Here is a 42,141-nt window from a genome sequence, read left to right as displayed (position 1 = left end):
ATGGCTTCGCCTCCTCCGCTGGTGCCTGCAAGGCGCGCAGCTCTTTCAGCGCTTCCTGGGTTTTTTCCAAGTTTTTGGTTTCCTTCTCCTCTTCATCCACGGGCAACTTCGACATATCACCAAAGAAGGTCAGGATGTTTTGCCGCTGCGGGGCCGAGATATTCTCGAATTTCTTGTCGGCGAGCTTGCGCACCCATTCCCCGTAGGTTTCGTCGGCAAGGGCGTATTCGCCCGCCCGCGTGGGGCGGCCCGTATCGAAGTCGGCATTCGACAGCGGGGGCGACTTGGCTGTTTGCTCCTGCTGAGCCAGGGTACAGTATTCCTTCATCACGATGCGGACGCTTTTCTTAAACAGCTCCTGGGCTTCCGGGGTGGGCAGCTTGAAGGCAAAGGGCTGAAGAGGACCAATTTTGGGCAGCACCCGCACCACCAGGGAGAGCATGCGGGCCCCAAAGCCAGGCTTCTGGTAGTCGGCGCCGTACTGACGCCGATACGCCCGCTCACTTTGCCGGTACATATAATCGCGGCGGCGGGCCTGGGGGCTCAGCTTCCTGATTTCGTTGCGCTCGGCGTGCCAGGCGGCGCGGGCCGCAATCGGGATGAGCTGGCGCACAGCAAAGCGGTAGCTGCCTATGGCCAGGTTGACATTAGCCAGCACCTGACCCAGCTCTAAGCCATAAGTTTTTAAGAAAGCGCGTTCGAGAACGGGTTTGCTCACCTGAAAACCGATAAAGCTCTGGTAGTCAGCCGAGCGGTACCGGCCACTGGCTAGCTGCACTACATCGAAGGCAAATTCCAGCTGGGTATGCTGCACGGGTGCCTCGTGGTAGGTGATGGCGGGGCCAAATTTCGCCCTCAACTCGGGATACACGGAGGCCATGGCCACATTGGTGCCCGCCGGGTGCCCCTTAATATCGGCTACGTAATGCGCCAGGGCACCCAAAGCGAAGGCATACTCATTGCGGTCGTGGGCCTCATCGAGCAGGTTGCGGACGAAGTCGCCGCTGCGGACGTAGTGCGTAAGGTTGGTAAACAGCTCGGAACCGAATGGATAGAAACCCATATCCTGAATAATTGCCCCCCCGTACGCGTGCGATTTGGCCTCAATCCATTCCTCGCGGGTGGCGGTGCCATATTTGCTTTTCAGCAGGGGCACCAAACATACATTCCAGGTTGAGTCGATGTTGGCCTGGTGGGTAAGCACGGAATATGCAGCGGCTGATGGCGCGCAGAGCAGCAGAGCCGCCAGAGCGGAAAAAAGCCATTTCAGCATAGTAGAGGGAGGGAGCAAGAGGCAGGATGCTGAAAGTAGGATTTTTAGAATAGTCAGTACGCGAAAGCTGAACGGGAGTTATGCATAGCCCAGAACTATTTTGCCGCTTTAGTTCTGGCCCCTAAGAAGCGCTGGGGGGCATTTTCAGTAAAGATATCACCCTTGCCGGTTCGGCTGCTCAAACAGCTTTCACTGACGGTTGATAGCAACTTTTTACTCTACTTTATCAGCAATGACTTCGGGCACGCCGAAGCTACTGAGCATGCCATCGACCACGGCCACGCGCCACACCCGAAACACCGAGTAGCGCAGATCGCGGTCTATTTTCACCTGGCCCGGCTCCAGACTCTGATTGGGCTTGCGCGGATTATTGTCGCGCACGAGTAAGGCATTGGTCAGCAGGGAGCCCACGCGGGTAAGTATGTTTTTCTTATCGGGGCCGGGCTTCTTTTTAAGCATCGACACTTTCAGATCGGAGTAGCGTGCCCAAACCATGCCGTTGGCGCCCTGTTTGGTGAACTGCACGTTGCATAAGATTCGCTCTACCCGGCCTTTATCAAAGCGGATGAAGGCCGCCGGCTCGCTTACGGGGTTCAGAATTGCGAAGGGCACCGGCCCAAAACTGCCAACAAAGCTGTGGCCGCCCTGCGGGTCGCGCAGATTGAAGCGGAACACGCCTTCCACTAGGCATTTATCCTCCAGATACCCCGATACGCGCCCAATACTCGGGCGGGCCGCTGCTACGGCCGCGTCGTTGGTAAGATGCGTGATGCTGGCATTGAAGCGGGTCAGGTTGAATATGCCTGGCTCGGAGCCACCTTTCACGATTTCGGCGCTTCGAAAGTTGAAGTTGATAATGCGGGCCAGTGCTATATCCAATCGAAAGGGCAGCTGCCGCAGCTGCTCCGGCGTGACGGTGGAAGCCCGCGCGGGCTGCGGATAATTGGCGTTGTTGGTTACCTGAAGGCGCGGGTCGCGCAGCTCCAGCAAGCCGGCTACAAGAGCTCCTTCGCGCGCCAGCGCACTATAATCGAGGCCCGCCAGGCGCAGCCGGGGCAGCTGCACCGCCATGCGCGGCACCGACTGAGCCTTGCGGCGGGCAAACTCGGAAGTGCTCATGGTGGGCGTCAGCGTCAGGCCATCGGCTTGGAGCTGGGGGGCATTTTGCCTACTTCCAGGCGCACGTTTCGTACCAGCACCGTATCCAGGGGCACCTCCTTGCGACGCAGCAATGCCAGCAGCCCGATGCCCTCTACCCGCACCAAGCCTACATCAGCCCGCAGGCGGGGAAGCTTGCTGTTACCGTTGGTGGAGTCGGAGCGCAGCCGCAGGCCCCGCAAAGTCAGGGAGCGGTGCCATAAGCTGGTTTGCAGCTCTCCTACTATACAGCTGATAATAGCCTTTGGAAGCTGTCGCTACCTGGCGCTCCACTGTTCGCCGCAGCCAAGGGTCGAGCAGAAAAAGCACTGCGCCGATTAATGCCGCTATTACGACGGCTGCGACAAGCAACCATTTGCCCCACCGCCGCGCCTTTTTCTGGGGTTTAGCCGGAGTCAGGACGGGCGCAGAGGCAGAAGTATCAGGCACTGTTCAGTTAGTAAAGCCTACTTAAACGGCAAACTCCACAGTAGTGGCTGTTGCCTACATTAAAGTATTCAAGTTGTCTTCTAGTGCCTTAAGTAGATAAGGGAAAATTTCAGCACTAGGCCGCGACAATTGGTTGTTCCTGATTTTCGGACAGTCTTCGTACCAAAGCCCTATAAACAACGTTTAGCAACTATGTCATTTTATAAGCTCCTACTAATTGGCTCACTCTTGCTGCTGGCCACGCCTAGTCAGGCCCAGCAAGTGGAAGTGGTAAAGTTTCCGGCCCTGGAGAAGCGCCTGAGCCAGCCCAACGACACGACGTATGTGGTCAACTTCTGGGCAACGTGGTGCGGCCCTTGTATTAAGGAGCTGCCGTATTTTGAGCAAGCCAATAAGACCTACGCTGGCCAGAAAGTGAAAGTGTTGCTGGTAAGTCTGGACTACGCTTCTCAGCTTGATAAAAAAGTAAAGCCGTTTGTGCAGAAACGCGGCCTCAAATCCGAAGTGCTGCTGCTCAACGAAACGGACCCCAATACCTGGCTCGGGAAAGTAGATAATACGTGGTCGGGGGCAATTCCTTTCACGCTGATGCTCAACAATAAAAAGCAGAAGCGTGCCGCCTTCGAGCAGGAGTTTACCCAAGCCGAACTTACCACGCAGCTCACTAGGTTTTTGCGTTAGCCAGGTCGGTTTAGCGCGTATCTTCTCACCTCTAACTTGTTTGCCTTTCGATGAAAAAGCTAACTTCCTTCTTCGTCCTGTGCTTTAGCTTCGTGCTGCTGAGCGCTTTTGTGCGGCCTTCCGGCGGCTATCAGGTAGGCGACACGGCCACCGACTTTAAACTGAAAAACATAGACGGCAAGCTTCTGGCGCTGGCCGATAACAAGGCCGCCAAAGGCTTTATCGTGGTGTTTACTTGCAACACCTGCCCCTACGCCCAGGCCTACGAGAGCCGCATCATTGATTTGCACAACAAATTTGCCCCCCAGGGCTATCCCGTGGTAGCCATCAACCCCAACGACCCGGCCGTAGCGCCCGGCGACTCGTTTGAGAAGATGCAGGCCCGCGCCAGTAGCAAAAAGTATCCTTTTCCTTACCTCTTCGACGAAACCCAGAGCGTGGCCCAGGCTTACGGCGCTACCCGCACGCCCCACCTTTACGTGCTCACCCGCCAGGGCAACGCTTTGAAGGTAGCCTACATTGGCGCCATCGATGACAACTCAGAAGAGCCTACCGCGGTGAAAACCAGGTACGTGGAGAATGCTCTCACCGACATCATGGCTGGCAAACCTGCCGCTCCCAACTCCACGAAAGCCGTTGGCTGCACCATAAAGTGGAAGAAGGCGTAAAAAAAGCCCCCCAGCGGTTAGTTGATAAGCTCTTCTCTCCTTAGACTTCACTCAAACAGCCCCACCACCTTATCCGGGAGCAGGGCTGTTTATGCTTTTTGCTAAACGAATGCCTGCCCCGAAGCTGGCTTTTCGTCTCATGCCCCCTTCAACTAGCTGTTCAGGCATATTTTGCTCCAGCTCGTGGGCCTGCACCTGCGCGAGGACTTAGTCAAGTCAGAAAAGATCTGTTCTGGTTGAGTGGCAGCTGCGGCAGAGCAACGGCTAGCAGCATAATTTCCAATCCGATTGCTAAAAACACCATCAGCCACCAGTACAAGCGTTTGACGGGTTCCTCCGGATGGGGCCACCATAGCAGCAGCGGCAGAAACAGAGCCACAAAGCTCTGACTCAGCGTATGGCCAGTAAAACGCAAACACATACTGGTAACAACGGCTAATAAAGCACCTACTAACAACATATACTGCTGCCAACGGGGAATCTCAGGTATCATGCTAGCAACCCGTTTAGTAAATCTGATTCGCTCCGGATACCGTGTATAGTGGGTCGTCCAGAACGTTGACGTCGATGAGGGATTCGGCCCTGGTCAGTAACTTCCGGCAATCGGGACTAAGGTGACGCAAGTGGACTTTCTTGCCGGCCCGGTGGTAGCGCTCCGTCAGCTTGTTTAGGGCCTCGATGGCCGACATATCCGCCACCCGGCTTTCTTTGAAGTCGATGACCACTTCGACGGGGTCGTTTTGCACATCGAACTTCTCATTGAAGGTTTGCACCGAGCAAAAGAACAATGGCCCGAACAGTTCATAGTGCTTCACGCCCGCCTCGTCGAGATGCTTGCGCGCCCGGATGCGGGTGGCGTTTTCCCAGGCAAAAACCAGAGCGGCGATGATAACGCCGATGAGCACGGCCAGCGCTAGGTTGTGCAGGGCCACGGTGATACCCGTAACCAGCACCATCACCAGCACATCGGAAACAGGCATCTTGCCAAACGTCCTCAGCGAAGCCCACTCGAAGGTACCCACCGACACCATGATCATCAGGCCCGTGAGAGCGGCCATGGGCACCTGCTCAATGTAGGAAGCGCCGAACATGATGAAGACTAGCAGCATTATCGCCGCCACAACCCCAGAAATGCGGGCGCGGGCCCCGGACGAAATATTGATCAGGCTTTGCCCAATCATGGCGCAGCCGCCCATCCCGAAGAAGAAGCCCGAGGTGATATTAGCCACACCCTGCGCTACGCACTCTTTGTTGGTGCGGCCCCGCGTTTCCGTGATTTCATCAATCAGATTCAGCGTCAGCAGGCTCTCAATCAGGCCCACGCTCGCCACGATGGCCGCATAGGGAAAAATAAGGGCCAGCGTTTCCAGCGAGAAGGGCACGGCCGGAATATGGAAAGGCGGAAAGCCGCCTTTAATGGAGGCAATATCACCGACCGTTTTAGTATCAATGCCCAACCCAATAACCAGCGCTGATACGGTCAGGATAGCAGCCAGCGAGGCCGGCACCACCTTAGTCAGACGCGGCAGCCCCACGATAATGATGATGGTGAGGCCCACCAGCCAAAGCATAGTAAGCAAGGGAGTCCCCGTCAGCCAGTGGCTTGCGCCAGCTGCGTCTATGGTTTGAAATTGGACTAACTGGGAGAGGAAGATGATAATGGCCAGCCCGTTGACGAAGCCAAACATCACCGAGTGCGGCACTAACCGAATAAACTTACCCAGACGTAACACTCCAGCCAGCACCTGTATCATACCGGCCAACACAACGGTGGCGAAGATGTATTCTACGCCGTGGCTTTTGGCCAAGGCGACCAACACGACAGCCACCGCGCCGGTTGCTCCTGAAATCATACCGGGTCGTCCGCCCAGTAGGGAGGTAACAAGCCCCATCACGAAGGCGGCATACAAGCCTACCAGCGGCGGCACTCCCGCAATGAGGGAAAAGGCTACCGCCTCTGGAATCAAGGCCAGGGCCACGGTGAGGCCCGATAGGATTTCGTTCTTGTAATTGACTTGGTACTGAGTGAAGTACTGAAATACCTGTTGCATAAAACACACTAAAGATGGACAAAGGAAATCCGTCTGCTTTTAGCAAAGAGCAGGAATAGGAATACTAAAAGCCTGTATTCAGGGCGGGGTAATCTGAAAAAAGCCCCCCAGGGGCAGTAGAGGCAATTTCGCACAGGCAACTGCGTAGGTCCTACATTCATTGGCAGATCATTAATCTAAGCCCACTTACCTAGTAAGCATAAATTCATATGCTTGCTGTCTGAAAAGCAAAAGCCCCCACGTCCAATTAGACGCGGGGGGCTTTTTTGTAGAGAGCGAGGGATTCGAACCCCCGGAGGTTTAACCCTCAACGGTTTTCAAGACCGCCGCAATCGACCACTCTGCCAGCTCTCTATTTTCAATTAACAGTTAACAATGAGCAATTAACAAGTAGACTTAACGCTAACAAAACGGCTGTTAATTGCTCATTGTTAATTGAAAACCGCAGAGAGGGGGGGATTCGAACCCCCGATACCGTTGCCGGTATAACGGATTTCGAATCCGTCGCATTCGACCACTCTGCCACCTCTCTAACGCTTCCCCAAATAGACGGTTTAGGGACGGCAAAAGTAAGAGGCAATTGACAATTAGCAATGCATGGGGGTAATTATAACTGATTTTTTTATGCTTCTCCCTTGGTTAGTGCTTTCCCACCGTGGCCAGATGCCGGCCGCTTATGGCGATGGGCTGGTTGGCAATGGTCCGTAGGCGGCCCGTAACGGCATCTATACTGACATTTACCTCAAAGCCCAGGATGAGAGTCATACACACAAAATCCAGCCACACCATAAAGCCTACCAGCGTACCAATAGAGCCATAGAAGTGATTGTAGCTGTCAAAAATCTTGACGTACAGAATAAACAGAAAGGACACCAGGAAAATAAGCAGCGTAGCGACCACCGCCCCAGCCGACAGAAACGGCCACTTATCCAGCACGGGCGGCACGTAGTAGTAAATAACGCAGGTGGTGAGCAAAAACAAGCCCGCCACCGACCCATATTTCAGCAAGCTGATTAGCTGATTGGTCAGCTCTTCAGGTACGATTTCGTAGAAAACCAGGGCATCGATAATATAGGTGCCGAAGAAAATGCCCGCAATGGCGAACAGCAGCACCGACGAGAGTACAATAGTCAGGAGAGTAGCAATGACGCGCTTGCGTACGTAGGTGCGACGCTTGAACGACGGGTATTTCTTCTCAAACGCATCCAGCAGGGCCATAATGCCATTGGACGAGAGCACCAGTGCCGTTAAGAAACCGAAGGAGAGCAGCCCGCCGTGGGGGATATTGATAATGTCTTCGATGGTATCGGCGGTAGCCACATACATCTCGCGGGGCATGATGTCGCGCAGAAACTGGAGGATATCGATGTTTAGCTGCGGAATGGGGATATAGGGAATGAGCGTGAATAGGAAGATGATGGTGGGAAAAATGGCGATTGTAAAGTTGAAGGCCATATAGCTGGCGCGCTTGGTGATGCTGTCCAGCTTTAGCTCCTGAATCATGCGGTCGAGCACGTCGTACACCGATGCGCGGCCGTGGTTGAAGCGTAGGCGCTTGAGCCACACGATGAACTTGCGGTACGAACGCCGACGACGCACCTCGGAATAGTGGTAGCGGCGGACGGGGTTTTTCATAGGTCAATGGTCAGCTTACAATCGACATAACAATTTGCCTCCCAACAGGTGTTCATCACTCCCCGATTTCCTGTCGGGCCATTTTAACTTATAAATCCGAAGCTACCCGGAATTGAGAGCCGCTACTTGTCCTTTTTGGGAGCAAAAGCCGCCGGCGCGGGCGCGTCGGGGGGCAATTTGGACGAGGTAGGTGTAAGTGGCCCAGCCGTTTCGTCGTCGGTAAAGTACGGGGCGAGCTTGGTTTGAATGGCATCCGGGATGGGAACCGGCCGGCCCGTTGCCGTGCTCACGAACACCATCAGCGTGTGGCCCTCGGTGAGTAGTTCCAGGGCTTCGTTGTAAATCTCGTACTCAAACAACACCCTTGATCCTTCCGCTGGCTGGCGCAGCAATAGTCGAACGGTCAGCAGGTCATCGTAGCGGGCGGGGCGACGGAAGCGGGTCCGAATCTCGCCTACGGGCATACCTACGCCGTCGGCCTCCAGGTCTTTGTAGCGGATACCGAGCTGCCGAAATGCTTCCGTGCGGGCTACCTCAAAATACGCCGCGTAGTTGCCGTGGTACACGTAGCCCATCTGGTCGGTTTCGGCGTAGCGGACGCGGATTTGGATGTCGGAAGAGTACATAAATTATTCTGTTAAGCCGTACATCTTAACCACGTTTAATAAGTAATGACCGTGAATTTTCAAATGTTCTATATGAATGATAATTACCAAAAACACATTCTCGTTTTCCGTCCCTATCAGTATATGTTCAAAAAGGTTACTAGCGTTTCTGTAAACATATAGCACATTTAAAATTTCAAATCCTTCCAAATCAGTAGCAGGTATCGACTCGATATACGGCCATATATCGAGTAATTCTTCCTCATTTCTAGTAATTTCTCGCATTGGAGCTTCGAAAGTCTGGTTGTAGCCTTCAAAGGTTAGCCTAACTGTATTCATCCTATTCTGTGCTACTACAATATGAATTCCCTAATCCTCCGACTGCTATCATAAAGCTTATTATTACTTCATAATCCCGCTCCGCGTGAGGGCAGCCTGGTAGCGGCGGGCATTCAGCAGGTGGTCGCGCTCGTTGGTGGCGAAGGCGTGGTAGCCGCTGAAATCTTCTTTGGCGCAGAAATAAATGTACTTGTGCTCCTCGGGGTTCAGCACGGCATCAATGCTAGCAATGCTGGGCAGATTGATCGGGCCGGGGGGCAAACCTTTGTATTTGTAAGTATTGTAGGGCGAGTCTTTCGCCAGGTGTACGTTTAAAACGCGCTTGATGCCGAAGTCGCCGTTGGCATACACCACCGTGGGGTCGGCCTGGAGCAGCATGCCGCGCTCCAGCCGGTTGAGGTAGACGCCAGCCACGCGAGGGCGCTCGTCAGCGTGCTGCTGCTGTTCGGCCTCCACGATGCTGGCCAGCGTGCTGACCTGGGTGCGGCTCAGGTTCAGGGCTTTGGCTTTGGCGTCGCGGGCGGGCGTCCAGAACTTGTCGTACTCCTTTTTCATGCGCTGCATGAGGTTTTCGGCCGAGGTATTCCAGTATAGCTCATACGTATTAGGAATGAACATGCTAAGAATGCTCGTGGTATCGAAGCCCAGCGAGCGGGTGTAGCTAGGGCTGCTGAGCAGGCTATCGAACTCATTTGGGCGGGCGTCGATGGTGGTGCTCAGCTTCGCGGCAAGGTCCTGGCGCAGGCGAATATTCTGGAAGGTAAGCTTGAGCGGCGACTGAATACCACGGCGTAAATCATTGACCAGCTCGCGGTTGGTGTAGTCATCTTTCAGCTCGTAGCGGCCCGGCTTCACCAGCTCGTTGTACTTCATAAGCTTAGCCACGAAGCGAAAGGAGAGCCGATCTATCACAACGCCCGTAGCATCAATCGAGTCCATGACGGCCTTATAGCTCTGGCCCTGCCGGATAAGCACATAAGTCGGCTGGCCTTTGGTTTCGACATTGGGCGTGTAAAAAACCTGGTAGAAATAATAAGAGAACGACACGAACAGGACGCCGAGCACGGCTACTACGGCGGCAAAACGGTTGCGACGCTTCTGGGCTTTGGCTTTCGATTCGGCGCGGGTAAGTTGTGACATAAGAAGGGTAGGATACAGCTATTAAGGAAGAACTGGCAACGCGCCGGGCGCTGGTAATCAGCTTATTTTTTCGGGCTCAAAAGTACACGTTCTATACTTCCGGTGTTGCTAACGCGAAAAAAGCCCCCCAGTGTTCTGGTAAGATCGGCTGGGGGGCTTTTTTTGGATTTAAAACGTTGGCAAAGCAACCTTCACCAAAAAAAATGCGAAGGAGTGGCAGTTATCTACCTACTGCAGTACCTTGCCCGATTCCGGCCCGACGCCGGTATTTACCCGATTCCTTCACCTTTTATTCGCCCGCTCATGGCCGCCACACTCCTCCGCATCCACCCCGATAATCCGCCCCAGAACCGTTTGCTGCAAGCTGTGGAAGTGCTGCGCAAGGGGGGAGTTATCATCTATCCCACGGATACGATTTACGGTTTAGGCTGTGACATTCATAATGCGAAAGCAGTGGAAAAGCTGTGTCGTATCAAGGGAATTCACCCGGAGAAAGCCAATCTTTCCTTTATTTGCCACGACCTTTCTCACATCACCGACTATGCCCACGGTATCACCACGCCGGTGTACAAAGTGCTGAGGAAAGCGCTACCCGGCCCTTTCACGTTCATATTCGAGGCCAGTCCTAAAGCTCCGCGCTACGGCGGCGTGAAGCGCAAAACCGTGGGCATCCGCGTTCCCGACCATAACATCTGCCTGGGTATGGTGCGCGAATTGGGCAACCCCATCGTCAGCACTTCCATTCACGACGACGACGCCCTGATTGAGTATTCCACCGACCCTGACCTGATTTTTGAGAAGTACCGCTCCCTGGTAGACCTGGTTATCGACGGCGGCTTCGGCAACAACACCGCCAGCACCGTCGTCGACTGCACCAATGACGACTTCGACATTATCCGCCAGGGCGCCGGCGACATCGAGCAGTACTTGTAAGGTAAAATGGTGAAGTGGTGAAATGGTGAGTTTGATGCTTAGGTTGCGCCATCTGCGCGGTCTGCGCCTCAAGAAGGTCAAACTCACCATTTCACCACTCACCATTTCACCATCTTATGCTTCCAGCGCCGGTGCGACCATAAATAATCAGCGGGGGCCGCTTGAATGTCGCGCTCTAGCTGGCGGGCGAAGGCTTCAGTAATCTGGTGGCCGTCTTTGGGTAAGGAAGTTTCGCCGTCGTAGAGCTCGACAAGGCGCATTTCGTAGTAGCCACGCCGCTGGCGACGGATGCTGACGTATACTACGGGGCAATGAAACTGCGCTGCCAGCTTATCAGCGCCAGTATAAAACGCCGTTTCCTGGTGCAGGAACTGGGTCCAATACTGCTGATCGGCGCGGCTGGGACTTTGGTCGCTAAGCATACTGAGCACCCGACCTTCGTTGCGGTGGCGCACTAGGTGGCGCAATGTATCGCGCATAGGCACGAGCCGAGCGCCCGTCTGGGTACGCAGGCGGTACACGAAATCTTCGAAAAACGGATTGGCCAGCGGCTTATACACACCATCCGCCCGTGGCCCCAGCCAGACTGCCCCAGCTGTGATAATCCACTCCCAGTTGCCCGCGTGCGAGCCTAACGCCAGCACCGGGCCGCCTTTAGCCAGCAGTTTCTCCAGTACTTCCGGGTTGGGCATATGCACCCGCTGTTTCAACTCAGCGGCAGAAATGTCCCCCAGCTTCAGAATTTCTACCAGCAGTTCGGCAAAGTGCCGGTAAAAATCCTTTGCTAGGTGCTGAATTTGTGCCTCTGTTTTCTCGGGAAAAGAGTTACGCAGGTTCGTCAGCACCACCCGCTTTCGGTAGCGCAACCCGTAGGCCATCACCAGATAAAACCCGTCGGCCACCACGTACAGCACCGAAAGCGGCAAGTGCGCCAAGCCAGTCAGCATCCATTCAAGGGGGCGGTAATACCACGGATAAGGTTTCTGGGGGGCTTTTTTCATCGGGGCACAGTCGCAGCGGCGGGCGCGTACTCGTCGGGGCGGCGTTGGAGACGGGCAGTTTGCGAGGTCAATAGCTTGCCTTTGGCGTCGCGCACTTCTATGATCAGGTTATAGTCGCCGGCCATCAGGTTAGCGATGTTCATATCGCCTAGCACCAAATGAGGAGCCCCGGCTACGGGGCGAGCCAAGCCGGCGGCGGTCATGACATCGGGGCCACCAGCTGCTGAGCGTATTCTGGCGCGGGTGGCCAGCACCAAGGGCGAGGGCGCATCATAGAGTTCGGCATACCAAGCCAGTCGGTCGGCGCCGCGGGCATATAGGCCGTTGGGCGTACGCGCCAGACTGTAGCCGCCACGCGTGAAATTGTCGCCTTCCACGGCCGATTTGCCCCCCACCCGACTTAGCAGCACAATATCACTCAGCCGCGTCTTCTCCTGATCAAAATCCAGCGTCAATGACTGCTCCAGCTTGCCGAGGCTCTTTTTGCTGGTCTGGTCCTGCACCGTCGCCCGTAGCGTGTACTGACCGTCGGGCAGCTCGATGCGCTTTTGAAAGTTGACGGGATTTTTTAGCGCGCTGCTGGTGTCGTTGAGTACGGGTGGCTTCAGGGTAATAGTTTCCTGATACGCCGCGGAGCCATCGGGACGCCGGGCCTCCAGCATAACCACCGCCGCCGCCTGAAACACCTTCGGCGCCCGCTTCCGATAAAGCAGAGCCTGGCCGGCTACGGTTACGTACAACTCAACAACGGCCCCTTTTATGGCGGTGTTTTCATTGCGAAAGCGTACTACGTCGAGCAATAAGGCCGGTTTTTGGGCCTGAGCTACCAGGGTATGGCTGAGCAGAAGCAGCCCAGTGAGCAACCGCTGGGTGAAGAATTTTGTCATTTTGACTGATTAATGGCGCCGCGAAAGTACTCCCGAACTCCTTACTATTGCAGCGCCTTCGCTCGCCGCCCCTCATTTATCCGCTTCAATGCCCATCTTATTTGAATTGCCTTATAATCCGCCGATTGCCTTTTTCGCCGAACTAGTGGGGGCCGATTCTTTGTTACTGGAGAGCCACGAAAACTATCGCAAGCAAACCTATCGCAATCGGTGTCTTATTCTCACGGCCCAGGGCGTAAAGCCGCTTACAGTGCCCGTGGTGGATGGTAATCGGAGCGAGAAAGTCAAAACAGCAGCGTTAGAGATAGATTATCGGCAAAACTGGGTCCACCAGCATTGGCGCACGCTGCAAACCGCTTATGGTGGCAGTCCGTATTTTGAATATTACGCCGACTATCTGCACGATATCTACGTACAAAAACCACCGCTGCTTTTTGACCTTAACCTCACCTTACTGCACTTCTACTTACGATGCCTGCGGCTGCGAATTCCGGTGGCATTTACCCCTGAATATCATTCCTCCTACCCCAACCCTACGGTGCGAGACCGGCGCGATTGGCTGACACCCAAAGCGCCTGCTCCCACTGAACCTGACACTCCGTCCGACCCCGACTGGGTGCGGCCTTATTCGCAGACCTTTGGCCTGCAATTTGTTCCTCATTTAAGCATATTGGACCTACTCTTTTCGCAGGGACCCAACGCTGGCAGCTATCTCGCGTAGATTTCCTTAGCGCTGCCCCCGAACCTTCGCCCGCCCTTTCCTGTTTTCAGGTTGATCCGGCCCAACCCGCTTTTATCGGCGGGGATCTATATTTTCTTCACTACCTTATCTGCATGGAAGCTAAATTCTCAAATCGAGTCAAAGAGGTCATCTCTTTGAGCCGGGAAGAAGCCATCCGCCTCGGGCACGATTATATCGGTACCGAACACCTATTGCTGGGCATGATCCGCGAAGGCGAAGGCACGGCCATTGGACTGCTCAAGAAATTGGGTGTGTCGGTGGAAGAGCTTAAGTACGCACTGGAACAAGCCACCCGCAACACGGCTACGCAAGGCACGAGCATTACCGGCTCAATTCCGCTGACCAAACAAACCGAGAAAGTACTCAAGATCACCTATCTGGAGGCTAAAATCTTCAAGAGCGAAATTATCGGCACCGAGCACCTGCTTCTGTCGATTCTGCGTGATGAAGACAATATTTCTTCGCAAATCCTCAGCAAATTCAACGTGAACTACGAATCCGTACGCGACTCGCTGGACTATCACGGCAACCCTGCCCCCACCGACCGCGCCCCCGACACCGACGACGACGACAACGACAAGCTCTTCGGCGGCTCCGGCCGCGGCAGCAGCTCGGGCAGCAGCAGCTCGGCGGCGAAAAAGCCCGGCGAGAAGTCGCGTACGCCCGTGCTCGACAACTTCGGCCGCGACCTGACCAAGCTGGCCGAAGATGACAAGCTCGACCCTATCGTAGGCCGCGAGAAAGAGATTGAACGCGTGGCGCAGATTCTCTCGCGTCGCAAAAAGAACAACCCTATCCTCATCGGTGAGCCCGGTGTTGGTAAAACAGCTATTGCGGAAGGTCTGGCCCTGCGCATCATCCAAAAGAAAGTGTCGCGCGTGCTCTTCGGCAAGCGCGTGGTGACACTGGATTTGGCTTCGCTGGTGGCCGGTACCAAGTACAGGGGGCAATTTGAGGAGCGCATGAAGGCCGTGATGAACGAACTGGAAAAGTCGCCCGACGTTATCCTCTTTATTGACGAGCTGCACACGATTGTAGGTGCTGGTGGAGCTTCCGGCTCGCTGGACGCATCCAACATGTTTAAACCCGCTCTGGCCCGCGGCGAGATTCAATGTATCGGCGCTACTACGTTGGATGAATATCGTCAGTACATCGAGAAAGATGGTGCTTTGGCCCGTCGTTTCCAGATGGTGATGGTGGACCCCACCACGCCCGAGGAGACGATTGAAATCCTGCACAACATCAAGGACAAGTATCAGGATCACCACCATGTCGTGTACACTGATAAGGCCATCGAGTCGTGCGTGAAGCTATCCGACCGCTATATGTCCGACCGGTTTCTGCCCGATAAGGCCATCGATATTCTGGACGAGGCTGGTGCCCGTGTGCACATCAACAACATCGTAGTGCCTGAGGATATTCTCAAGCTCGAAGAGCAGATTGAGAATATTAAGGGCGAGAAAAACCGAGTGGTGAAGTCGCAGAAATACGAAGAAGCCGCTCAGCTTCGCGACAAAGAGAAGAAGCTTCTGGAGCAACTCGACTCAGCTAAGAAAAGCTGGGAAGATGAGACCAAGAAGAAGCGCTATACCGTGAAAGAAGAAAACGTGGCTGAGGTAATCGCCATGATGACTGGGATTCCGGTGGTGCGTGTGGCCCAGAACGAAAGCCAGAAGCTGCTCAACATGGGTGAGGAGCTGCAAGGCAAAGTTATTGGCCAGGATAAAGCCATCAAGCAATTGGTGAAAGCTATCCAGCGTACGCGTGTAGGCTTGAAAGACCCCAAGAAGCCTATCGGCTCGTTTGTTTTTCTTGGCCCAACGGGTGTAGGTAAGACGGAGCTGGCTAAGGTGCTTTCTACTTATCTGTTTGATAAAGAGGATTCACTCGTGCGCATCGACATGAGTGAGTACATGGAGAAATTCAGCGTATCGCGCCTGGTGGGCGCGCCTCCCGGCTACGTAGGTTACGAAGAAGGTGGTCAGCTGACGGAGAAGATTCGTCGCAAGCCATACTCGGTTATCCTGCTCGACGAGATTGAGAAGGCTCACCCCGACGTGTACAACCTGCTGCTGCAAGTACTCGACGACGGTATCCTCACCGACGGCCTGGGCCGTAAGGTGGACTTTCGCAACACGATTATCATTATGACCTCCAACATCGGTGCCCGCGATTTGCAGGACTTCGGGGCGGGTATCGGCTTCGGCACGAAAACCCGGATGGACAACATGGATGATATGATGAAGGGCACCATCACGAATGCCTTGCGCAAGACCTTTTCGCCGGAGTTCCTGAACCGCCTAGACGATGTGATTGTCTTTAACTCTCTGGATAAGAAAGACATTCACAAAATCATCGACATCTCGCTGGCTAAGCTTCTGTCGCGCATTCAAACCTTGGGCTACAAAGTGGAGCTAACCGAAGCCGCTAAAGACTTCGTTGCTGACAAGGGCTACGACCCGAAGTATGGTGCACGTCCGCTGAACCGGGCTATCCAGAAGTATATCGAAGACCCGATTGCGGAGGAAATCCTGAAAGCCGAAATCGCTCAGGGTGATGTAATTACCGCTGACTTCGCGGAAGGGGCTGAAGAGCTCACCTTTGCTGTAAGCAAGAGCGGTGAGAAGACGAATCTGGCCAGCGATGAGCGGCCGGAGGAAGCCCCCGAGCCAAGCGACGATGACACGGACTTGACTAAGGGCAAGGGGAAATAAGTTGAGTTAGATAATTGAAAATGGCCGGTTCCTGTGAAGGAGCCGGCCATTTTTGTATTTTTGAAAAGACCTGTCTTCTATGGAATCACCGCGCAAACGCCGCTACATGGAAGAGGAATAGTTAGCGATAGAATATGCTTCCGATTTCAAGCACGAATTCGTGGACGGGCAGGCCATATCGGACGCGTCACTGCCGCATAACACGATTACGGGTACCACTTTTGGCTTACTGCGTAATACTTTACGCATCCCGCTGACTGGAACTTACCTCTAATCGGATGCGCTGGTCGTGTGCGGGCAGCCGGAAACTCTGAGAAACGGCAAGCTGGACTTGTTGGTAAATCCCGCAGTCATCATTGAAGTGTTGTCCGACTTGAACGCTGACTACGACCGGAGCGGCAAATTCGTGCGCTACCGCAGCATCGATTCGGTGCGGGATTATCTGCTACTTGACTCGCTCGGCATTCGGGCGGAGCTGTATTTCCGCATTGAAACCAATCAATGGGTTTTGACTGAGATTTTGGACCCTTTGGGCACGATTAAACTCCCAAGTGTTGACACTACTCTTGCAATGAGCGAGTTGTACGAGGATGTTGACCTGGCTTAACTGACTCTACTAGCACCGTAGCCGCAGCGCGGCGGCATGTTTATAGTAAATCCGTCAAGCCTGAGCCCGAGCCGCATCGCGGCGGCATAGTCATCCACACGGTTTTTGTCGCCGCGCTGCGGCTAAAACATACGCCGAACAGATTAGCGCTTTCATATTATATTGTTGATAGTAATCATCTTTCATTTAATTATGGCTATCCGCATCATCGGCTTTCTGATACTTACGCGGCTCCTACTGCCTGTCACCTTAGTGGCGCAGAAAAAGCAGGTTCTTCCTTATGATATGCGGCTTGTGAAGCAGGAACCTCCGGTCGAAAGTCTGGAGAAAGAGCCATCCTTCACGGTTTTGCCCCAAGTGCGTGGAATGAAGGGATTGGACGGGATAATCCTCTGGGTGAAGGCTGACCGAAAATTATTGGCCGCATATCAGAATGATAAGCTGCTCTGGGAAACCAACGTGGTGGACGCCTGCACTCACCTCAGTGGGTTTGAAGGGCCACCAATAATTCGCATGGTCGTGTCGCAGTCGCCAGTTGCTGTTATTTTCGTGCAGGTTGGCAAAAATGGCTTTGTTGAAGTAGATAGAAAAACCGGCAAAGTGAGCGGCACTGATATTCAGGAGGAATAAAGCGTACTCAACGTAAGCTTATGATAGCCAACCCGCGCCGCCCCAAATTTTGGGGCGGCTTTTCTTTACCCGTACGTTACCTTTGACTTCCCAACCTAAGTAGCTACATCAATCACCACCCACATATGTCCGATCCGCACGCCGACGCTCAATTAAGCAAACTCGAAATACTCGACCGAAAAAATGCCGAAGCATTGCTTGGTGGGGGGCAAATTCGCATCGATGCGCAACACAAAAAAGGCAAGCTCACGGCTCGAGAACGAGTAGATTTATTGCTGGACGAGGGCTCGTTTGAGGAGATAGGCAAGTTTGTAATGCACCGCTCCAAGGATTTTGGCCTGGACAAGGAATATTACCTCGGCGATGGGGTTGTGACAGGCTATGGTACCGTAAGCGGGCGCCTGGTGTACGTTTTTTCCCAGGATTTCACGGTGTTCGGCGGCTCTTTGAGTGAGACGCATGCTGAGAAGATTGTGAAAATCATGGACTTGGCCATGAAGAATGGGGCCCCGGTCATTGGCCTGAATGATTCGGGCGGAGCACGTATTCAGGAGGGAGTAGTGAGCCTAGGAGGTTACGCCGATATTTTCTATAAAAACACCTTGGCGTCAGGCGTTATTCCGCAGCTGTCGGCCATTATGGGACCTTGTGCCGGTGGCGCGGTTTACTCACCAGCCATTACGGACTTCATTTTGATGGTGGAAAACACGAGCTATATGTTCGTGACCGGGCCAAACGTGGTGAAGACGGTAACCCACGAGAATGTGACCAGTGAAGAGCTAGGCGGTGCTAGCACCCACTCGGCAAAAAGCGGTGTAACGCACTTTTCCTGTGCCAACGAAGTAGCCTGCATCACCCACCTCAAGCAGTTGCTGAGCTACATGCCGCAGAACTGCGAAGAAACGGCCCCCAGTCTGCCCTACGAGCCTCAGGGCGATGAGCAGCGTGCGGTACTAAATACTATCATACCTGAAAACCCGAACCAGCCTTATGACATCCGGGAAGTAATCGAAGGTATTATTGACGCTGACACTTTCCTGGAAGTGCATAAGAATTTCGCCGAGAACATTGTAGTTGGCTTTGCCCGGCTGGGTGGTCGCAGCATTGGGATTGTAGGCAACCAGCCAGCCGTGCTGGCTGGCGTACTCGATATCAATGCCAGTACGAAAGCCGCTCGTTTCGTGCGCTTCTGCGACTCGTTTAATATTCCGCTGTTGGTTTTGGAAGACGTGCCCGGCTTTTTGCCTGGCACCGATCAGGAGTGGCGCGGCATCATTACGAATGGCGCTAAGTTGCTATATGCTTTCTGTGAGGCTACCGTCCCGCGCATTACTGTTATTACCCGGAAAGCGTATGGCGGCGCCTACGATGTGATGAACTCCAAGCACATTGGGGCCGATATGAATTATGCCTGGCCTACCGCCGAAATCGCGGTAATGGGGGCCAAAGGTGCGGCCGAAATTATTTTTAAGCGTGAAATAGCTGCCGCTGCCGACCCAGAGGCTAAACTAGCCGAAAAGGTAGATGAGTATCAGCAGAAGTTTGCCACCCCTTACCGCGCCGCGCACCGAGGCTTCGTAGATGAAGTGATTCTGCCTGCCCAGACGCGTCAAAAGTTAATTCGGGCGTTTAAAATGCTGGAGAATAAGGTAGATGTGTTGCCGCGCAAAAAACACGGCAACATTCCGTTGTAGGGCAAGCGTGATGAGTCAATGGCTACTATCCGGTTCCGCGATTGGATTTTTGAGGTGGATATAGAAAACACCAGGCAAGTATACTCCTCAGTAATCGCAGGCGGAGCTACTATTTGTGGGTGCCTTGGCTCAATTCAGCCTCGGTTTCACTACTGGCTATGCTCCTAGCTTATTCACCAACAAGCAAGATTTAATTCAAATTGAGTTAGAGGCTAAGATTCCTTGGTTACTTGAAGAACCCCCGATAGAATACTAAAAGCTTACTCTACTCCTGCTAAAGTATATGCGTAACGAATCTTTCGATTTCCTCCAGAAATATCTTAATAACCCTTCACCGACTGGTTTTGAGAAGGAAGGGCAAAAGCTGTGGCTTGAGTATGTCAAGCCATACATCGACGAGTATTTCGTGGATACCTACGGAACAGTGGTTGGGGTGATTAACCCCGAAGCCAAGTACAAAGTGGTAATTGAAGCCCACGCCGATGAGATTTCCTACTTCGTGAATTACATCACGAAAGAAGGCTACATCTACGTGCGGCGTAATGGAGGCTCCGATGCCTTGGTAGCGCCGTCCAAGCGGGTGAATATTCACACGGATAAGGGCATCGTGAAGGCCATTTTTGGCTGGCCGGCTATTCATGTGCGCAAGGTGGAGCAGGACAAAGCGCCGACTATTGAAACGATTTTTCTGGATTGCGGCGCTACTTCCAAAGACGAGGTAGAGCGCATGGGCATTCACGTAGGCTCGGTGGTTACCTTCGAAGACGAGTTTATGGTGATGAACCGGCAGTATTTTGTGGGACGGGCGCTGGACAACCGTATTGGCGGTTTTATGATTGCGGAAGTAGCACGGCTGCTGAAGGAGAACAAGCAGAAGCTGCCTTTTGGGCTTTACGTGGTGAATGCCGTGCAGGAAGAGATTGGTCTGCGGGGGGCAGAAATGATAGCGCACCGCATTCAGCCCGATGTTGCCATCATTACCGACGTAATTCATGACACGCAGGCGCCGATGTACGAGAAGAAAACCAGTGGCGACCTGCACTGTGGCCAAGGCCCGGTGGTTACCTACGGCCCGGCCGTGCAGAACAACTTACGCGAGCTGATCATCGAAACGGCTAAAACCGCTGATATTCCTTTTCAGCGCGCTTCCGCAACCCGCGCCACCGGCACTGATACCGATGCCTTTGCTTATTCCAACGCAGGCGTGGCTGCCGCGCTTATTTCCCTGCCACTCAAGTATATGCACACCACCGTGGAAACAGTACACCAGGACGACGTGGAGAACGTAATTCGGTTGATTTACGAGACCCTACTGCGCATAGAGGATGGCCACGATTTTCGGTATTTTAGCTAGAGGTGAGCGGTAAGATGCGAGAAGCGAGACTTTGAACTGATGCTGTTCTATCGGTTTGAAGGCTCGCTTTTCGCTTTTGCTCTATTCTCTTATACGCTGGGACACTGTCTTGCTTCTCATGTCTGACCTCTCAACTCTCACAATTCCCCTTACGCTTACCGACCAGATGGGACGGCGCGTGGTGGTTCCGTATCCACCGCAACGCATCGTGTCGCTGGTGCCTTCGCAGACGGAGCTGTTGTTCGATTTGGGTTTAGGTGAACGAGTGGTTGGGGTGACAAAATTCTGCATTCATCCAGCCAAAGCGCGGCAGCAGGCCACCGTAATTGGCGGCACCAAAAACTTCGATTTCGAGAAGATCAGTGCGCTGAAACCTGACCTTATCATTGGCAACAAGGAAGAGAATTATCAGGCGGGCATAGAGCAGTTGGCCGCGCATTATCCGGTGTGGCTCAGCGACATAAGCAACCTCACCGATGCCCTGCGCATGATTCGGCAGGTGGGCGTGGTGGTAGGTGCCAAAACCAAGGCCGACCAACTAGCCGCTGACATCGAGTGCTCTTTCGCCCAGCTTGCGCCAGTAGCGTCGCCGGTGCCAGCTGCCTATTTTATCTGGCGCAAACCCTACATGGTGGCAGCCACAGGCACTTTTATTGATGATATGCTTACGCGGGCGGGGTTTGCCAACGTATTTGCCCCCCAGCAGCGCTACCCGGAGGTTTCGGCCGAGCAGCTGGCAGCGGCCGCGCCGCGTATTATTCTTTTATCGTCTGAGCCTTACCCTTTTAGTGCTAGGCACGTAGCGGAGTTCCAGGCAATTTGCCCCTCAGCCCCGGTTCAGATTGTGGACGGTGAGTTATTCAGCTGGTATGGCAGCCGACTGCAAAACTCAGCCGCGTATTTTGCTGATTTGAGAGCGACTGTTGTGACATAAAGTATAAAAGGCGGTCATGCAGCGCCACGCGGGATGCTTCGCGTGGCGCTGCATGACCGCCTTTTGAAACTACTTTGTGCTTTATACTCTGAATCCGGCCTGCTCCAACTCGCCCCAGAAGCTGGGATAAGATTTGCGAACGACGTGGGGTGCTTCGATGGTTAAGGGGCCGCGGAGGGCTAGCGGGGCGAAGGCCATAGCCATCCGGTGGTCGTGGTAGGTAGCTATGGTTTGGCAACTGACTTGAAAATTGGTGGCCGTAACGCGAAATACATCAGGCTGCGTCTCGGTGAGGGTAGCGCCGAACTTGGCTAACTCGGCTTGGAGGGCCAGGATGCGGTCCGTTTCCTTGATGCGCAGGCTTTCCAGACCAGTCATTTCGACTTCTATGCCTTGCGCGGCGGCAATTACGGCTACGGTTTGAGCCAGATCGGGGCAATCAGTGAAGTCTTGGGAGAAGGTGCCAGTCGGGGGTTGCTGGGTGAGTAATACGCCGTCAGATAAAAACTCCGTGGCTACGCCCAATTTTTCCATGATGCCGACAATTGCTTGGTCGCCTTGCAGGGAGTGGCGGCGCAGGCCCGGCAAGTGAATTTGCCCCCCGGCAGGCGACAAAGCCACCATGGCATACCAATAGCTGGCCGCCGACCAATCAGCCTCAATGGCATAATCAGCGGGTTTATATGGCGTGGGACGAACTTCCAGTACGGAGCCTAAATCCCGGCAGTCGGCCCCGAAATGCTGCATGAGCGCCAGCGTCATGCGGATGTAAGGCCGTGAACCGACTTTGCCCGTCAGAAATAAACGCAGGCCACCGGGCAACTGAGGCCCAATCATCAGCAAAGCCGAAATATATTGGCTGCTGATGTCGCCGCGCACGGTTAGTTCGGCCATTTCTTCGGGGGGCAAATTTGCCCCCCACCCCTTAATGTTGAGCGGAGGATACCCTTCCTTTTCCGCGTAGTCGAGCTGCATGCCAAGCTGACGCAGGGCATCGACGAGGACACCAATGGGACGCTCCCGCATGCGGGCGGTGCCGGTGAGCAGCGCGCGCCTATCGGTGACGGATAAGTAAGCCGTAAGAAAACGCATCACGGTACCGGCATCTTCCGCGTCGAGGGTATCGGCGGTGGAGCTGGCCAGCAGACGGCGCATAAGCTGGGTATCGTTGGCGTTGGAAAGGTTAGTGAGCGAACCGCTTCCGGCCAGGGCCTGAATAATCAGGGCGCGGTTGCTTTCACTCTTGGATGCCGGCAGCTGAGCAGTGCCCCGCATGGGGCCACCTGGCCAGGCTAACGTTATTAAATCAGACATTCGGGGTGTTTAATAGGTAGCGCGTAACAGACTTAGTTTCTTTAGCTCAACAGCCAGTGATAGTAGCGCAACGACTCTGCTATTTCTGCCACGCTAATGGACTGGTCGTAGATGGCATGGCCAATGCCTTCCAGCAAGGTGCAGTTGATGATTGAGCCCGCATTTTTCTTATCCTGCAATGCCAGCTCGGCAATGGCGTCGGTTTCGAGCGTGACAAACTGCACCTTCTCGAACACCGAGAACAGGAACGTCTCAATCTTGTCCAGGTCTTCTTCAGACAGCAGCCCTTTTTTCATCGAGAGCCAGCTTTCGCAAATCATACCAGCGGCCACTGCTTCGCCGTGCAGAATCTCGCGGCCAGGTAGGCTGAGCAGGTAGCTTTCGAGGGCGTGGCCCACGGTGTGGCCGAAGTTAAGCACTTTGCGCAAGCCACTTTCCAGCGGATCGGCGGCCACAATGCGTTCTTTGGTGAGTACTGATTCGCGGATAATGGGTGCCCATTCGTCCACAAAAAAGCCGGTGCGCCGATGGTTTTCAAACGCCGCAGCATCAGCAATCAGCCAGTGCTTCACTACTTCTGCGTAGCCCGATTTGAGTTGGCGTGGTTCGAGCGTATTCAGAAAGCGGGGCTCAATAAACACGGCCGCCGGTACTTGAAACACGCCAAGCTGATTTTTGAAGTTCTGAAAATCGACGCCGGTTTTGCCCCCCACGCTGGCATCTACCTGCGCCAGCAGCGTAGTAGGCACCTGTACGAAGCGGATGCCGCGCTTGTACAGCGCGGCGCAAAAGCCCCCCAGATCCGTGACAACGCCCCCACCAAGGTTTACGAGCACCGCAAAACGATCGGCACGGGCCTCGGTAAGCGCTTCCCACACCGTTTCGCAGGTGGCCAGCACTTTATACTCTTCTCCGTCCGGAATCTCGATGGTGATATGATTCTCAGGCAGAAAATCGCGCAGACGCGGGTAGCAGAGCCGAATTGTATTAGCGTCGGCTAACACAAAAACCTGACTTACCGCCGGTTGGCGCAGCAAGTCGGCAAGTTCGATCAACGCGTGGGGGCCGATGGCGGGAGTGTCTTGCAAGGGATGAGCGGGTTAGCGGAGAATAATTGAAAGAACAGGTAGTAAAGACGGCTATTCCGGGTTCTGGTTCATTACTTCGGTTTGCTTACGGATGCTTTCCAGGTGAATAAGCTCATAGAGTTTGGCCACAAACGGATCATTCAGCCGCAATTTTGCCCCCCACTCCCGCCGCGACGTAAAGATTTCCTGCCAGCGGTCCATCTGCAAAATCTTCACGTTGTTTTCCTTTTTGTATTCGGCCAGCTGCTCTACCAACGCCATGCGCGCGGCCAACGCCTCCATCAACTCGCGGTCGGCCGTATCAATTTGCTGACGCAGCTCCTCGGCTTTATTCAGGAAATCGGCGTTGTTAGAGGAACGGTAACGGTATTTCAGCTCCATTAAAATCTCGGCCAACCGGGCCGGCGTTACTTGCTGCGCCGCGTCGGAAAGAGCATGATCTGGGTCGGGGTGCGTTTCAATCATTAAGCCATCGTAGTCTAGGTCGAGGGCTTTTTGCGAGACGGGCAGAATCAGGTCGCGTCGGCCGCTGATGTGACTAGGGTCGCAAACAAGCGGCACTTGCGGAAAGCGCGCTTTCAACTCAAAAGCCAGCTGCCAGGTGGGAGAATTTCGGTAGCGCGAGGGTGCAAACGTGCTGAACCCGCGGTGAATAGCAGCCAGATCGGTGATGCCCACGCGCTCCAATCGCTCTAAAGCACCGGCCCACAACGCCACGTCGGGGTTCACCGGGTTTTTAACCATTACGGGCACGCCCGTGCCGGCCAAAGCATCAGCTAACTCCTGCACGGCAAAGGGATTGACTGTAGTTCGAGCCCCAATCCAAAGCACGTCAATGCCGTGGCGCAGGGCGTCCTCTACGTGGCGGGGCGTGGCTACCTCTATGGTTACGGGCAAGCCTACTTCCTCGCGCACCCGCTGCAACCAGGGCAGCGCGGTGGGGCCCATGCCCTCAAACCCACCGGGCTTGGTGCGCGGCTTCCAAACGCCCGAGCGAAACAGGTCTACCTGGCCCATCGCCTTCAGGGCGCGGGCGGTGGTGAGCACCTGATCTTCGGTTTCGGCGCTGCATGGCCCGGCTATTAATAGCGGCAGCCCTTTGTTGGCGAGCAGGCGGGTAAAAAAAGTAGTAGCAGAAGAAGTAGCCATGAAAATAAACGCGGGTTCGGTAGCGGGCGGGTGCAAAAAGCCCCCCAGCTCCTCAGGTAAGGGTATCGGAAAAAGAGCCGGCCGCAAGGTAACTCCGCGGGTCAAAACGTTGTTTAAAACCTATCTTCGCCCACCCAAAAGCGTTGTTTAAAAACCACCCGCTCTATGCTAGCCACCCACGCCCCAGCCCTTTCCTTCAACGATACCGCCGTCGCCTTTGCCTCCAAGTCTGATGCCGAATTGCGCCAGATGTATGCTCTATTTGCGGCTATGAACAATAATACACTGGTGAAAGCTGGTGGTGGCATGATGAAAACGGCGCTCAAATGGGGCCTGCCGGTTAAGTTTCTGATCAAGAAAACCATCTTCGAGCAGTTCTGCGGCGGCGAGAACATTCAGGAATGTCTGCCCGTAATTGAGGAGCTGGGTCGCTACAACATCGGCACCATCCTCGACTATTCGGTGGAGGGCGAGGGCAGCGACAAAAGCTTCGACCACACCCGCGACGAGATTCTGGCCACCATTGACATGGCCCATCGCTCTACGCATATTCCCTTCTCCGTATTTAAAGTAACAGGCTTAGCCGACAGCGCTATCCTGGAAAAGGTGCAGGCCAAACAGACGCTGAATCAGGCAGAGCAAGCCAGCTATGAGCGCTCCAGGGCACGGATTGATGCCATTTGCGCCCGTGCTCACCAGTATGGCGTGCGCGTGTTCGTGGACGCGGAGGAAAGCTGGTTTCAGGAAACGATTGATATGTTGGCCTATGAAATGATGGCCAAATACAACCAGGAGTCGGCCATCGTTTGGAACACCTATCAGCTTTACCGCCACGACCGACTAGAGGCCATTGAGCAAGCCTGTGAAACCGCTAAGCGCGACGGGTACTATCTGGGGGGCAAATTGGTGCGTGGTGCTTACATGGAAAAGGAGAGCCGCACGGCGGCCCAGCGCGGCTACCAAAACCCCATCAACCCCACCAAAGAAGCTACCGACCAACTCTATAATGAGTCGCTGCGCTTCTGCATGGCTCACGTCGACCGTATCAGCATTTGTGCCGGCACCCACAACGAGGCCAGTTCCCTGCTGCTCACGAAGCTGATGCAGGAGCACAACCTGCGGCCCCAGGATACCCGCGTCTGGTTTGCGCAGCTCTACGGCATGAGCGATAACCTAAGCTACAACCTAGCCAACGCAGGCTACAACACGGCCAAATATGTGCCTTACGGCCCGGTAGAGGCAGTGATGCCTTACCTGCTACGCCGCGCCGACGAAAATACTGCCATTGCGGGTCAAAGCAGTCGGGAGTTTTCGCTTATTCAAAGAGAAATTGCCCGACGCAAGAGCAAAAAATAGGACGTACAAAAGGTGGTTGCACGTCGGCACAATTTTGGTTCACGGGCCCTGTACTGCTCTGGTATATTCAGTTAGAATGGTACATTGCTGAAATTTTCCGCCCGCCCACTCCCCGTTGTTCCAATGAATGCTCGTGTCCGCAGCCACCTAATTCGATTTGCCCGCCACCAGGTAGGTACCACCAGCTACCTGAATTTGGTGCAGGAAGCCGAGCTAGGCCTCAATCTGGAAATTTCGCACGAAAAGGCGCGGTTGAATGAGATTCTAGGCGAGATCTCAGAGAAGGAATATCACAGTGGGCGTCCTATTCTGAGTTGCCTGGTAAAAGTGGCTGGCTCAAAAGGGCAAGGCGATTCCTTCTTTAAGCTGTGCGAACGGCTGGGATTGGGGGAGTGGCGCACCTTAAAGCAAGATCCGGAATTTTTAAAAAATCTCCGCTACGAGTGTCGGGAGTTTTGGCAGATAGATGCCAATTATGAGCAGTTTGGCTGATTCTGGCTGAACAGCTAGCTCATCTATAGGCTGAAATAGACCAAAATCTGAAGATAGAATAGAAGCTATACAGAAATTTCTGTAACCCCTATCCTAAGCGCGCCGTTTAGCTATTCAACTGGCTAGTCGGGCGCTTTTGTTTTTAAAGCCTCTGCTGCTGGCCAAACTCTCCCTTTACCACAATCTAATCTACCTAACCAAATGGAAACGAACAACAGCAACAACCCCACGAATACTGGAACAGGCTCAGGCGCTAACTACGGAACTGGCTCAGCTGGTACTGGCATGAGCAACAGTACGTCGGGTGATACTACTTCTAGCGGCAACATGGGCAACTCCAGCACTGGAAGCTCGAATGTAGAAGGTGACGACTTTAGCGCCACTGCTAAGGGTACCGCTGCAGCTGGCACCGCTGGTGCAGTAGTAGGCCGTGGCATTGATGGTATTCAGAACACTGCCGACCACGCTGCGCACGCCGTAACTGGCCAGCCTTACGACTCTAGCAAAGGTAGCGGCATGATGACCAGCTCTTTCCGCGACCGCGATAGCGCTGAGCGTGCTTACAACTCGATGTCATCGCGTGGTTATAACAAGGATGACGTGAACCTATTGATGTCGGATGAGACCCGCAAAAAGCATTTTGGCGACAATACGGCTGATACCGACTTAGGCGACAAAGCTATGGAAGGTGCTGGCGTAGGCTCGGCCATCGGTGGTACCGCTGGTGCTGTAATTGGCGCTATTGCCGCTATTGGCACCTCAGTTGCACTGCCTGGCTTGGGCCTCATCATCGCTGGCCCGATTGCCGCCGCGTTGGCTGGTGCTGGCGCCGGTGGTCTGACGGGTGGCCTGGTAGGTGCCTTAGTAGGCTCGGGTATCCCAGAGGAGCACGCTGCCGAGTACGAAAGTGACATCAAGCAGGGCGGTATCGTAATGGGCGTAAAGCCCCGCAACGATGAAGACGCCAAGTATTTTGAAGAGGAGTTCCGTCGCCATAATGGCGACCGGGTTCGTCGCTACTAGTAGCTGTTTTTGCAGCTACCTATTGTTTAACAAAAAAGCCCCTCCAACCCGGAGGGGGCTTTTTTGTTAAACATAAGTACGGGCTTAAAAACCTGCTGCCTTATTTTAACTATAATGCCTTGGTTTACTTATCCAAATGGTATTCTACTGCGTATCTGTAGCTGCTTGTGGCAGTTTTGCTCGTCCAGCGCGGTGCAACCTCAGCAGAGGACTCGCTTCCTTTCCTTTGATTTTGGGCACTTATTTGCCAATGGCTAGCGTTTTGTGCTTATAGCCGGTCCCAGACTAGGTAGCTGAGTAGCGGATCGTATTTCGTTTCCTTTTGATTTTCTTCATTTCACGCTGATTCCATGTCTTCTCCCCGCTTGAAAATAGGGCTTTATGCCTCGCTGGTGATGGCCATCTTTGTGCTTGCTTCTTACAAGCTCTATCGACGCACCGACGCCAGGGCACCGCAAAAAGATGAAGTTCTCATCAAGGCCATGCTTCAGGGCCTAACTGTAGCCCATTACCAACCGGAAAAAGTAGACGACACTTTTTCCAAGCGGGTGTTCGATTTATACCTGAAGCGCATCGATTACAATAAGAAATTTTTGCTACAGCCGGATATAGCCCAGCTCCGCAAGTACCAGACGGCTATTGACGACCAGGTTAAGGCTGGCACCCATGAGTTTCTGGACCTGAGCACACAGCTCCTGAACCAGCGGATGAAAGATGTGCAGGGAATATATCGCGAGGTTCTGACGCAGCCCTTCGACTTCACGAAGGAAGAGTCGTTTGAGACTGAACCCGATAAGATGACCTTCGCGGCCGACAAAGCGGCTCAGCGCGAAGAGTGGCGCAAGTATCTGAAATACCAGACGATGTCGCGGGTTTCGGAGATGATGGATGAGCAGGCCAAGCGTAAAGAGAAAGCGTCAGCGCCGACGGCTTCCATTAGCAAAACTGCTGTTGTAGTTCCTAATGAGCCGTATCGTACGCCCGCTGAAATGGAGATTGAAGCCCGCAAGCGCGTGCTGAAATACTTCGACAGCCAGTTTCAGGATATGATGCAGACGGATGACCCAGAGCGCTTAGCGCTCTATGCCAACGTCATTGCCAACACGTATGATCCTCACACCGAATATTTTGCCCCCCGCGACAAAGACAAATTCGATGAGCAGATGACTGGTCAATTTGAAGGTATTGGTGCTTCCTTACAGGAAAAAGATGGGCAGATTAAAGTATCCGATCTAATTCCGGGCAGTGCTTCGTATCGTCAAGGTGATTTGAAAGCCGGCGACATTATTATGCGCGTGGCCCAGGGCGCGGCCGAGCCGGTTTCAGTAGAAGGCCTGCGCCTGGATAAGGCGGTAGCGCTGATCAAAGGCAAAAAAGGCACGGAAGTACGCCTGACGGTAAAGAAAACCGACGGCAGTACTCAGGTTATCCCGATTGTTCGTGATGTGGTAATTATCGAAGAAACCTTCGCCAAATCAGCCACCATTGATGATAATGGCAAAAAAGTAGGCTATATCCGTTTGCCCGGCTTCTATGCTGACTTTAATGACAATGGTGGTCGTAGCAGTGCCACCGACGTGAAGAAGGAGCTGGAAAAGCTTACCAAAGAGAATGTACAGGGTGTGGTGCTTGACTTGCGCTCGAATGGTGGGGGCTCTTTGCAGGACGCGGTGGAAATGGCCGGCCTCTTTGTGGAGAATGGTCCCGTGGTGCAGGTTCGCTCCAGCCAGGGCGCTCCCAACATCCTGAACGACCGTGACCCCCGCGTACAGTACTCTGGTCCGCTGGTAGTACTGGTGAACAAGTACAGCGCTTCGGCTTCCGAGATTTTGGCCGCCGCTATCCAAGACTATAAGCGGGGCATCATAATGGGCTCCGCCAGCACTTATGGCAAAGGCACGGTACAGCGCATTTTCGACCTGGACGACGCAATGCCCGCCGAGTTCAACAACATCAAGCCTTTCGGCTCGCTGAAGCTGACAACCCAGAAGTTTTACCGGATCAACGGCGGTTCGACGCAGTTTAAAGGTGTGGTGCCAGACATTATTCTGCCCGACTTGTACAGCTACCTCGACCAGGGTGAGAAAGAGTCTGATTACCCACTGAAGTGGGACGAGATCAGCCCTGCTCGCTACCGCCCTTGGAGCGGTGCCCCGGCCGTAGCCAAGCTAAGCGAGGCCAGCAAGAAGCGCGTAGACAACAGCGAAAGCTTTAAGCTGATTAACGGTATGGTGCAACGCATGATCAAGCGGAAGAACGATACGATGGTAAGCCTGAAATTGGATACCTACCGCGCCGAGCAGTTGTTGGCCAAAGCAGAGTCGGATAAGTACGAGCAGCTGCAAAAAGCGGCCCAGCCGCTTAACATTGCTCCTTTAACCGCCGATCTGCGCCAGTTAGGCTCCGATACGGTGCAAGTGAACCGCGCTACCCGCTTCACCCGCAACCTGAAAAAAGACATCACCTTGCGTGAAGCTGTAGCCGTGGTAAAAGACCAGATCTAGGCATCTTACGGTTCTCTCACTGAGCTTACTAAAAAAGCCCCCCAGAGCTATTCTGGGGGGATTTTTTTATATCTCAATATTAATGACAACTAAATTAGTAAATAGACTTTAAAAACAACAGTTGAGCTAGGGATATTTTTTGTATTTAAAAACTTGATTATCAGGTCGTTGATAAACAATAATGTTGGCAATTATTTTTAGCAAATATGCAACTCTGAGTGGTTCTCTGCTGTTTATTTTGCATGACGACGATATTAGAGAACAACATCATTCCGCTCGTGACGGACGAGCAGCGGCAAGCCGAGGAAAAGTGGCGCAAATCGATTCCTGCCCAGGTTTTTCTCAACTATTTCTTTGCCATAAACTACCACATTCAGGAGAACGACGACGCGACCGGCGGCTTGCAGCACTTGCCCTATTTCCGGGCGCATCAGGCCGAGCTGACCGACGCCGACCTCCCGAATATCACCAAGCTCCTGCACGCCTGCTGGAGCACGGAGTACGCCCTGCGTGCCACCGCTGAGCTAGGCGACGAGGATTACCTGCGTAATGCCCTGCACTGGACATTTCCACAGGCGTATCATACTATTCTGTCGGGTTTGCAGGCGTTTCTGTACACTACCGGCGTGCGCTCCAACAATTCTTCGCTGATACAGCGGGAAGTAGGCCGTTTGGTAGTACGCAATGCGTACCCACGGCCAGTGTCGTTCTACTCGGCTGGGGCTTACGGCGACTTCAGCATCCATCGTCTGCCGTTGGCGGGCTACAAGGCCGGCTTGCACATCGCGGGCAAAGAGATTGAAGCCCAGGCTCAGATCGGGCAGTTCCTGCGTACCACGCGCAAGATGAAGGCCCAGATCACGCGTCAGCAGGTGCAAGCGAACCCTAATACCGCATTGCGCAGCCAGAAGACCGGCAAGGTGCTGGATAAGTGGACGCCACAGCATTGGCAGCAGATTACGTGGCGCTTAGGCTACACTACCATCTTTGATCTGCTCAGCCGCCTGCGTATCTCGCAGACCAGCCGTGAGATCGAGCGCTACGTGGAGGCCGAGATTGATTTCAAGCTCTTCCACCAGTCCTTGCTGAACATCGTGAGCTACCTCAATGGTATTCACGAAAGCTATGTGGCTAAGGCCGTAGGCTTGGAGCACTACCAACAGCTTATTGCTGACCTGCCCAAGCACTTGCAGCACAGCTTTGTAGCTGACCGTTTGCGCAACCGTATCGAGCCGCTACTGACTGGCGAGGCACCTGCACAGATGAACATCGCAGCTTAATCCGTCTTATTTACCGTCTTACTGCTGATACACCTAAGCGCTGCTCCTTTGGAGTGGCGCTTTTTGTTTCTATATAATTCAGCCTGCGGGCGTAACTTCGCGGCCTTATTTTAAGCCCATTACCATGCACCATCTCAGCGAACAGGAACAGCAACGCCGCCACAAGCTCGACGAGCTAAATAAGCTCGGCATTGAGCCGTACCCCTCCGAGCTGTTCGACGTGAATTTCTCTGCGCAAGAGATTCTGGATAACTATCACGCCGAACTGAACAACTTTCAGGAAGTAGTTCTGGCAGGCCGTATCATGTCGCAGCGCGTAATGGGCAAAGCATCCTTTGCGGAGCTGATGGACTCTTCGGGCCGCATTCAGCTCTATATCAACCGCGACGAAATCTGCCCCGGTGAGAATAAGGAGCTGTATAATACGGTTTTCAAAAAACTGATTGACTTAGGCGATTTCGTGGGCGTAAAAGGCCGCGTGTTCAAGACGCAGGTGGGTGAGACTTCGGTGCACGTTACGGAGTTCAAGCTGCTGTCCAAAGCCCTGCGCCCGTTGCCGGTGGTGAAGGAAAAAGACGGTCAGATCTACGACGCTTTCACTGACCCTGAGCAGCGCTACCGTCAGCGCTACGTGGATATGGTAGTGAATCCGCAGGTGCGCGAGACTTTTATCAAGCGGACGTTACTGGTGCAGGCCATGCGCAACTATTTGAATGACAAAGGCTATCTGGAGGTCGAGACGCCAATTTTGCAGCCGCTATACGGCGGTGCGGCCGCTCGCCCGTTCAAGACCTTTCACAACACGCTGGACATGACGCTGTATCTGCGCATTGCCAACGAGCTGTACTTGAAGCGCCTGATTGTAGGCGGCTTTGATGGCGTGTATGAGTTCAGCAAGGACTTCCGCAACGAGGGTATGTCGCGGTTTCACAACCCCGAGTTTACTCAGATGGAGCTGTACGTGGCCTACAAGGACTACTACTGGATGATGGACCTAGTAGAGGAAATGGTGGAGCGCGTGGCCTTCGAGCTGCACGGCAAAACCGAAGTACAGGTCGGCGACAACCTCATCAACTTCCAGCGCCCCTGGCAGCGCTACACCATGTTCGAAGCCATTCAGCACTTCACCGGCATCGACATCACCGACATGGATGAGGCGGCGCTACGCGAAACAGCTCATACCCTGCACGTACATCTGGACCCTAGCATGGGCAAAGCCAAGATTATCGACGAGCTGTTTGGCGAGCTGTGCGAGCCCAAGCTGATTCAGCCTACATTCATCACCGATTATCCGGTGGAAATGTCGCCGCTGGCGAAGAAGCATCGCTCCAAGCCTGGCTTGGTTGAGCGTTTCGAAGCTATCTGCAACGGCAAAGAAATCTGCAACGCTTTCTCCGAGCTCAACGACCCCATCGACCAGCGCCAGCGCTTCGAAGAGCAGCTGGAGCTGGGCAAGCGCGGCGACGTGGAGGCGATGGTGCTTGATGAAGATTTCCTGCGGGCCTTAGAGTACGGAATGCCTCCCACGGCTGGTCTGGGCATCGGTATCGACCGCCTAAGCATGATCATGACCAACTCCAACTCCATTCAGGACGTGCTCTTCTTCCCCCAGATGAAGCCCGAGAACAACTAATACCGAGTTGCTTGCCAATAAAGTAAAAAAGCCCCCCAGACTAGTCTGGGGGGCTTTTTTACTTTAGATGCCGCTTACAAAATCTGTGACATCCGATAAATCCGTGGTTCAGACAAAAATCAGAAAGCCTCCCGTAATAATCACGAGAGGCTTTCCTTTATAACTGACTTACCCTTCCAATCGGGGCGAACAGGAAGAAGTGTGCGATGGACAATCTGATTTTACTACTAAGCTGTTTAACCAATCTTAGTAGAAGCTCCTATCGTCGGCAATTTTACTTCCCGTGCTTCTCCGATTTTCTTTCAAGCCGGTTATGCTGTCTTTAACGGGGTTCAAGGACTTAGGTTGCGAAATGCCGAAAGTTTCTGTCTTTTTTAGAGTCCGCGGCCCAGGCCCTCAGTACTCGCTGCATCATCGTCGGCACCACCGATAGTGCTGCCACCTATTGAGCCTGAACCCGTTGCGGCCCGGCCACCCTGACGGCCCGCGCCGGGCGCGCTGGCCAGGTCGCCACTCTGGTCGGCGCGGCTGCCAGCTGATGATGACTTGAGCGAGTTAAGGATATCATCGGCGTTGACGCGGTTAGCTGATTCTTCGCCGCCCTGCGTAGCGCTGCCTTTCAGGTCATTAATTTTAGCCAGGCTATCCTGGAACAATTTGGTCAGGTCGTCGCTGAACTTGGAAGCCGATTTCTTGAGCGTTGTGCGCGTTTCTTCGCCGGTTTCAGGAGCGAGGAGTAAGCCTGCGATAATACCGGCACTGGCACCGGCTAACAGGGAAAGAATGATTTTGCCGTTTTGATCTTTCATGAGCGTAGAGTGAGAATAGAAAAATGAACTACGAACTGGCTTGAGATGAAAGAGCTTCCGACCAATCCGCAGAGAGTAACGCGTTTATCACACGAAGGTTATCATAAAAAAGACCCTCATCTATTTAGATGAGGGTCTTTTCTTAGTAGTCTAAAGCCAGCATTGGCTTACAGGTCGTTCAGCAGTTTGGTGATTTCGCGCTTGCCTTTGCCTAGCTTCTGCTGCAGGCGACCTACGAGGTCTTCCTCCTGGCCCTCAGCGTACTGCAGGTCCTCGTCGGTGAGTTGAGCGAATTGCTGACGCAATTTGCCTTTGCTCTGGTTCCAGTCGCCTTTCAGCTTGAGGCTGCTGCCCGCGCCGGTGACACCCAGATCCTCAAGCTTCTCAACGTAGCCTTTGAACTGGGAATCCAGCTGTTCGCCGTATTTGGAAAGCTGCTCGCCGAGCTGACCGCTGTACTTAGTAGCAGCGTTCTTCAGATTGCCACGAGTGGCGGTGCCTTTATCGGGAGCCATCAGCAGGCCTGCGATGATACCAGCGCTGGCGCCAGCTAATACAGCGAGGAGAATTTTGCCTGAGTTGTCTTCTTGTTTATACGACATGTTGGTAAGGAGAGAAAGTGAATACTTGAAAACAGGCGACAAAATCGTTGGCTCCGAAAGGTGGATTCAGCGAAGTGAGGGCGCGCCTGGCTTGTTAAGCTGATTGCCTATACGAACACTATTAAGCTGGGTTATATTTAGGGAATAAAAAATAGCTGAAATAAAATATACTGTTTGTCAGGAAGGCGTTTTGCCCCCCAATCCGTACTTTAACCTACCTACCCAAGTTGGGTAGGTAGGTTGTTTTTCCGTTCTTACTAGTATGAAAAACTCGCTTTTTGCGGCTGCTTTTCTGCCCCTGCTCGCTACATGCAGCCAGCCCGCCTCTACAGCTACTACTCCAGCAGCTACGACTGCCGCCTGCATCGACTCAACCAAAATTGATCCGGCCGGTATCTGCACCATGCAGTACGACCCCGTATGCGGCTGCAACGGCAAGACCTACAGCAACGACTGTGTAGCTACCAACGCGGGCGTGCTCACCTACACCAAAGGCGAGTGCCCCACCACCCCGAAAAACTAAAAATTTGTCCCCCACTCTTATGTCAGAGGAGAAAAAATACTTCCGCCAGCAAGCGCCCTTCCGTGTGCCCACCACCGACGGCAAGCTCATCGAGGAGCATATCGGCCTGGCCAGCACCCGTACCAGTCAGTACAGCGTGGCGCACATGGTGGCACCTCCCCAATGGAGCGAGCCGCACCAACGCCCCGAGTTCGACGAAATAACTATCGTGGTGCGCGGCCGGAAGCGCTTTGAAATCGACGGCGACGTAGTGGAGTTGAGTGCCGGCGAATCGTTGCTGATCAAGGCCGGGGCGCGGGTGCGCTACGCCAACCCGTTTGATGCCGAGTGCGAATACTGGTCGATCTGCGTGCCGGCCTTTTCGATGGACACCGTGAACCGGGAAGAGTAGAAGTAACGCTAGGCTCCAGCTTGGCGAATAGCTGGGGACATTGCAAAATGCCCCCCAACGTCATCGTTCAACGATTCGCCAAGCTGGAGCCTGGCGTTACATTCTAACCACATGGATCAGCGCATTATTAACCTCTTCGACGAATACACCCACTCCCCGCTCACCCGCAAGGAATTTATGGAGCGATTGATGAAAATAACCGGCGGCGCGGCTCTGGCCACGGCCGCTTTGGCTGTGCTTGAACCCGGCTACGCCAACGCCGCCACCGTGCCCGTACAAGCCGGCAATTTAACCGAAGAAACCGTGAGCTGGCCCGGCGACGGCACCACCATGCAAGGCTACCTGGTGCACCCAAAAGGCAAAAAGAAGCGCGGAGCCGTGGTAGTGATTCACGAAAACCGCGGCCTCACGCCCCACATAAAGGATGTAACGCGCCGCGTGGCCCAGGCCGGCTACCTGGCTTTGGGCGTTGATGCTCTCTCGCAGTTTGGCGGCACGCCCACCGACGAGGACCAGGGCCGCACCCTAATCGGTCAGCTCGATGCGCAGAAAACGCTGAACAACTACCTCGCCGCCCTCACCTACCTGCGCCAGCGCCCTGATAGCAACGGCAAAACCGGCTGCGTCGGTTTCTGCTGGGGCGGCGCTATGGCCAACCGCCTCGCCCTCAGCGACCCCAAGCTCAATGCCGCCGTGGCCTACTACGGCACCCAGCCCAAAGACGCTGACGTCTCCCAAATCAAGGCGCACCTGATGCTGCACTACGCCGCCCTCGATGAGCGCGTGAATGCCGGTGCCGCCGCCTACGAAGCGGCGCTGAAAGCCGCTAATGCGAAGTACCAGCAGTTTATGTACGAAGGCGTAAACCACGCTTTCAACAACGACTCGTCCCCCGCTCGCTACAACGCCGAAGCCGCCAAGCTGGCCTGGGAGCGGACATTAGGGTTATTTAAGAAAGAGTTGAGCTAGGCTATTCCAACTCAATGAGACTCCCATCTAAGTCTACGGTAAGACTGCTAGGGGTTTTGTGCTGGACGGTGTTTTCCGCGAGTTGTCAGGAAACACCTTCCACGCAAACTTCTACAGTTCCAGTTTCTACCCAGCCCCAAGCCCATGCTACCTTGGCTGTCGTTCAGGTCACCGAAGCCGCGGCGGCACCGCCCGATTCGGTTGATGAATACCTGGATTGGGACGCCGTGAAACTTAATGGTAAGCTGCCGCTGGTTGGCAAAACCGAGGAGCTACATAAGCTCCTCGGTCGCCCGGATAGTTTGGTAAACCCAGATTTTAATGATGTGTGCGTTTTCTACTTTGACAACCAGCGTTTCCAGTATGCTTATTTCAAAGAAACCCGTGCAGAAGTAGATGGCGACACAGCGATTATTACCTCTATTGATTTTCGCCATAATTCGAAATTAGAGCTAATCACTCCTACACTTCGGCTAAACAGTAAAACTACCTTATCGTCACTTGCTAAAATTTTTCCTAAAGCCGTTAAAAATAAAGGAGAAGTTGACGTGCACAAAGTTGGAAAACGCATAGAGGTGTCTTTATCGATGGGTAAGATTGTAAGTAACGATTCATGGCTTTTACTTTTCGATAAAGGGCTGTTGGTGGAAATACAATGGTTTATGCCATGTTAGAATGCTTGCAGTCGTCTAATAATTGTGTGTAAATAATTGAGTAATACTTTTGTACTTCATTAATTATCTCATGAAAAAAATATTATTAATCCTGCTTGTTATGCCAAGCCAGTCGTGCCATTCAAGTCAGAAGTACTCTGATGCATCGGCTAATTATACTTATATGCAAATTTTTTATTTCGGACGAAAAACTTATCCAGGCTCTGCATTTATAAGTTTTACTCCGGAGTTTCAGAAACAGAAAGATATTAAGCTTAATGAACAAGTAAATGATTTAAGTAATTTAGGATTTAATGAAATAATAAAAGTGCAAGAAGAACGTGATCAGAAAATGCGTGGTATGCTGATAAAAACCTTAAATACTGTGACAGTGGAAGGCTGGGAAATAGTACAGATGAGTTCCTACGGAGACGGCGGACTCGTTTACCTACTTCGTCGAGTCAAATAAAGTGCATTGCGTTTAACGCGTTAAAAGAGCCCCCCAGAACTAATCTGGGGGGCTCTTTTATAGAAACAATTACCAAACATTACGACTTCGGGGCAGGGGCAGGCAGCACCTTGCGTGGCAGCTTCTGGTCGCGCATGGCGGTGTGGTACACGAAGGAAGCTACGATAACTGACGCCTGCTTCAAGTCATCGGCCTGCAAACGGTCGAAGGTGTCCTGGTTGGTGTGGTGGGTGCGGGTACCGTAGTCGAGGCCGTCCTGCACGAACTGGAAGCCGGGCAGGCCCACGGCGTCGAAGGAAAGGTGGTCGGTGCCGCCGGTGTTGCGGGGCGTAACCGTAGTGGCACCCATCTCGGCGAAGGGCTGGAGCCAGGCTGTGAAGATGGGCGCTACCGCCTCATTGCCCTGCAAATAGATACCGCGGATTTTGCCACCGCCATTATCGAGGTTGAAGTAGCCGGCCAGCTTCTCATGGGCGGGCAGCAGCTTCATGGTGGCGGGGTCGGCGAAGTGGTTCTTCACGTAGTTGCGCGAGCCGTGCAGGCCCTGCTCCTCCTCGCCCCACAGAGCAATGCGGATGGTGCGGCGAGGTTTCACACCCGTAGCTTTCAAAATGCGCATGGCCTCCATCATCACGGCGCAGCCGGCCGCGTTGTCGGTGGCACCGGTAGCGGCGTGCCAGGAGTCTAAATGGCCCCCAAGCATTACTACCTCGCTTTTTAGCTTGCGGTCGGTGCCGGGAATTTCGGCTATGACGTTGTAGCCTTTCAGATCGGTGTTCTGGAAGCGCGTTTTGGTTTCCATTTCCACTTCTACTGGAATACCAGCTTCCACCAACCGAATCAGGCGCAGCTGATCTTCGGGCGACATTTCAATTTCGGGCAGTACGGGCTTCGCATCGGCAGCGTACGGAGCGCCATTGCTGGTAAAGAAAGTGCCGTGTGAGCCGCCGCGGGTGCTAAGCACCGCAGCAGCACCTTCACTCATCAGCATCTCGTTGAGCTTGGTACGCAACGCGGCCTGAGCACGACGGGCGTTTAGTCGCTCGGTCATAGCCGGGTCGTCGGTAGTTGGGCGCGCAGGCTGAGCTTCCATCATTTTGGTCAGCTCATCATCGGTGTAGCGCTTGGCATCGGCCTCGAAGGTGGTTTTAGGCGGCGTAGCCACGGCCGTCAGCACGATTTTGTCACGCAGCTTACCCTGAAACTTGGCCAAATCCTCTTCGGTAGTAGCATTCACGTACACCACCTGCTTCTTCACGTTTCCGCTGGTAGAGGGCGTCCAGGCTTTAGGCGCGCCTATCATGGAGTGGTAGTAAGGCGCCGTCATGGCGATGTACGACTTCTCGATGTCCCAGCCGCGGCCGAAGTCACCCCAGGGCTCGATGTTGGCGTTGCTCATACCCCATTTGGTAAGCTGGCCTTTGGTCCACTCATTGGCGCGCTTCAGGCCATCGGAGTTAGCCAGGCGCGGGCCGCAAACGTCGGTGAGATAAAAGGCCGTTTCCATCACCTTGGAGCGGTTCATACCCTCGTCTTTGATCTTGGCAATCATGGCCTGATCTACTTTTTCGGCTTGTTGAGCCAAGGTAGGCGCGGCCAGAGCCAGGCCACCAGCCAGGGCTAAGAGTCGGAGTGTCGTCATGTGGTTTGGTTGGAGATGAAAGATGGTTTGATAAGTAAAGAAGCAGGAAAAGTCTGGGAGTTGCAGGGAATCAAGTAACTAGTGATATCTTGTTGGCTCAAATTTGTATTTTACTCGGAATGTCACTTCGCTATATTTCCTTGCTCTTATTAAGCAGCATTATGTTATCGTCTTGTAAAAAAGACGATCAAAACCTACTATAAAAGTGCAGCAGCGCGTCTTTACTAATGGGGTTGAAATAAAAGATCAGCTTGTAAAAGACCGTTTTATTAAGAACTCAGGTGTTCCATTTACAGTACCCACAGCAATTGATCCAGAGGCGATTATTCGATTTTTGGCCCCGGACACAGCTGTTTTTGGTACAAGTAACATGCGGTTTTATGTGACCAAAAAAGGCAATCAGCACCTATTTTACTCAATAGGGTCTGTACAGGTCGCCTCTAATAGAATTAATGGTACTCTTAATAACGATATTAGAGGATTATTGAAATATACTGCTCCATTAGTTCCTCTTCCCTCGACTACAGGATTTGCTTATGTTACAAAGGAAGTGCGGGTAGGCTACAGAGACCAAAGCAATATGAGAGTCGCTTTGTTGCACTATCGTCTCAAACGTGATTTTTCTGGGTTGGCTAATAGTGAAGCATCTGGGCTACTATTCAATGAGTTTAATGAAGCAGCTATTACTACTATAGGCGCTGGCGATACCTTGGCTGTGCAAGAATCGAGTTTCATGATGCCTGTGCAGTAGTGACGATATATCCGCTTAGCTGCACCAAGTAATCAGAAAGCTTGACCTCCATAGGTCAGGCTTTCTTTTTTATCCCCAATAACCTCACCCCCACCTCCCGCGTCTAACCAAGCAGCCCTTACTGTTCCGCTGCTATGAGTCTTTGGCAAATTATCCGCCGCCTGTACCCGTACGTGCTGCCTTACCGAACCCTGGTAATCAGCACGTTGCTGCTGACGCTGGTGGGGTCGTTGGCGGCGCAGGTCAATCCGTTTGTGTTGCGCTACACGGTGGATACTGTGCAGGGGCTGCTGGATCAAGGCCTCGGGCTGACCCAGGGGGCAAATTTGCTGCTCATAGTGAGCGTGCTGCTGCTGGGAAAGGAGATTATTAACACCTTTATTCAGTTTGGGCAGAAGTTCTACGGCGAGAAAATCCGCATCAACGTTTCGAGCACCCTGCACCAGTCGGCCGTGGATAAGATTCTGAGCTACCAGCTCGGCTTCTACTCCGACAGCGGCAACCAAACCGGCAAGCTCCAAACCCGCATCGACCGCGGCGTGGAGAGTCTGATGAAGCTGGTCCAGAACTTCTTTATCGACATCCTGCCCCTGTTTGCCAACTCCATCGTGGCCCTCATCATCATGTTCACGGCCAACCTGTACGTGGGGCTGGTGGCGTTGGGCATCCTCCCGATCTACTTCTGGATCAGCTACCGACAGGCCGACAAGCTCAACGGCGTACGCCGCAGTCTGCGGGGTTTGCGCGAGCAGCGCAGCCAGGGCCTGATCAACATCATCGACTCTATTGTGGTGATTAAGAGCTTCGTGCGCGAAGACTACGAGGGCGAAAAGCAGGCCGGCATGCAGCGCAACCTCGTGACCACCCAGCTCGAAACCCGCAAAACCAACTTCCTCTTCGACGGCCTCAAAACCTTCGTGGAGCAGATTGGCGTGGTGCTCATCATCATCCTGACCGCCTACCTGGTGCTCGATCGGCAGATTTCCATTGGGGCCATCATGTTCCACATTCTGCTGTTCAACAACGTGTCGGCGCCCATCCGCCAGCTCCACCGCATCTACGACGAGATGAACGAGGCCCTCACCTACTCCGAAGGCTTCTTCGACATCCTCGACGCCACCACCGAAACCGAGCGCACCGGCCCCACCCCGCCTGACCAGCTCCGGGGGGCTTTTTCGCTGCGCCACGTCGACTTCACCTACCCCACCGGCATCCAGGCCCTCCACGATGTCAGCCTGAGTATTGCGGCCGGCCAAACTACTGCCCTGGTGGGCCTGTCGGGGGCGGGCAAGAGCACCATTCTCAATTTGCTCTGCAAGTTTTACGAGCCCAACGGCGGCGAAATGCTCCTCGATGGCCGCCCGCTCTCCGACTACGATACCCATGCCCTGCGCCAGCGTATCGGGCTGGTGCTCCAGAAAAACCACATCTTCAAGGGCAGCATCGAGGAAAACATCCGCTACGGCAACTTCGAGGCGACCTTAGACGAGATAAAGGCCGCTGCCAAGCAGGCCTACCTCCACGACCAGATAATGGCTCTGCCCCAGCAGTATCAGTCGGATGCCCAGCAGCTGTCGGGTGGGCAGCAGCAGCGCATTGCCATTGCGCGCCTCTTCCTCAAAAATCCGCCGATCATCTTCCTCGACGAGCCCACCGCCTCCCTCGACGCCATTGCCACCGAGCAAATCAAGAACTCGCTCGACGCCATTAAGCAAGGCCGCACGGTGGTCATCATCTCCCACAGCCTCGCCCAAATCGTGGACTCCGACTGCATCTACGTCATGAAGCAGGGCCGCATGGTAGAAAGCGGCACCCACGACGAGCTATACGATAAACGCGGCACCTACCGCGAAATCTTCGACGCCTCCGCCCGCAGCCTCAATATCGAGAAGCTGGCGCGGGTGATGGTGGATGATGGGGATGAAGTGGAGGATACGGCGGGGTGAGGATGAGAGCTTGTAGCAACGTCGCGCCTCAGCTGCCTCCTGTCAAAGCATCTCCCATTTACTTCCTTAGTT

The 42,141-nt window shown here is 53.8% G+C and carries 38 protein-coding genes and 2 tRNA genes; 23 read left to right on the top strand and 17 right to left on the bottom strand.

The window, feature by feature from the left end; all coding sequences use genetic code 11:
* The 3 genes from B9A24_RS07125 to B9A24_RS07115 form a co-directional block, all read right to left on the bottom strand.
* Positions 1 to 1,273 (bottom strand): zinc dependent phospholipase C family protein (locus B9A24_RS07125; RefSeq protein WP_084444486.1); only part of this gene is annotated, 1,273 nt, incomplete at its 3' end.
* Positions 1,274 to 1,486: 213 nt separating this feature from the next.
* Positions 1,487 to 2,392 carry a hypothetical protein gene (locus tag B9A24_RS07120; protein WP_084444485.1) on the bottom strand — a complete coding sequence of 302 codons (906 nt, stop codon included), beginning with the start codon at positions 2,390 to 2,392 and terminating at the stop codon, positions 1,487 to 1,489.
* A 14-nt stretch (positions 2,393 to 2,406) separates the two neighbouring features.
* Positions 2,407 to 2,613, bottom strand: coding sequence for a hypothetical protein (locus B9A24_RS07115; RefSeq protein WP_084444484.1), 207 nt, complete (start codon positions 2,611 to 2,613; stop codon positions 2,407 to 2,409).
* Positions 2,614 to 3,052: 439 nt separating this feature from the next.
* Between B9A24_RS07115 and B9A24_RS07110 the strand changes: the two genes are divergently transcribed.
* Both B9A24_RS07110 and B9A24_RS07105 read left to right on the top strand, forming a co-directional pair.
* On the top strand, positions 3,053 to 3,541 hold the full coding sequence (locus B9A24_RS07110; RefSeq protein WP_084444483.1) for a TlpA disulfide reductase family protein: 489 nt from the start codon (positions 3,053 to 3,055) through the stop codon (positions 3,539 to 3,541).
* Positions 3,542 to 3,591: 50 nt separating this feature from the next.
* The gene (locus tag B9A24_RS07105; protein ID WP_084444482.1) at positions 3,592 to 4,209 is read left to right on the top strand and encodes a thioredoxin family protein; all 618 of its coding nucleotides are present in this window, start codon (positions 3,592 to 3,594) and stop codon (positions 4,207 to 4,209) included.
* A 506-nt stretch (positions 4,210 to 4,715) separates the two neighbouring features.
* Here the strand turns inward: B9A24_RS07105 and B9A24_RS07095 are convergent.
* The 6 genes from B9A24_RS07095 to mltG all read right to left on the bottom strand — a co-directional run bounded on the left by B9A24_RS07095 (position 4,716) and on the right by mltG (position 9,979).
* Entirely contained in the window at positions 4,716 to 6,260 is a 1,545-nt protein-coding gene (locus B9A24_RS07095; protein ID WP_084444480.1) for a SulP family inorganic anion transporter, read from the bottom strand.
* A gap of 269 nt (positions 6,261 to 6,529) precedes the next feature.
* Positions 6,530 to 6,614, bottom strand: a tRNA-Ser gene (locus B9A24_RS07090).
* A gap of 91 nt (positions 6,615 to 6,705) precedes the next feature.
* A tRNA-Ser gene (locus tag B9A24_RS07085) sits at positions 6,706 to 6,792 on the bottom strand.
* A 107-nt stretch (positions 6,793 to 6,899) separates the two neighbouring features.
* Positions 6,900 to 7,895, bottom strand: a complete 996-nt coding sequence (locus B9A24_RS07080) for a YihY/virulence factor BrkB family protein (RefSeq protein ID WP_084444479.1) — start codon at positions 7,893 to 7,895, stop codon at positions 6,900 to 6,902.
* Positions 7,896 to 8,017: 122 nt separating this feature from the next.
* Entirely contained in the window at positions 8,018 to 8,521 is a 504-nt protein-coding gene (locus tag B9A24_RS07075; protein ID WP_084444478.1) for an acyl-CoA thioesterase, read from the bottom strand.
* A gap of 381 nt (positions 8,522 to 8,902) precedes the next feature.
* On the bottom strand, positions 8,903 to 9,979 hold the full coding sequence (gene mltG / locus B9A24_RS07065) for an endolytic transglycosylase MltG (protein WP_084444476.1): 1,077 nt from the start codon (positions 9,977 to 9,979) through the stop codon (positions 8,903 to 8,905).
* Positions 9,980 to 10,282: 303 nt separating this feature from the next.
* Here mltG and B9A24_RS07060 point away from each other — a divergent pair, with 303 nt between their 5' ends.
* Positions 10,283 to 10,912: an L-threonylcarbamoyladenylate synthase gene (locus B9A24_RS07060; RefSeq protein WP_084444490.1), complete on the top strand. Its 630-nt coding sequence runs from the start codon at positions 10,283 to 10,285 to the stop codon at positions 10,910 to 10,912.
* 98 nt (positions 10,913 to 11,010) lie between these two features.
* Here the strand turns inward: B9A24_RS07060 and B9A24_RS07055 are convergent, their stop codons facing one another.
* Both B9A24_RS07055 and B9A24_RS07050 read right to left on the bottom strand, forming a co-directional pair.
* Positions 11,011 to 11,913: a lysophospholipid acyltransferase family protein gene (locus tag B9A24_RS07055; protein WP_200813878.1), complete on the bottom strand. Its 903-nt coding sequence runs from the start codon at positions 11,911 to 11,913 to the stop codon at positions 11,011 to 11,013.
* Positions 11,910 to 12,800 (bottom strand): hypothetical protein, encoded by an 891-nt coding sequence (locus tag B9A24_RS07050; protein WP_084444475.1) that lies wholly within the window; start codon positions 12,798 to 12,800, stop codon positions 11,910 to 11,912. Before B9A24_RS07050 ends, B9A24_RS07055 begins: the two co-directional genes overlap by 4 nt.
* A gap of 88 nt (positions 12,801 to 12,888) precedes the next feature.
* Here B9A24_RS07050 and B9A24_RS07045 point away from each other — a divergent pair, with 88 nt between their 5' ends.
* The 7 genes from B9A24_RS07045 (at position 12,889) to B9A24_RS07015 (ending at position 21,475) form a co-directional block, all read left to right on the top strand.
* On the top strand, positions 12,889 to 13,521 hold the full coding sequence (locus B9A24_RS07045; protein WP_084444474.1) for a WbqC family protein: 633 nt from the start codon (positions 12,889 to 12,891) through the stop codon (positions 13,519 to 13,521).
* A 113-nt stretch (positions 13,522 to 13,634) separates the two neighbouring features.
* Positions 13,635 to 16,256, top strand: a complete 2,622-nt coding sequence (locus B9A24_RS07040; protein ID WP_084444473.1) for an ATP-dependent Clp protease ATP-binding subunit — start codon at positions 13,635 to 13,637, stop codon at positions 16,254 to 16,256.
* Positions 16,257 to 16,545: 289 nt separating this feature from the next.
* Complete coding sequence (locus B9A24_RS07035; protein WP_159451974.1) at positions 16,546 to 16,863, top strand: Uma2 family endonuclease; 318 nt, start codon at positions 16,546 to 16,548, stop codon at positions 16,861 to 16,863.
* 192 nt (positions 16,864 to 17,055) lie between these two features.
* Positions 17,056 to 17,493 carry a hypothetical protein gene (locus tag B9A24_RS07030; RefSeq protein ID WP_084444471.1) on the top strand — a complete coding sequence of 146 codons (438 nt, stop codon included), beginning with the start codon at positions 17,056 to 17,058 and terminating at the stop codon, positions 17,491 to 17,493.
* Between the two features lie 125 nt (positions 17,494 to 17,618).
* Entirely contained in the window at positions 17,619 to 19,187 is a 1,569-nt protein-coding gene (locus B9A24_RS07025; protein WP_084444470.1) for an acyl-CoA carboxylase subunit beta, read from the top strand.
* A 283-nt stretch (positions 19,188 to 19,470) separates the two neighbouring features.
* Entirely contained in the window at positions 19,471 to 20,541 is a 1,071-nt protein-coding gene (locus B9A24_RS07020; protein ID WP_084444469.1) for a M42 family metallopeptidase, read from the top strand.
* A gap of 118 nt (positions 20,542 to 20,659) precedes the next feature.
* Positions 20,660 to 21,475, top strand: a complete 816-nt coding sequence (locus tag B9A24_RS07015) for an ABC transporter substrate-binding protein (protein ID WP_084444468.1) — start codon at positions 20,660 to 20,662, stop codon at positions 21,473 to 21,475.
* 81 nt (positions 21,476 to 21,556) lie between these two features.
* On the opposite strand, the gene B9A24_RS07010 is transcribed toward B9A24_RS07015, so the two are convergent.
* Genes B9A24_RS07010 through B9A24_RS07000 form a run of 3 tightly spaced genes read right to left on the bottom strand, consistent with a single transcriptional unit; the run spans position 21,557 to position 25,026 of the window.
* Entirely contained in the window at positions 21,557 to 22,789 is a 1,233-nt protein-coding gene (locus B9A24_RS07010) for a 3-phosphoshikimate 1-carboxyvinyltransferase (RefSeq protein WP_234997057.1), read from the bottom strand.
* Between the two features lie 41 nt (positions 22,790 to 22,830).
* Positions 22,831 to 23,877: a 3-dehydroquinate synthase gene (gene aroB / locus B9A24_RS07005; protein WP_084444466.1), complete on the bottom strand. Its 1,047-nt coding sequence runs from the start codon at positions 23,875 to 23,877 to the stop codon at positions 22,831 to 22,833.
* Positions 23,878 to 23,928: 51 nt separating this feature from the next.
* Complete coding sequence (locus B9A24_RS07000; protein ID WP_084444488.1) at positions 23,929 to 25,026, bottom strand: chorismate mutase; 1,098 nt, start codon at positions 25,024 to 25,026, stop codon at positions 23,929 to 23,931.
* Positions 25,027 to 25,191: 165 nt separating this feature from the next.
* Between B9A24_RS07000 and B9A24_RS06995 the strand changes: the two genes are divergently transcribed.
* From B9A24_RS06995 to lysS, 6 genes are all read left to right on the top strand, one after another.
* Positions 25,192 to 26,382 (top strand): proline dehydrogenase family protein, encoded by a 1,191-nt coding sequence (locus B9A24_RS06995; protein ID WP_084444465.1) that lies wholly within the window; start codon positions 25,192 to 25,194, stop codon positions 26,380 to 26,382.
* A 123-nt stretch (positions 26,383 to 26,505) separates the two neighbouring features.
* A complete protein-coding gene (locus B9A24_RS06990; protein ID WP_084444464.1) occupies positions 26,506 to 26,874 on the top strand; it encodes a hypothetical protein in 369 nt (122 codons plus the stop codon).
* A 201-nt stretch (positions 26,875 to 27,075) separates the two neighbouring features.
* A complete protein-coding gene (locus B9A24_RS23080) occupies positions 27,076 to 27,897 on the top strand; it encodes a hypothetical protein (RefSeq protein ID WP_317044230.1) in 822 nt (273 codons plus the stop codon).
* A 350-nt stretch (positions 27,898 to 28,247) separates the two neighbouring features.
* Positions 28,248 to 30,401 (top strand): carboxy terminal-processing peptidase, encoded by a 2,154-nt coding sequence (locus tag B9A24_RS06980; RefSeq protein ID WP_084444463.1) that lies wholly within the window; start codon positions 28,248 to 28,250, stop codon positions 30,399 to 30,401.
* A gap of 242 nt (positions 30,402 to 30,643) precedes the next feature.
* A complete protein-coding gene (locus B9A24_RS06975; RefSeq protein WP_084444462.1) occupies positions 30,644 to 31,681 on the top strand; it encodes a hypothetical protein in 1,038 nt (345 codons plus the stop codon).
* A gap of 124 nt (positions 31,682 to 31,805) precedes the next feature.
* Complete coding sequence (gene lysS, locus B9A24_RS06970; protein ID WP_084444461.1) at positions 31,806 to 33,314, top strand: lysine--tRNA ligase; 1,509 nt, start codon at positions 31,806 to 31,808, stop codon at positions 33,312 to 33,314.
* Positions 33,315 to 33,688: 374 nt separating this feature from the next.
* Here lysS and B9A24_RS06965 read toward each other — a convergent pair whose 3' ends face one another.
* Together B9A24_RS06965 and B9A24_RS23075 are read right to left on the bottom strand one after the other, a co-directional pair.
* Positions 33,689 to 34,123 (bottom strand): YtxH domain-containing protein, encoded by a 435-nt coding sequence (locus B9A24_RS06965; protein ID WP_084444460.1) that lies wholly within the window; start codon positions 34,121 to 34,123, stop codon positions 33,689 to 33,691.
* A gap of 167 nt (positions 34,124 to 34,290) precedes the next feature.
* Positions 34,291 to 34,725, bottom strand: coding sequence for a YtxH domain-containing protein (locus B9A24_RS23075; RefSeq protein WP_084444459.1), 435 nt, complete (start codon positions 34,723 to 34,725; stop codon positions 34,291 to 34,293).
* A 262-nt stretch (positions 34,726 to 34,987) separates the two neighbouring features.
* On the opposite strand from B9A24_RS23075, the gene B9A24_RS06955 reads away from it, so the two are divergent.
* The 5 genes from B9A24_RS06955 (at position 34,988) to B9A24_RS06935 (ending at position 37,730) form a co-directional block, all read left to right on the top strand.
* On the top strand, positions 34,988 to 35,248 hold the full coding sequence (locus tag B9A24_RS06955; RefSeq protein ID WP_084444458.1) for a Kazal-type serine protease inhibitor domain-containing protein: 261 nt from the start codon (positions 34,988 to 34,990) through the stop codon (positions 35,246 to 35,248).
* A 4-nt stretch (positions 35,249 to 35,252) separates the two neighbouring features.
* Positions 35,253 to 35,639, top strand: a complete 387-nt coding sequence (locus tag B9A24_RS06950; RefSeq protein WP_234997056.1) for a cupin domain-containing protein — start codon at positions 35,253 to 35,255, stop codon at positions 35,637 to 35,639.
* Between the two features lie 111 nt (positions 35,640 to 35,750).
* Positions 35,751 to 36,608, top strand: coding sequence for a dienelactone hydrolase family protein (locus B9A24_RS06945; protein ID WP_084444456.1), 858 nt, complete (start codon positions 35,751 to 35,753; stop codon positions 36,606 to 36,608).
* 152 nt (positions 36,609 to 36,760) lie between these two features.
* Positions 36,761 to 37,282 (top strand): hypothetical protein, encoded by a 522-nt coding sequence (locus B9A24_RS06940; RefSeq protein ID WP_084444455.1) that lies wholly within the window; start codon positions 36,761 to 36,763, stop codon positions 37,280 to 37,282.
* Between the two features lie 70 nt (positions 37,283 to 37,352).
* Positions 37,353 to 37,730, top strand: a complete 378-nt coding sequence (locus tag B9A24_RS06935; RefSeq protein WP_084444454.1) for a hypothetical protein — start codon at positions 37,353 to 37,355, stop codon at positions 37,728 to 37,730.
* A gap of 79 nt (positions 37,731 to 37,809) precedes the next feature.
* On the opposite strand, the gene B9A24_RS06930 is transcribed toward B9A24_RS06935, so the two are convergent.
* Positions 37,810 to 39,372: a M28 family metallopeptidase gene (locus B9A24_RS06930; protein ID WP_084444453.1), complete on the bottom strand. Its 1,563-nt coding sequence runs from the start codon at positions 39,370 to 39,372 to the stop codon at positions 37,810 to 37,812.
* Between the two features lie 205 nt (positions 39,373 to 39,577).
* Here B9A24_RS06930 and B9A24_RS06925 point away from each other — a divergent pair, with 205 nt between their 5' ends.
* Positions 39,578 to 40,123: a hypothetical protein gene (locus B9A24_RS06925; RefSeq protein ID WP_084444452.1), complete on the top strand. Its 546-nt coding sequence runs from the start codon at positions 39,578 to 39,580 to the stop codon at positions 40,121 to 40,123.
* A gap of 134 nt (positions 40,124 to 40,257) precedes the next feature.
* Positions 40,258 to 42,069, top strand: coding sequence for an ABC transporter ATP-binding protein (locus B9A24_RS06920; RefSeq protein ID WP_084444451.1), 1,812 nt, complete (start codon positions 40,258 to 40,260; stop codon positions 42,067 to 42,069).
* The last annotated feature ends 72 nt before the right edge of the window (positions 42,070 to 42,141 follow it).

The sequence above is a fragment of the Hymenobacter roseosalivarius DSM 11622 genome, from assembly GCF_900176135.1.
Lineage (GTDB): Bacteria > Bacteroidota > Bacteroidia > Cytophagales > Hymenobacteraceae > Hymenobacter > Hymenobacter roseosalivarius.
Note: the sequence above shows the minus strand (reverse complement) of the source record. Positions and strands in the feature narration are given on the sequence as shown.

What these genes read in the sequence shown, in the direction of transcription:
- B9A24_RS07120 (WP_084444485.1), bottom strand. Translation starts at nt 2,392, where the DNA reads ATGAGCACTTCCGAGTTTGCCCGCCGCAAGGCTCAGTCGGTGCCGCGC.
- B9A24_RS07110 (WP_084444483.1), top strand. Translation starts at nt 3,053, where the DNA reads ATGTCATTTTATAAGCTCCTACTAATTGGCTCACTCTTGCTGCTGGCC.
- B9A24_RS07105 (WP_084444482.1), top strand. Translation starts at nt 3,592, where the DNA reads ATGAAAAAGCTAACTTCCTTCTTCGTCCTGTGCTTTAGCTTCGTGCTG.
- B9A24_RS07095 (WP_084444480.1), bottom strand. Translation starts at nt 6,260, where the DNA reads ATGCAACAGGTATTTCAGTACTTCACTCAGTACCAAGTCAATTACAAG.
- B9A24_RS07080 (WP_084444479.1), bottom strand. Translation starts at nt 7,895, where the DNA reads ATGAAAAACCCCGTCCGCCGCTACCACTATTCCGAGGTGCGTCGTCGG.
- B9A24_RS07075 (WP_084444478.1), bottom strand. Translation starts at nt 8,521, where the DNA reads ATGTACTCTTCCGACATCCAAATCCGCGTCCGCTACGCCGAAACCGAC.
- mltG (WP_084444476.1), bottom strand. Translation starts at nt 9,979, where the DNA reads ATGTCACAACTTACCCGCGCCGAATCGAAAGCCAAAGCCCAGAAGCGT.
- B9A24_RS07060 (WP_084444490.1), top strand. Translation starts at nt 10,283, where the DNA reads ATGGCCGCCACACTCCTCCGCATCCACCCCGATAATCCGCCCCAGAAC.
- B9A24_RS07055 (WP_200813878.1), bottom strand. Translation starts at nt 11,913, where the DNA reads ATGAAAAAAGCCCCCCAGAAACCTTATCCGTGGTATTACCGCCCCCTT.
- B9A24_RS07050 (WP_084444475.1), bottom strand. Translation starts at nt 12,800, where the DNA reads ATGACAAAATTCTTCACCCAGCGGTTGCTCACTGGGCTGCTTCTGCTC.
- B9A24_RS07045 (WP_084444474.1), top strand. Translation starts at nt 12,889, where the DNA reads ATGCCCATCTTATTTGAATTGCCTTATAATCCGCCGATTGCCTTTTTC.
- B9A24_RS07040 (WP_084444473.1), top strand. Translation starts at nt 13,635, where the DNA reads ATGGAAGCTAAATTCTCAAATCGAGTCAAAGAGGTCATCTCTTTGAGC.
- B9A24_RS07030 (WP_084444471.1), top strand. Translation starts at nt 17,056, where the DNA reads ATGGCTATCCGCATCATCGGCTTTCTGATACTTACGCGGCTCCTACTG.
- B9A24_RS07025 (WP_084444470.1), top strand. Translation starts at nt 17,619, where the DNA reads ATGTCCGATCCGCACGCCGACGCTCAATTAAGCAAACTCGAAATACTC.
- B9A24_RS07020 (WP_084444469.1), top strand. Translation starts at nt 19,471, where the DNA reads ATGCGTAACGAATCTTTCGATTTCCTCCAGAAATATCTTAATAACCCT.
- B9A24_RS07015 (WP_084444468.1), top strand. Translation starts at nt 20,660, where the DNA reads ATGTCTGACCTCTCAACTCTCACAATTCCCCTTACGCTTACCGACCAG.
- B9A24_RS07010 (WP_234997057.1), bottom strand. Translation starts at nt 22,789, where the DNA reads ATGTCTGATTTAATAACGTTAGCCTGGCCAGGTGGCCCCATGCGGGGC.
- B9A24_RS07000 (WP_084444488.1), bottom strand. Translation starts at nt 25,026, where the DNA reads ATGGCTACTTCTTCTGCTACTACTTTTTTTACCCGCCTGCTCGCCAAC.
- B9A24_RS06995 (WP_084444465.1), top strand. Translation starts at nt 25,192, where the DNA reads ATGCTAGCCACCCACGCCCCAGCCCTTTCCTTCAACGATACCGCCGTC.
- B9A24_RS06990 (WP_084444464.1), top strand. Translation starts at nt 26,506, where the DNA reads ATGAATGCTCGTGTCCGCAGCCACCTAATTCGATTTGCCCGCCACCAG.
- B9A24_RS23080 (WP_317044230.1), top strand. Translation starts at nt 27,076, where the DNA reads ATGGAAACGAACAACAGCAACAACCCCACGAATACTGGAACAGGCTCA.
- B9A24_RS06980 (WP_084444463.1), top strand. Translation starts at nt 28,248, where the DNA reads ATGTCTTCTCCCCGCTTGAAAATAGGGCTTTATGCCTCGCTGGTGATG.
- B9A24_RS06975 (WP_084444462.1), top strand. Translation starts at nt 30,644, where the DNA reads ATGACGACGATATTAGAGAACAACATCATTCCGCTCGTGACGGACGAG.
- lysS (WP_084444461.1), top strand. Translation starts at nt 31,806, where the DNA reads ATGCACCATCTCAGCGAACAGGAACAGCAACGCCGCCACAAGCTCGAC.
- B9A24_RS06965 (WP_084444460.1), bottom strand. Translation starts at nt 34,123, where the DNA reads ATGAAAGATCAAAACGGCAAAATCATTCTTTCCCTGTTAGCCGGTGCC.
- B9A24_RS23075 (WP_084444459.1), bottom strand. Translation starts at nt 34,725, where the DNA reads ATGTCGTATAAACAAGAAGACAACTCAGGCAAAATTCTCCTCGCTGTA.
- B9A24_RS06955 (WP_084444458.1), top strand. Translation starts at nt 34,988, where the DNA reads ATGAAAAACTCGCTTTTTGCGGCTGCTTTTCTGCCCCTGCTCGCTACA.
- B9A24_RS06945 (WP_084444456.1), top strand. Translation starts at nt 35,751, where the DNA reads ATGGATCAGCGCATTATTAACCTCTTCGACGAATACACCCACTCCCCG.
- B9A24_RS06935 (WP_084444454.1), top strand. Translation starts at nt 37,353, where the DNA reads ATGAAAAAAATATTATTAATCCTGCTTGTTATGCCAAGCCAGTCGTGC.
- B9A24_RS06930 (WP_084444453.1), bottom strand. Translation starts at nt 39,372, where the DNA reads ATGACGACACTCCGACTCTTAGCCCTGGCTGGTGGCCTGGCTCTGGCC.
- B9A24_RS06920 (WP_084444451.1), top strand. Translation starts at nt 40,258, where the DNA reads ATGAGTCTTTGGCAAATTATCCGCCGCCTGTACCCGTACGTGCTGCCT.